Source organism: Nocardia sp. NPDC049526, from assembly GCF_044465765.1.
Lineage (GTDB): Bacteria > Actinomycetota > Actinomycetes > Mycobacteriales > Mycobacteriaceae > Nocardia.
On sequence record NZ_JBITMA010000015.1, the window covers coordinates 56,578 to 111,924 of the forward strand.

Consider the following 55,347-nt stretch of genomic DNA (forward strand, 5'->3'; position numbering starts at 1 on the left):
GCGACCTCGCCGAGCAGCCCCGCGCACATAGTGGACTTCCCGGCCCCGGACGGTCCGATCACGGCGAGGACCTCGCCGCGCCCGAGTTCGAAGGTCAGATCGCGCAAAGTGGGTTCGGTGCGACCCCTATACCGCAGACTCACGCCGTCGAAGCGCAGCAGGGGCTCGCGCGCGATCACGGCGGCAGGCACCAGTGTCAGCTGCGCCGGGCCCGATACCTCGAAGATGTGGTGCGCCAACATGAATTGCTCGCCCACCCGCAGCCGAGCGTGCAGCACAGGCCTGCCGTCGACGAACGGACGCGCATTGGTGGCGAGTCCGCGCAACTCCACAGCGCGCCCGGTCCAGCGCACCGTCGCATGCCGATGTGCCAGATCCAGTCCGGGCAGGGCGATTTCCGCGTCCCCGCCCTCGCGGCCGATCGCGAGGACCCGATCGCTCGGCACCGACCAGGATCCGGGACGTCCCGGGGATGGCGGGACGGTTTGTCGCGGGGGAGTCCGATCGACAACCGGCGGTGATTGCGGCGGCGCATCGATGATCGTCCGGTCGGCGCCATTGACGACGTGCGCTCGCCGAGGAGGCGCGTGCGGTGGCGTGCGTTTCGGTTGTGGTCGGCCCGCGGGAGCCGATTGCAGCGGCTCGTGCGCGGCCCGACCCGCAACGGTCGGCGGCGTGACATTCGCATCGTCATCCGCATTCGCCACTACGAGGCGAAATATCCGACCGCGCACCACGATCCGCAGTTCGTGTACCCCGGCACCCTGGACTGCCGTCCAGTTCCGTGGGCCGATCGGCACATCATCGAGGGTCGCCTCGATCGTCGGATCAACGGCGCGGATGGCCCACCCGTTGACATGCCGGAACCGAAGCCACTGGCCTGCCGGACCGTCATCGCTGACCGAAATATCGGCGCCGGATCCGGAGCCGAGGGAATGGGTACGCCCGGAGATCCGGTGGCGGATCGCACCGGTGGTGAGCAGGAGTGCGGGTTCGGACATCGGTTCGTTCCTGATCACGCGAGCGCGATAACGACAGTGAGCAGCACGATGAACAGCGCGATCCACGCGACGATCACAATGGGTGAGATGCCCTGGGACGGTGCACTACTCGTCGGCGCGGGCACGGCGAACCCGGCGAAGTGTGCGGCGCGAGTGTGCTCGTTCCAGGGTTCCCGCAGCGCGAAATCGGTCCGCCGATACACCCGACCGTCCGGCCGCACCACCGACTGCCAAGCCAGCGCGAGCGCCCGCAGGTCGGCGGAGGTCAGATCCGGGTGCGGGGTGGTCAGCAGCCGATCGACCTTCTGGAAATCCCCGCTGGGCAGCAGCTGGGCGTACTGCCGATAGTCGAGCTGATTCGCGGCCAGATCCTCGGCGAGGCAACGAATCATCAGCAGCGCGAATTTGAACAGATCGGTGGTCGCGGTGAACTGCTGCACCGGATACGGAGGCCGCCACGGCAGCGGATCCAGTCGCGGGGTCGCGCCGCGGCCGCCGATGAGGAAGGAATCGCAGTCCAGGAAGTAATTGTGCGCCGAGACGACACCGTCGACGGGGTATGCGTCGGTGGTCAGAATGTTGTTCGGCTGCAGATCCCCGACCACGATGTCGTTGTCGTGCAGGAACTGCAGATCCACCAGCAACTGCCCGAGCCGTGCGATCTTGTGCGGGAAGTCGAAATAAGTGTGCAGGCGCTTCTGCGCATCCGATACCCGCACCGCGACCCGGGTGAAGGCGCGCGGCTGCGGCCCGCTGTGCGATTCGAAGAAGAATTCGCGCGGTGCCAGCGGCATGAGAATGCCTACCACCGTTCCGTTTTCGACGACCACGGCATGCGGCCACGCACACAGCTCCAGCATCCGCTTCCGGTCGTCCTGATCCAGCCTGTGCGGCCAGCCGACCAACTCGCGCAGCACCTCCGGCTGCAACTGGCGCACCGTATCCCGGTCATAGCGCTTGAAGGCGACCGACACCTCATCCGGTGTCGTACACCGCCACACCTGCGCGGAACCGCCCTCACCCAGCGGGAAGTCGCCCACGATGCGCAGTTCGTCCACGCGGTACTCGGTACGACCGGCTGCCGACCACCTCGGCACTGTCATTGCCCCCACCTACCGTCTTTCCCGGGCGGGCCCGCGCCCGCGTGTCGGCCAGGCCGCGACGATGGTGCGGTCATCGTGCAGGCCGGGCAGGTCGAATCCGACGAGCTGACCGAAAACATGCTCGGCGGGCCGCGGCCCGGCGATCTGCGGCAGCAGCGTGGCGAATTGTTCGGGCACCAGCCGGATCGCATCCGCCATCCCGTCGCTGGCCAGCACCACCATCAGATTCGACGGCACGAAGGTGAGTCCGGCGATAACGCGATCGGCATCGCGTGGCAGCGACGGCGTGACATTGCTGATCATCCCGCGCTTGGTCGCGTGCTGGGTAAGCCATTTGGTGGCACCGGAATTCAGGTCCACCAGCAGTAGATCGCAATCGCCGACGGTCGCCCAGGCCAGCGGGTAGCCGTCCGCCGATACCGGGCCGAGAGCGGCGAAGGCCAAGGTGCAGGCCGGGGTCGAGGTGCGCTTGTTATCGCCCGCGCCGTTCGGGCTGCGGTAATCGAGCTCGGCGGCCAGCTCATCGACCGACCCCGCGTCGAGTTGGGCGGCGACCTTCGCGGTGATCTCGGTGGCGAGCGGCTCCCAGGTGGACGGATAGCCGATGCGATCGAGCGAGCTCGCGTACCGGTGCAGCAGCGTCAGGCAGGCGCGGGTCGCACGCTGTGCGGCGGCATGGGAATTGGCGGCCGAACCGAGCCCGTCGGCGACCGCGAGATAGACCCAGCCACGGTCGGGATCACCGCCGATGGCGTAGGCGTCCTCGCGGGTATTGCCGTCCTTCGCATGCGAAAGTCCCACCTGTGTGGCGGCATACACGTCGTAGCGGCCGCTGCGGCCACGGTCGACGGTGAGTCCGCTCACGCCCGAGGTGGTCAGGGCGGGCAGTGCCACCGGACGGGCGGGCTCGGGGCGCTCAGGGGTATCTCGACGCGCCGTTTCCTCGTGTTCGGGTGCCCGGACATCAGCTCCGGGTCGCACCAGCAGGACCGCGGCGCCGGTCGCCGTCGCGGCGAGAAAACAAATGAGAGTCGCTGGTAGCCACCACCATCCGGACGGTTCGTGCGCGGGTTCGGCGATCGAAACCATCAGCAGATCACCCGCCTTGTTGAGCGTGCGGACGCTGACTTCGTTACCGTCGACGTCCCGCACCAGCGCCCGTGTCGACGGCGCCTTGAACTCCGGTGGGAACTTGATGGGAGCACCCGAGATCAACGCGCAGGTGTCGCCCGCCTTGTTTTCCATTTGAGCCCGCACCGGCGAATTCAGCACGGCCACAGCGGTTTGCGGCTCAGCGGCCGCCTGTGGGCAGCCGGTGACTTCGGCTAGGACCCGATCGGCGACCTTATCCGTCGTCCAGCTGTCGCTCCCGCTGTCGCCCAGCAGTTGCACAATGATCGACAGCACCGCACCCAGCAGTGCGATCCCGGCCACCAGCAAAATGGGGCGTTGGCGAAACGTATCCAGCGTCATGGCTATTCAGTCCAGTTCCCGCATACCGAGGGGCGTACGGAACAGAAACCTGCCCTGCCCGACGCTGCTGCTGATCGAGAACTTGATGCTGTTGATGATGGCGCGCAACAGATCGCCCGGCGCCACACTGCCTTCGGCGACACAGGCGACGCCGACCGGATTGCGTGAGCGCAATTGCCGCACAGTGTCTTCGCGCACATCACCGATGCCGAGGGCCACCACCACCGGACGGAACGGGTGGTTGGGCGCCTCGAGTCCGGCGCGTACCGGCACCCAGACCTCGTCGGGCTGGAATTTCCCGCGCACCTGCGGATTTCCGTCCGTGAGGAAGAAGATCACCGGTGTGTAGGTATCCAATCTGGCGCTTGCGAAACGCTTGTGGTCGCCGCGCAATTGCCGGTCCAGATAACGGAATACGTCCGCGTAGTCGGTCGCGCCCTGGCGTGGCAGCGCCGGAATGGACGGGTCGACCCGCAGCGGGGTCAGCGGCAGCACCGCGACGGCGGAATCACCGAAGGCGACTACCGAAAGATGTGCGGTGTCATAGGTGGTCGGATCCTCCTCCAGCACATTGAGCATATCCGGCAGCGCCTGCTCCACCGTTTCCAGCGGCGTGATCTTCTGGTTGGTCCACGCGGGATCCCACATCGAACGGGAGACATCGCAGACGACATAGAACGGGAACACCCGGCTGGCGCTCACTCCTGCCTGGGTGAGTCTGAAACGAGTATCCTCACGCATTCCTGGCTCCGATTAGTTGGAAATTTCTGCGCGGCAATACAATCCGCGAGTGGTGGCCTGTTGGTCGGCGACGACCTTGCCGTCGACGGTGATCTTGCAGTGGGCCGCGCCGACGGGATCGGGCGTGCCCTCGACGAAGACGACGAAACCGCCGGTCCGGTTGCTCATCAGGGTGCGCGAGTACGGCAGTGTCGTAGCGCCCGCGGCGAGGTAGCTGCTGGCGCCGTCGCTCCAGCTGAGGTCGCGTACCTTGCCGCTGCCGGTCACGTCGAAGACGACGGTGTGCTTCTTGGTCTTGTCCGGTGTTCCGGTGGGACCGGTCGGGCCCGTGGGTCCGGTGGAACCGGGATTGTTGTTTCCGTTCGAATCACCGGTTCCGCCAGCGGATCCGGTGCCCTTGCCGGTGGGCTGATCCTGATCCGAGGCCTGAGATACCTGCGGCAGGTGGATATCGAGATTCGACCTGCCGACCGCGAAGAAGACCGCGGCCGCCGCGACCACCGCGAGAACGGCGGTGAGTAGGTACTTCACGGGGTTCACTTTCCTGCTCGCCAAGCCTGGTGGACGGGACCTGGAATCAGCGTCCGGCAAATCCGGTGCGGAAACATCCCCGCCGTATCACTGAGTGACACGTTCATCGAAATTGGCTGTGCGTGCATTGATTACGGTCGCCTCGAGGTGCGACGCTGGAGGGTTGGATAGGGGTGCGTTGGGGGTTGGTACCGAACACGGGTCGGTACGTTTCCGGCCCCCTGAGATTCGCGGCACCGACCAACGAATAACCAACGGCAGTCCAACGTGATGTCGGTTTGACACCCGTGGCGATGCGGTCGCACACTCATCGCAACCGCGCATTTCTCGCGCGGCCGGTTCCCAATTCCCGAGAAGGTCGACATGATGTGTCGTCGCTGTGCTCCGGACGCCTCGGCGGTGCGATATGCCCGATGACAAAACCGTGGTGGGACGCGCCGTCGCGATTATCGAGGCGGTCGCCGATTCCCGGGATCCGGTCTCGCTGGCCACCCTGACAAAGCGCACCGGCATTCCGAAACCCACTGTCCGCCGCATCGCCAACGATCTGGCCCGACGCGGCATGCTCGAACTGAGCCCGGATGGCTATCGCGCGGGCACGCTGCTCATCTACCACGGTTTGCGCGCGGCCCAGCAGCACGGTTTCATCGTCACCGCGCAGCCCTACATCCAGGACCTGTATATGCGCACACGCGGCGAAATCGTCTGGTGCGCAAGCCTGTACGGTGGTGAGCTGACCCTCAACGGTTCGGCGTACGGCCGCAACTATGCCGAGGTGATGAAGCGGCAGAACTGGCCGAGCCTGGCCTCCTTCGGGCCGAGTATGGTTCTCACCGCCGCGGGGCGGCTGCAGATCGCCGCGCACGAAGAACAGGCCGAACAGATCCTCGCCATGCGCTGGCCACCGCTGACCCAGTATTCGGTGACCGATCCGCGCAAACTGCGGGCACTGCTCGACGAGGCCCGCGACACCGGATTCGCGCACGAACGTGAGCAAACGGCGGTCGGCTGGAGTTGTGTGGCATCGGCGGTACGCGACAGCTCGGGTGCGTTCATCGGCGCGATCGGGATCACCGGCCGCAGCGCCGTTCTCGAACAGCGCAGTCTGCACACCGGATTGGTGCGCTCGGTGGAATCGCTGCAGCACGAACTGCGCGAAGACAAGTCGGCGGGCCTACCGCTGGGCAAGCCGTCGAAGTCCTTCGGCGATATCTTCACCCAGTATCCGCGTTGGACGCCGAACCTCGCACCGCTACTCGATGTGACCTCGGATTGACCTCGGGTTTCGATGCCCCCGAGGCGATAAGCAGCAAACCCGAATTCCCTCCCGTACTATCGCGATCGGGAACACCGGCCGGGTAGATGAAGGGGGACGGTGTTGGAGATTCGCCTACCGGCGACCATGCGCAACGGGGGTGCGTGGTTACGGCGCTTCGCCGGGACGACTCCGGGTGCCATCGGCGCGGTCGCCGTCGTAACCGTGGTGTTGTGTCTGCTCGCCGGGTTGACCTCGGCCGAGCAATTGAGCGGCAAGATCGCTCGGCGCGATACCGTGCTGGAACACACCGAACCGCTGGCCTACGCCGCACAGACCCTGTACGTCGCGCTGTCGGCCGCAGACGCGTCCGCGGCGACGGCCTTCCTCTCCGGTGGCATCGAATCACCGGAGGTGCGTGGGCAGTATCAGCAGGCGCTTGCCGAAGCGGCGTCCGCGCTTGCGGAGGCGACCGCCGGAGCCGCTGATCAGCAGACCAGGAATATCGTCGCCAAGATCGCCGCCGACCTGCCCGCCTATACCGGCCTGGTCGAAACCGCACGGGCGAACAACCGGCAGGGCTTCCCCGTCGGTTCGTCCTATCTGCGCGAGGCCTCACTGCTGATGCAGAATTCCTTGCTGCCCAACGCCGAAATGCTGAGCAAGGACCGCATGGCCGCGGTGCGCCAGGATCAGCACGATATCGGCGCGCTGCCGTGGACGACCATCGTGCTGCTGATGCTGCTTCTCATCGGTTGTGGCGGTGGCACTTTCGTCATGCTGCGCCGCACCAATCGCCGGATGAACCTCGGTCTTGCGGTCGCCGCGGGCGCCACCGCCCTCGCGCTGTTCTGGGCGGTCGCCGCGACGATCATCGCCGCGGCCGCACTCGATACCGGCAAATCCGGGGCGACCAGTCGCTTCGAAACCCTGACCCAGGCCAGGATCCTGGCCCAGCAAGCGCGCACCGACGAAACCCTGGAGTTGATCACCCGCGGCGATATCACCACGAGCGAAACCGATTACCGCAAGCACACCACCGAATTGGCGGATCGGCTGGCGACGGTAACCGGACCCGATTCGGCGGCCTCGCGGGGCCTGCTCGGCTGGACCGCCGGACATGCCGAACAGCGTGAGGCCTACGAGGCGGCGAACTATCCCGGGGCCGTGGCGCAGGCCATCGGCACCGGCCCGGACACCTCGGCGACGTTGTTCGCCCATCTCGATCAGCTGTTGCGCGACAACCTCATCCAGGAACGCGGTGCGTTGCGCGACGGGGTCGACTCGGCGGGTGCGACGTTGACGCTCAGCCCTGCGGGAACACTGGTGCTGCTGTTCGGCGCCGCGGCATCGACCGTCACCGGACTGTGGCCACGGCTGAAGGAGTTCCTGTGAGACGGCGAATCAGCCTGCGGCGGTCCGGCTTCGGATGGATGGCGCTGGTTGCTGTGAGCGCGCTGGTGACCGCATGCGGTTCCGGCATCCAGGCCCCGGCGTCCACGAATGTGGCAGCGGTCGACCCCAAACCTGATCTCGTCGAAATCACCACGCCACCGCAGTCCGAATCCGGCGGCAACTGCGATCCGGAAGCCACCCTGCGTCCCGGGCCGTTGCCGAGTCCCGGTGCGATGCCGTCGGGTTCGGCGATGGCAGCCATTGTCGCCAATGGCAAATTGCGGGTCGGGGTGGATCAGAACACCTACCTGTTCGGCTTCCGCAATCCCAGCACCGGACAGCTCGAGGGCTTCGATATCGATATCGCGCGTGAGATCGCCCGATCCCTCTTCGGTGATCCGGACCGGATCGAATTGCGTTCGGTCACCGCGGCCGAGCGGATACCGGCCCTGCAGAACAAACAGGTCGACATGATCGTGCGCACCTTCTCGGCGACCTGTGAGCGGCGCCGCGATGTCGACTTCTCGGGTGTGTATTACCGTGCGACCCAACGCCTTCTGGCCACCCGCAACTCCGGCATCCGGACCGGCGCGGATCTCGGTGGTAAGCGGGTGTGCGTCACCCGGGGCACCACCTCACCCGGACCGCTGTTCAGTCTGCCCAAGCGGCCCATCGTCCTGGGCGCGTCGAACTGGACCGACTGTCTGGCCGCGCTGCAACAAGGCCACGTGGATGCGATCAGCGGCGACGATCCGATCCTGGTCGGTCTGGTGGCCCAGGACCGGAATCTGGAGATCGTCGGCGAGGTGATCGGCACCGGCGCGTACGCGGTCGGCATCGCGCAGGGACATCCCGATCTGGTCCGCTTCGTCAACGGCGTGCTGGAACGCATCCGCAGCGATGGCACCTGGCAGCGGCTCTACAACGCCCGACTCAGCGCCCTCGGCCCGTCGCCCGGTCCACCGGACCTCCGCTACAAAGAGTGATCCATGCAGCTACTCACTCTCACCGAAATCGACGCTGAATTGGCCACCCGGACAATCGAATTCGATGCCATCACCGCCACACTGCTGGAACTGGACAAACATCCGGGCCACACACTGGTGCAGCGGTATCCACCTACCGGTGTGACCGAACAGCGCTGGCTGCCGGTCCGCGCCGCGCTCGCGCTGATGTGGGAGGACTACAGCCGTCTGCAGATAATCCTGGAGTCGGCGCGCAAGGTGCGCGGCACTCGGGCTCGCCTCGACGACGGTGAGCGCGCCGAACTCACCCGGCTGCTGCGCGGGCGCCCCTACGAGGCCGCGCGTACGCCGATACCGATGGCGCAACGTTCGCTCACCGGGCCCGCCGAAGAGGTTCTGTTCGTCGGACTCGCCGATACCGTTGATCGCATGCGGGCCACCTTCCCGGAAATCGCCGAATTCCTCGATGCGCTGGATGCGGTGAACACGAGGGTGATGTCGGGCCTTGCACCACTGCAGGACACCCTGGACAAAGTGGGCGCGGCCGGGGGCGAGACCACGCAGCTGCGCGCGATCGGCGACGGCATCGCCGAATTGCTGAGCCGTACGGCGACCGATCCGCTCGCGCTGACGGTGCCGGAGGTAGACGCGCGCATCGCGGAGTTGTCGGGAGAGTTGCAGCAGGTGGCCACCATCCTCGCCGAACTCGATGCGGTATCCGCGGACTGGGCCGAGGCGGTCGCCGAAACGCGCAGGCGCTTGGCGGTGCTGCGAGCCACCCGAGCCCGCGCGGCGCAGGCACGGGCGCAAGTCGAGGCGAAGATCCTGGCGGGCCCACTGCCGGTGGACGAGGACAACACCGCCGCGCTCGAAGCCGAACTCGACGCGGTATCCGCGAAAGTGGGTGCGGCAGCGGAGTTGGTCCGATTGCGCACGCGGATCACGGACGCTACCGCGGGGGCGGCCACCGTGGAGGAATTGGCTCAGGGCCTGCTCGATCGGCGTGGCGAATTGCGTGGACGGCTGGCCGCCTATCAGGCTAAGGCGGCTCGTCTCGGCGTCAGTGAGGACCGAGATGTCCTGGCTTGCAATCAGATCGCGGCGGGTCTGCTCGCGCGGCGACCGTGCGATCTGGCGGCCGTCACCCGGGCGGTCGCCGACTTCCAGCAGATCATCGGGGAGAAATCGGGGCGGGGCAGATGACCTGTAATGAGCCGGGATGCGGCGGCACGATCGAAGACGGATACTGCACGGTGTGCGGCACCGCACCCGCCGAGGCGACCACGGTCGCGGCGGAAATGCCCATCCCGCATGGGGTTTCGAGCCAAGGGAGCTGCGCCGAACCTGGCTGCACCGGAACCGTTGTCGGTGGATATTGTGACGCCTGCGGTACGGCTCCGGCTCAATTGCAGCAGGCTATCTGTGCGGAGCCAGGCTGCGGCGGAGCCATCGTCGACGGTTACTGCGATGCCTGTGGCACCGCACCCGCAGGGAATTTCGGGACTTCCGCACTGTCGGGACGCTCGGGAAGCACCCGCGCCTCCGGGCGCTCGGTTCGCACCGGCCGGACCTCGTCGAAATCCAGCGCTCGCGGCCGGCTCGGCGCGGGCATGGTCGAGGTGCCGCGGATGCCGCGCATCGACCCGGCCACCGCGGTACTGGCCGATCCGCAGGTCGCCGAGGGAAAGCGGTTCTGCGGCAAATGTGAACGACCGGTCGGGCGCGGCCATGACGGTACGCCGGGCCGCACCGAGGGCTTCTGTCCCAACTGCGGTACCCGGTTCTCGTTTACGCCGAAGCTGAGCAAGGGCGATCTGGTCGGCGGACAGTACGACGTGGTCGGCTGTTTGGCGCACGGCGGGCTCGGCTGGATCTATCTGGCCACCGACCGCAATGTCGCCAATCGCTGGGTGGTGCTGAAAGGTCTGCTCAATTCCGGTGATCTGGACGCGATGGCCGCGGCGGTCGCGGAGAAGCGGTTTCTGGCCGAGGTCGAGCACCCCAGCATCGTCAAGATCTACAACTTCGTCGAGCACCGCGGCGCCGACGGTGTCGCGGTCGGCTACATCGTCATGGAATACGTCGGCGGGACGTCGCTCAAACAGATCTTGCGCGCCCACCGCGATGCCGAGGGCAGCTATCTGCCGGCGCCACAGGCCATCGCCTACATTCTGGAGATGCTGCCTGCCCTCGGCTATCTGCATTCGCTCGGACTGGCCTACTGCGATTTCAAGCCGGACAATGTGATGCAGACCGATGAGCAGCTCAAGCTCATCGATATGGGTGCGGTGATCGCCATGGACGATCAGGACAGCCCCATCTACGGCACCATCGGCTATCAGGACCCCAAGATCTCCGAAAGCGGGCCGACCGTCGCCACCGACGTCTACACCGTCGGCCGTACCTTGGCGGTATTGCTGATGAATGTGCCGCAGCAGGGTGGACATTTCGGCGCACTGCCCGATCCGGACGCCGAACCGCTACTGGCGAAATACGATTCGCTGCATCGCTTCATCCTGCGCGCCACCGACGCCGATCCGGAGGCGCGCTTCTCCTCGATGGAGGAGATGGCCGATCAGCTGACCGGCGTGCTGCGTGAGGTGCTGAGCATCGATGACGGTGTGCCACGTCCCGGGATGTCGGCCTACTTCGGGCCGCCACGCGGCGTATTCGGCATTCAGGAAGCACCGACGCCGACGAGTATCGTTGCGGCGCTACCGGTTCCGCTGGTCGATCCGAACGACAGCGGTGCGGCGCTGCTGGCCACCACCGGCGGGACCGCCCCCGCCGAACTGGAACCGGCCTTCGAGGCGGGACTGCGTTCGGTGCTCACGACCCGCGGTGCGTCCGTGGAGATTCCGCTGCGGCTGGTGCGCGCCGCGCTGGAGGTCGGCGATCCGCCCGATGCGCTGCGCCGACTCGACGAACTCGCCGATACCCTGCCCGGTGACTGGCGATTGGCCTGGTATCGCGGCCAAGCCGAGTTGCTCGCGGGCAATACCGATGCGGCCTATGCCGAATTCGATGCCGTGTACGCCGCATTGCCAGGTGAGTCCGCACCGAAGGTCGCACAGGCGGCCGTCGCCGAACTCGCGGGCGCACAACCGGATCGGCAACATGCCGCGCGCTACTACGACACGGTCTGGCGCACCGACCACGGCTTCGTCAGCGCCGCCTTCGGACTGGCCCGGCTGCGCAATGCGGATGGCGATCGCGGCGGCGCGGTCGCCGTACTCGATCAGGTGGATTCGGCCTCGGCGCTCTACACCGAGGCGCGGCTGACGGCCGTGGAGACCATGCTGGCTAACCGCACACCCGATGAGTTGTCCGAATCGCTGCTGCGCGATGCGGGCGGTCGGGTGGAAGCATTGCGGATCGAATCGAAAAGCCGTGCCGCACAGGTGCGGATGCGCGTGCTGGATGCCGCATTGAACTGGCTGCGCGCGGGTAAAGCACCGACAACACATGGGGCGCTGCTCGGCGCCAACCTCGATCAGGACGGAGTACGAACCGGTTTGGAGCGCTGCTATCGCGACCTCGCCCGCGAAACCGAAGATATGTGGGCCCGATTCGAGCTGGTGGATCGCGCCAATGCGATCCGGCCGAGGACGAACCTATGACCGGGCCCGATACCGCGGTGCCGCCGCGGTGCCCGCAATGCGCGGCGCGGGTCGGGGTGGCCGACCGGTTCTGTGAGGCCTGCGGTCGCGAACTCGGCGCGCGGCGAATCGCGCTGCCGCGGTCGGATCCGGATGCGGCACCGACGTGTGAGGGATGTGGCGGCACCCGATACGACGCCGACGGCTACTGCGGTGGCTGCGGTCAACTGCGGCCGCAGCCGGATCGATTCGAGGCCGATCTCGGCGCGGTCTATGTCATGACCGATCGCGGTATCGCGCACGCGCGCAACGAGGATGCGGTCGCGGCCGCGGTACTGGAAGACGGGGCCAAGCGCCCGGTCGTCACGGTGATCGCGGTCAGCGACGGCGTTTCCACCTCCGACGATCCGCAGGCCGCCTCGGGCGCCGCGGCGCGTGCGGGCGTCGATGCCTGCCTCACCGCGCTGGCCGAAGCACGCTCCGGCACGGCGGTGGTCATGGCCGGGCTCACGGCCGCGTCGCAGGCCGTGCGCGACATCGCGAAACACGACGGCCACGCTCCGTCGTGCACCTATGTTTCGGCCATCGTGCGCGGATACGGCGGCGACGGCGTGGAGATCACCGTCGCGAATGTCGGTGACAGCCGGGCATATTGGTTACAGGGCGTCGGCATCGAGCCGATCGCGGGCGGGAATCTGCCGTCGACGCGGCTGACCGTCGACGACTCGTGGGCGCAGGCGCTCGTCGATGCCGGTGCCATGGACGAGCAGTCCGCGATGCAGGATCCGCGGGCACATACATTGCTGCGCTGGCTCGGTGCCGACAGCGAGGACAAAGCGTGGTCGGACCGATGTGTGAAGACCTTTCACACCACGGGTCCCGGGGTGCTGTTGCTGTGCAGTGACGGACTCTGGAACTACGTATCCGATCCAGCGGCGCTGGCGCGGATGATCAGTGGGTTAGCGCGTGAGGAAGCGGCGCGGTCGCTTGTCGAATTTGCACTACGGTCCGGGGGGAGCGACAACATCACCGTCGCGCTGGTGCCGATCGGGCCATCGGTCGATGCAGGAGTAGCACAGTGAGTTCCATTGCGAACAACGGTATTTCGGTAGCGATAGACCAGAACGAGTATCTGGCCGAGGGCGCGGACACGGTCGACGCGGTGGTGACCGTGGAGACCGGAGCGGATTTCGTGGCGGCCGGACCGGAGCCGGACCGACTGGAAGTGCTGATCATCGACTGCTCCGGATCGATGGCCACCGGCAAGAAGTTCGAGGGTGCGCGCCGAGCCACCCTGGCCGCACTCGATGTATTGAAGGATGGCACCCGGTTCGCGATCATCGAGGGCACCTCGTTGGCGCGGCTGACCTATCCGAGCGATAAACCATCGGTGCCCGTCAACCGCGACACCAGGGCCGCTGCCCGCCGGGCACTGGACAAGTTGCGTCCCAACGGTGGCACCGCCATGGGCACCTGGCTCGGGCTCACCCGGCAGCTGGCGAAGAAACATCCGGATGCCATGGTGCACGCCATTCTGCTCACCGACGGCAAGAACGAACACGAGGAACCCGCGGCGCTCGCCGCCGAGATCAAACAGTCCGAGGGGGTCTTCACCTGTGACTGCCGCGGCGTCGGAACCGACTGGCAGGTGGACGAATTGCGCACCATCGCCTCGGCGCTGCACGGCACGGTCGATATCGTCGCGGATCCGGCGAATCTGGCCACGGACTTCGCCGCCATGACGCAGACGTCGATGGCCAAGGCGATTCCGGAGCTCACCCTGCGGGTATGGACACCGGCAGGGGCAACCGTCCAGTTCGTCAAACAGGTCGCCCCGACCATCGAGGATCTGACCACGCGACGCACTGATGCCGGACCACAGCTGGGGGAGTACCCGCTCGGTGCGTGGGGTGCGGAGGACCGCGACTATCACGTGCAGGTGCGGGTCGAGCCCGCCGCGCCGGGACGGGAGAAGCTCGCGGCCCGGATCAGTGTGGTCGCCGGCGAGGAGGTGGTCGGTCAGGGATTGGTGCGCGCGGTGTGGACCACCGAGACCGAGCTCTCGGCCCGGATCAGCAGGCGCGTCGCGCATTACACCGGACAGGCCGAACTTGCCCAGGTCGTGCAGGAGGGGTTGAGCGCGCGTAAAAACGGTGATGTGGAGACCGCGACGGCGAAGCTGCGGCGCGCGGTCGAGCTCGCCGCAGAATCCGGGAACGAGGGCACCGCGAAGCTGTTGCGCGGTGTGGTCGAGGTGGACGAGCGCAATGGCACGGTGCGGTTGCGCGCCAGGGTCGAGGCCGCGGACGAAATGGCTTTGGACGCACGCTCCACCAAGACGGCGCGGGTACGCAAGGAGGGGTGATGGCGATTGCCACCTGTCCGGACGGGCATCAGTCCGTCGCGACGGATTACTGCGATGTCTGTGGCTCACCGATCGGTGCGCCCGCACCGACGATCGCGGCCGCGTTGTGCCCGTCATGTGGGTCACCGAGCACCGGCCGCTTCTGTGAAGTCTGCGGCGCTGATTCAGCGCTGCCGACGCCGGAGCCGCGTGCGGCCGCTTCGACCGAAATCGTCACCGCCACGGCGGTTTCCGCCGCTGAGGTCGCGACCGCGGCCGGTGTGGTGACATGGGTCGCCACGATCACTGCCGATCGCGAGTTCTACGACCGGGTGCAAGCCCGCAAGGGCCCCGACGCCGATCAGGTCGAATTCCCGGCGTTCTATCCCGAGCGCCGAATCACGTTGCGCGGCACCGATATCCTGATCGGCAAACACAGCGTCTCCCAGGGCCTGCAACCCGAGATCGATCTGGGCATCGCCCCCGCCGACGCAGGCGTCTCCCGCGCCCACGCGATCCTCCGCCTCGCCGAGACCGGCATAACCATCACCGATCTCGGCTCCACCAACGGCACCAGCCTCAACGGCAGCGAAGACCTGATCCCCGCCGAGGTGCCGGTCCCACTGCAGAGCGGCGACCGAATCCACCTCGGCGGGTGGACCACAATCATCGTGACCACGGAAAACCCCTGAGCGAATACGGCACGCCCTTCTCGCCAGCTCACACGGTAGCTGCGACAGTGCACCGGCAGGGAAATACGGCGCGACTCAGCGCCTGAGGTTCGGCGACGACTCCAGCCCGCGCAACACCTCGTCGATCCGCCGCATCACATGGGAGCGCCAGCCGGCGTCCATGATCGTGCGGGCCTTCTGCTGGAGTGGGTGGTCCGGATCGAATCCGGCGTGTTCCAAGAACAATCGGGTGCCTTTGCCCTCGGGCTCCAGCGTCCAGGTGATCGTCCAGTCGGCGCCGTGCTCGGCATTCGGGTCCGCATCGCGCCAGCCGACGCGCAGCATCCGCTCCGATTCGAAGGCCAGCACTTCGGCCGCGATCGCACCGGAAAAGCCTGTCGCCGGAACGGCTTTCGCATCGATGGTGTAGCGATGCCCGACCTCGAGCTGGAAGTCGGACGGCATGAACCACCGCGCAAGCAACTCGGGTTCGGTCAGCGCGCGCCAAACCTTCGCCGGTGGGTGTGCCAGGAATTCGTCGACGTGAATGGTGGTCGGATCCTCGGTCATTCTTACTCCTCTTCCATGGTGTCCAGCAGTTCACGCAACCCGGCCAACTTCTCGCGCCAGAACCGCTCGAACGGGTGCAACCATTCCTGGATCTCGTACAGCGGGGCCGCCTCGAGCTGATACAGCCGTTGCCGCCCGACCTTGTTCTCACTGACCAATTCGGCTTCCCGCAGCACCCGCAGATGTTCGGAGAAGCTCGGCCTCGCCATTTCGAAGTGCGCGGCCAGATCGGTCACCGGCTGCGGTCCGCCCTCGCGCAACAGCCGCAGCACCTCGCGCCGAACCGGACTGGCCAGTGCCGCGAAGACCCGCCCTTCGGTGATGTTCATGACCCCGACTATAGGTAGGAAAAATCCTACGCGTCAAGATGAAACTGGGACCGATCGGTTGGTTACTATGCGCGTAGTATGGGGTCATGGGGTTCGAGTGGCCGGACTGGGCGTTTGCGCACCTGATCGGCATCGGACCCCGGGAGGTACGCCAAGTCCTCGAAGGCGCACGGCGCTGGCCGCGGATCGCCGATGACGGGCACGTGACGGTGTTGTCGGTCTGGGGTCGCACAGGTACCGGGCGCCCGCTGATCGTGGCGACGCGCCAACAGGACCAGTGGACCTGGCTGATCATCGGCGCCCGGGAAATGCGCGCCGACGAACTGAAAATGTTCGAGGAGTGGGAACAGGAGAACCGGTGATGCGTGAAAAGGATTTCCCGTCCACCCCGGACGAAGTGGCGGCGTTCATGGATCGGCTGACCTTCAGCGACGAACCGGTCCCCCCGGAAAAGGCGCCGCCGCCACTCGCCCCCGGTGACGACATCATGGTGACCAGCTCCATTCGCATGCCGCTGGAGCTGCACTCCCGGGTCAAGCAACTCGCCGACAGCCGCGGCATCGGCATGTCGACGCTGATCCGGGAATGGATGGAGGCGGCCATCGCCGAACTCGACGGCGACCAGCTCATCTCGCGCGCCGATGCTGTGCGCGCGCTATCGCGACTGCATCCCATCCACCGCGCGAGCTGAGCTGGTGCGCCCCTTTTGGGCATCTCGGTCGTCGGCGGGAAGTCGATGGACCTTCCGTCGTGGTCGCAGCAGAATGCGCCCATGAGCGACGAGGTGCGAGGTGCAGTCGTAGCCGGGCTGATCAAGCTCGCGGAAAGCCCCGACTACCGAGATAGGGCGGACGCAGGCCGCTGCCTGGCCAACTTCGCCGAAATGCCCGCGGCCAGAGGGCCGTTGTCGGGCCTCATACTTGATGCTGGCAACACCTTCGTCACCCGCGCGACGGCGGAGGCATTGCTCCGACGTCAGGACGTGGTCGGTTTCGCGTCCGTCGCCTCAGGACTCGCTGCGGCCGATCCGAACCACGCCGACTGGATCCGAACTGCGGTCCTCGACGTGTTCGGCGTGTTCTCCCGTGACCGGGATGCTGCTGTGCGAGAGTGCGAGACATTGACCGGGGCGCCTGATGAGCTGGTACGTCATGGAGCGAGTCAGCTGATCGCCATGCTGGCCGAGATCAACCCGATTCTTCGCCCAGCGCAGGACTAGCAAGTGGACGGCATGTACTGACGCCGAGTCGGGCAACGGCGACGGAAAATGAGTGGCGCGGGGCTGCGATCATGGCTGATATGGAATCCGCCGTCTATCTGATCACCGGCATTCAGGCCGCCGGGAAGTCCACGGTCGCACAGGCTTTGGCGGAGCGGTTGCCGCGCTCGGCACATGTGCGCGGAGATACGTTCCGGCGCTTCATCATCGGTGGCCGGGCGGACATGAGTCCGGAACCGTCGACGGAGGCACTGGACCAACTGCGTCTACGGCACACGCTGGCCGCGCACACCGCCGACGCGTACGCCGCGGCCGGATTCACCGCCATCATCCAGGACGTCGTGCTCGGGGAGTTCCTGCCCTACACCCTCGACCGCATCCGGACCAGGCCGCGGTATGTGGTGGTGCTCGCACCGAAACCGGCCGCGGTCGCCGCGCGCGAGGCGGGCCGGGACAAGGTCGCCTACGACGGCTTCACCGTCGACAGCCTGGACGAAGTGCTGCGGGCGCAGACCCCGCGCATCGGATTGTGGTTGGACACTTCCGATCTCACCGTGGCGCAGACCGTCGACGAGATTCTCGAACGGGCGCGGCCACTCGACAGCGAAGTCACTGCGCGGTAACTGCGCGCCCCGACGTCACGTGAGCGGATGATTTGTCAACGGTGTCAGTTGATGAATGTCGTGGCGCAGACACAGTTAGGCGATCTCCTCGACATTCGGCGGTCCGCCCGCGCTCAACCTGGCCTTGAAACGACTTCGCGGCGACGACGCCGACCACTGGTGATGCGATCGTCGCCGGTTTCTCGCCATCCGCGGCAACAGCGCCGATGCCGATCGCGCGCTATAGCGACTGCATCCGATCCACCTCGTGAGCTGAATCCAGCGCCGTCGCTGTTTGCAGCGCATCACCGGACGCCGCGGCAATTGCGTGCCGAGCCGCGGCCAGCCGTGCGAGTGCGGCCTCGGTGAAGACCGACAACCCGAGGTCGGGGTTGTATCCGTGAATTTCCTTGACGTCGAGCTCGGCCAGGAAATACAGGATTTCCGACGAGATCACCTGACCCGGGACCAGCACCGGGAAGCCGGGCGGGTAGGGGACGACGAAGGTGGTGGACACCAGGGTCTGTCCCTTGGCGAGCCGGCGCCCGGCGTCGCCGAGCAGGATGTGTTCGCGGTCGGAGTCCTCATACCCGGCATAGAAGGCCGATCGCATGTCGCCGAACGAGCGGGCGCCGTCGGGACGAAACACGCTGTCGAACTCGCTGAAGTCGGGCAGCGCCGGCAGATCCTTGGTGATCTCGTCGACCCGGCGCCGTTGCAGGGCGCGATCGGCTTTACCGGCCGCACCCTGACTGCGCTCGAAGTCGGTAGCCACCCGGCGCAGCACGTCGAGCAGATAGTGCACGCTCGACCAGGTGACGCCGATCGTGAAGATCAACAGCACACTGTTGATCGAGGTCTTGTTGATCTGGATACCGAACCGGTCCATCAGGATTTTCTCGCGGAACTCGAACCCGTTCATGCCGGTCTTGCCGATGAACAGGGTGACCCGGGTCGGATCGAGCACGAACTGATCGGACCGCCACGCCTCGTTCCACTCCGCCAAGCCGCCCTGCCTGACTTGTCGGTAGGAGATGACTTCGGAGGGCCGGAACTCGTCGGGCACCAGGTCGTCCTCGTCGAGGATGCGGAACCACTTGCCGATCAACCGGTCTTTGCGGACGCGGTGCCGGAAGACCAGCGCCATGTCGTAGACGTTGCGGACCAGCTGGAAGCCCTCGATGTCGACCTGCCGACGCGCCAAGTCCAACGACGCCAGGAGTTGCTGGTTCGGTGACGTCGAGGTGTGGGTCAGAAACGCCTCACCGAACGCCTCACGGACGAGAGCTTTGAAGTCCTGGTCGTGGATATGGATCATCGACGCCTGCCGCAGCGCCGACAGCGACTTGTGAGTGGAATGCGTCGCATATACGCGTACCCGCGCGCGCTCGGGGTCGGGAAGCAGGCGGCGGTTGCTCCACTCGGCGCGGTCGACTCCCTGCATCGACGCACGCCACGTGCGGTACTTCTCGGCGTACCCGGGCGACGACAATGTCGATTCGAGTTGTCCGGCGGCTACCATCGCGGTCCGCTGCCGGGCCCACGGCACCGCGGTGGCGAAGGCGTACCACGCCTCGTCCCAGAGGAAGCAAATGTCCGGCTTGATCGCCAGAATCTCCTCCATCACGCGCCGGGGGTTGTAGACGATGCCGTCGAAAGTGCAGTTGGTGAGCAGCAGCATGCGCACTCGGTCCAGTTGCCCGGCCGCCTCGAGGTCCAGCAGCGCCTTCTTGATGGTGTACAGGGACACGGCTCCGTAGATCGCGAACGGCTCGAGCGGGTAGGCGTCCAGGTACATCGGGTACGCCCCGGCGAGCACCAGGCCGTAGTGGTGCGACTTATGGCAATTGCGGTCGATCAGAACGATGTCGCCCGGCCGGGTCAGGGCCTGCACGACAATCTTGTTCGCGGTGGATGTTCCGTTGGTGACGAAGTACGTCTCGTCGGCGCACCATGTCTTCGCGGCTTTGTCCATCGCCGCCCGGATCGTGCCGTGCGGGTCGAGCAGCGAGTCCAGCCCGCCGGAGGTGGTCGAGGTCTCGGCCATGAAGATGTTGCGGCCGTAGAATTCGCCCATATCGTGCAGCGACTTGGAGTTGAAGATGCTGGCGCCACGCGCGACGGGCAGGGCGTGGAATTGGCCGACCGGCGCCGCCGCGTAGGCACGCAGGGCGTCGAAAAACGGTGTGGCGAACCGGCTCCGGAAGCCGGCGAGCACCGTGCTGTACAGGTCGGTGACATCGTTGAGCCGATAGAACGTGCGGTCGTAGACGTTCGGCTGGTCTTCGGCCTCCGCGGCGATCGACTCGTCGGTGAGTAGGTACAGATCGATATGAGGCCGCAGCTGCGTGATCCACTCGCCACATTCGACCCAGTTCTGGGTGCGGTCGGTCACGACCACGTCGTCGTTGACGCCGAGCAATGTGGTCATCAACGGCACCCGGTCGTGTGAACGTAGCGGCAGGTCATGCCGGATAACCGCCGCCTGAATCTCGCCGTTCAACGCGACCGCGGTGATGGCGTCCTCGATGCTCGACACGACGAGCAGCTCGAACTGCACATCGTCGGACGGGCCGCGAAGCGCCCGCAGGCTCTGGGCCAGGCTCTCAGGGGCCTCGGGCGGGGAATCGTCGCCGAGCAGGACGGTGAAGAACTGTTGCTGTTTGGCCCGCGCCACGAGTTCCTGATCAGCCAACGGCGCGGATGTGTCGAACACAGCTGCACCGTCGCCGTAGTCGGAGAGCAGGCGCACGGCCAGCGACACCTCGTCGGCGAGCTGCACCGTTGCGAGATCGGCGAGATAGCCGCGGAATGCCGCCAGTCTCGCCGCGCCCGGGTACAGCCAGTACCGCTCGTAGGCGCCGAGCCGATCGAGGAGGCGTCGCACCCGGGCGGCTTCGTGGGTGGTTTCCAGCCCGGCACGGTTGACATCGGCGAGCCGACGGCACGCGTCGTCGAGCAGATTCCATGTGTCGATTCGCGAGTACGACGGATTCGCTACCGCCGCCAGCGCGGAGACACTGAGCCCTTTCGGGCGCTCGCCATTTCGGTGCATGTCGTCAGTTTTCGCCCCTCAATCGGTAGGCGAAGTGATTTGTCGAATACGAAGATTCACCTGCAGCATCCCTGCAAATATTGTGCCCCGCCGCCGATCGAATTCCTAGCCGGCGCTCAGGATGATGCTGCACGACCACGTCGGTAGCTCACCGCGATACGGACGGCGGATCGTGACCGCCGGACCGGTCGACGACCCCGGACCGAACACGGGCACTTTCCGCCGTCCGTCGCGTCTCAGCTATCGAGAGCTGACTACGACTCGAGCATTGCGTGGCGTGTGCCGCCGGTCAGCCAGAGGGATTCCCGGCGAGGACGTCACACGACCGCGGGACGCCGGGCCGCGTTTTCGGCGATGGCCTCGACGATCTGCTCGAACAGCGGCTCGGGAAAGTCGTGGCCCATCGCGCCGAACGGCAGGTAGGTCGAGTTGGGGATCGCGGCGTGGGTGGCCTCGCCGCCGGCGATCTTGATGAGCGTGTCCTCGGCACCGTGCATGACCAGCGCGGGCAACTGCAGCTGCTGGAGGCGACTCCTGCGGTCGGGAGCGATCATCGCCGCAGTCACCTGGCGTGCCGAGCCGTCGGGGTGCCGTGCGCGGTCGTAGGCCTCGGTCGCGAGCGCGCGGCGCCGCTCACGGTCGGCGTAGGTCTTCGAGCCGATGAGCGTGTACAGGTCGGTGATCTGCTCGATCGCGGCCTCACGATCCGGCGGCATCGGTTTCATCAGTTCCTCGAGCACGTCTCCACCGGCCATGCCGATGAGAAAGTGCGGCGTGCTCATGATCGAGCACAGCGACAGCACCCGCGGTCCGTACTCGATCGCGAGTAGCTGGGCGACCATCCCGCCCATCGAGGCGCCGACGACGTGCGCCCGCTCGATGTCGAGATAGTCGAGCAGTTCGACAGCGTCTCGGGCGATCGCTCGTAGGTAGTACTGGCTCGGGGTGGTCTTCCACTCGGTCAGACCGCTGTCGCGGTTGTCGGGACGGATCACTCGGTAACCGCGCTCACCGAGGTGGTCGACAATTTCCTGAGGCCAGTGGATCAGCTGGGAGCTGAGGCCCATGATCATCAGCAGCGGTTCCCCCGACGGATCACCCTCGTCGCGGAAACACATCCTGACCTCGGACAGATCAGCGAACTGGTCGCGCTCATCGTGCATGAGAACCTCCCGAAGTTGTGGCCGAGTATTGGCAAACAAGCAGCAAGCAACACGGGTCGAGGTGAAATCGTCGTTCGATCAATGATCGTTCACCATCGCCGACTGGATCCGGCCGTCTAGATCACGACAAGAAGCAATCATAGGGCAACCCGGGATACCCCTTCATGACTTGACGAGATTCGCCGGATCTGTTTCCAGACACTCGCCAGGAGTCGCCGATTCTGTCGAGATGGTGATCGAAGCCTGTTCGGGGCTGCGGACCGTGGTGCCGGACAGATCCATCTCGGATGACACCAAGGCACCCGACAATCGAATACCACTCGACGTCGAACTTGTTGCGGTGCAGGGTATCCCGCGACAGGAGCTTTCCGGTACCCGACAGCGCATCGTGGAATGCAGCTACGGCAGTCGGAACTCGCCGACGAAATTCGCGACGCCCACCTCACAACTCACGGGATTCGGGTCCGGGGAAAGGGCCGGAGATCGGTGTCAGCGAGTCGGTCGCCGGGCCCTCGAGCAGGGTGCCGTCGGCGGCGAATCGGGAGCCGTGCAGCGGGCAGTCCCAGGATTGCTCGGCATCGTTCCAGCGCACGATGCCGCCCAGATGCGGGCAGACCGCGGATACTTCGGTGGTGGCGCCGTCGACGGTGCATACGGCGGTCGGTCGCAGCCCGTGTCGTTCGACGCGGCCGGTGCCCTCGGCGGGCGCTGCACTGAGGCCGGTGCCGAGCATGTGCAGCCAGCCGGAGAAAAGTTGTTGGGCCACAGAGCTATTGGTGAATGCGGCGGCGGGTATCGACTTCAGCTCGCTCGGGCGCCAGCTGGCGAAGGTATCGGCCCACTGCGGTGGTTTGCCATTGATCCGGCCGGCGAGCGCCAGGGCCGCGGCGATGCCGTTCGTCAAACCCCATTTGGCGTAGCCGGTGGCGAGCAGGATGTGATTCTGCCCGGGCAGCAGCGGACCGACGTACGGCAGTTCGTCGACCGAGTGATAGTCCTGCGCGGACCAGTTCTGCAGCGGTTCGGCGGTGGGGAAGCAGCGCCGTGTCCAGGCGATCAACTCCTCGACTCGGCGGCCGGCCGCATTCGTGCGGCCGACCACGTGGCCGTTGCCGCCGACCAGCAGCAACTCCTCGCCATCGGGTCCCGGGGTGTACCGCAGCGACCGGGTGGGCTCGCCCGCGCTGATGAACATTTCATGCGGGATCGGCTCGGCTACCCGGAAGGCGCTGAGGTAGGAGCGCTCGGCGGTGAGCCGGGCGAAGAAGCCGCCGCGGTCGAGTATCGGGGTGCCAGTGGCCAGAATGATCGTGCGCGCGACCAGATCGCCGTGCTCGGTTTCGATCACCAACTGATCGTGCTCGCCGCTGTGCACGCCCTTGGCGCGGGTGGATTCGAAGATCGGCGCGCCGCGCGATTCGATATCAGCGGCCAAACTGGCCAGCAGTGCCATCGGATCGAGTTGAGCCTGGTCATCGAGCCGGACTGCACCGTGCGCCGGGAACGGAACATCCAGCTCCTCGACGAGCGTCGTGGCCAGCCCGGCGGCCCGTGTGGCCTCGTATTCCCTTCGCACAGCGGACATTTCGGCCTTGGACTGAGCGTAGGTGAGTGCCGGGACGCGCTGAACGGGCACCGAATGCTCCGCGCAGTAGCGCAACAGCCACTGCTGCCCCTCGCGATTGGCCTCGACATAGTCCGCTACCGCTCGATCGCCGTGGCGAGCGCGGATCCGTTGCGCTCGAATCCCTTGCAGCAGACTGACCTTCGCCGTACTGGCACCGGTGGTACCCGCCCCGACTCGCTTACTCTCCAGCACCGCCACGTCGACACCGCTCTCGGCCAGCAGCAGAGCGGTCACCAAGCCGGTGAGCCCGGCGCCGATCACGACGGTGTCGAACCGCAGCCCCGGCGTGAGCCGCAGTCGCGCCGGCACCTCGGCATCGTTCAACCACAGGGACCTCATGCTCCGGCGATAACCGCTGCCGCACCGCCGAAACATCCCGATATGCGGCGAGAATTTGCGGAATCCACGATAAAAATGCGGAGTTCGGATTCAACCGGCAGATCCGGGGTATGCGGCGAATGTCCACCTGAAAACCGATATTTCGGAGGTAGATATCGTGTCCGAGCACAAGAGTGGTCCCCGCGAAGGTGTCGAAGGCGTCGTCGAAGACGCCAAGGGCAAGATCAAGGAGGCCGCCGGCGCAGTCTTCGGAAACGACAACCTGCGGGATGAAGGCAAGGCCCAGCAGGATAAGGCGGAATCGCAGCGTGAAGCAGCCAGCAAGGAAGCGGCCGCCGAGAAGCAGCGTGCCGAAGCCAAGCTCGACGAACAGCGCCAGCGTGCTTACCAGCAGGGGCAGTGAATATCGATAATCGCTGCGCATGACATGTAATGGGTTGCCGGACAATATGTCCGGCAACCCATTACTTTCGGCAGCGGAATTACTTGGGCACCAGGATGCCGGTCAAGTCGGCTTTGCGGATAGGGGTGTCCGGATTGGCCTGTGCCCGGCACATCAATTCGATTGCGGCGATCGAGGCGTCGACGGTCTGATCATTGGTCGCCGGAGCATTGCCGTTACGTTCCTGCTCGAGGAATTTGGTCACCGTGACACGTTGTTTATCTTTGTCCTGCGCGACGAATTCGCTACAGGGCGTGTCACCGCCCTTGTTCACCGCCTTCTCGGCCTCCTCGCAGCCGCTGGCCAAGACCGCGAGCGCGGCCGCGGCGACCACCGCGGCGATGCGGCCTCGACCCGTTCCGGTGTTTCTCATGATGGATCGCTCCTCCTCGAAACGATGCCGCCGAGCGCATCGACGTCATGATCCGCATACCCGCCCGTCGAACACCGAATCAGCGGCGCTCCGATCAACGATTGCGGGGTGTATGCCGCCCCGGCACGGGTACGCCGCCAATACGGAGCGCGAACCCAGGAGCAGCCATGGCGACGACATCGAAGGGCGATAACCCAGCCGTGACCAGCGATGATCAGGAATGGGATCGCAACGCCAGGCACGAGACCGAAACCCAACGGCTGGACCGCAATTGGTCCAATCTGGTGCAGGAACTGCGCGTCGTGCAGACCGGTGTGCAGTTCTTGATCAGCGCGCTGCTGATCCTCCCGTTCCAGGCCGGATTCACCACCTTGGCGCAGTCGATGCGACTGCTGTATCTGGGCACCGTCTCCGCGGCGATGGGTGCGACGGTATTCCTGGTCGCGCCCGTGTCGTGGCATCGGATCCTTTTCCGGCGTCATCGGCTGGGCAATGTCGTGGCTGCGGCGCATCGTTGCGCGATAGCAGGGATCGCGCTGCTCGGCCTCGCGCTGACCGGTGCGACGATGCTGGTGATGGCTACCGTCGCGGGCACCATCGCCGGTGCGGTGGCGGGTGTGGTGGTCGCGATGCTGTTCGCGGTGGCCTGGGTGCTGACGCCCTGGCGCTGGCGCGATGGCCGCGACGAATCCGGCGGTTGAGACGGATCGGACCGGCGTGCCAGAATGGGACACGGTTGAGACTACAGCCGGCCCTGGGTCCGACGCGGCGACACCACGCGGGACTCGGCAAGCGGGAGCGCGTAGCGACACCTGCCGCCTAGTGGCGACACCGGTATGACGTACCGGCCGCCGCCATCGCCACCCTCCCGCGATCCGATCCTGCCGCGCAGGACCGGGATTCCCACTGGGAGGTTTGACATGTCTGCCGTTCTACAGCACCTATCGAATGGTCAGCACCCGGCCGGTGAACGACCGCGCAACCGATTCTGGTCGCAACGCGTCGATCGCCGTAAACACTGTGTGGTGGTGCGTGCCGAAGGCGAACTCGATGCGGCCGCACTCCCGGAGTTCCGCGCAATGCTCGAACAAGCCGTCACGACCCGATGCCATGCGGTTGTCCTCGATCTGCGCGCCACCAAATTCTTGAGTATCCGGGTCGCGGCCACCATCGGAGCGATCACCCAGCGGGCCGCGCACGGCGGTCCCGCTGTGCGGATCGTCGCGGGGCGCCGGGAGATCGAGCGGGTGCTCGCGATTACCGGAGTACGCGCCGTGTGCTGTGATTTCCCGACCATGCGCGCCGCGCTCGACACATAATGAGGCCTTAAGTCCCTGGTCGAGTCGATATCCCGGCACCGAGCATGATCACACTCCATACTTGCGCTGTGATGGAGAGTGGATCGGTTTCGCCCGAGCATGCGAAGGCGTTGGGCCGGGTCATCGGCATGGGGAAGACGCAGAGCGTCGGCACCTTCTACTTCTGGTTTGCCGACCAGCGGTGGGAATGGTCCGACGAGGTCGCAGCATTGCATGGATACGAGCCGGGGACGGTGACACCGACCACCGAACTGCTGCTGTCGCATAAACATCCGGAGGATCGCGCACAGGTCGCCGACACCCTGGCCAACTCCATCGAAAACGCGCAGCCTTTCTCCAGCCGGCACCGGATCATCGATACGAGCGGTCGCGTACACCACGTGATCGTGGTGGCCGATCAGATGCTCGACGAGGCGGAAGCGGTGGTCGGGACATCGGGGTACTACATCGATGTCACCGACGCGCTCGAGGAGCGGCAGCAGGAGACTCTCGACGACGCGCTGCCCGAACTGTATGCGGCGCGAGCCGTGATCGAGCAGGCCAAGGGCGCGTTGATGCTGGCCTACGGTATCAACGGCGAACAGGCGTTCCGGGTGCTGAGTTGGCGCTCCCAGGAGACCAACATCAAACTGCGCGCACTGGCCGCCCAGTTGATCGCCGATCTCGGCACGCTGACCGATTCGATGGCCGAACTGCGCACGCGGTTCGACCATCTGCTGTTGACTGCGCATGAACGGATCGAGGCCGACTGAGTCGAATCCACACCGGTTGCGATGTTTCGATGGTGACCGGCCGGGTAAGTCGCGAATGGCCCCCGACTCGAAGGCAAGTTCCGGTCGGCTCGGAGGAGAAGAGGTGGTGATGGGCATGGGGGAGTGGAGTTCCCAGTCCGCGGCGGAGAAGACGACGACGATCGGGGTTCGTATCCCCGCCGAGTTGGAGCAGCTGACCATGCTGCGCGCGCTCGCCGAAACAGTCGCGCTCATCGCGGATTTCGCGATCGATGAAGTGGTCGATATCCGGCTCGCGCTGGACGAAGTGGCCACGTCGTTGATCCTGGAGGCAACGCCGGGCTCGACTCTGGACAGTGATTTCACCTACAACGATCATGAGATGTTCGTGCGCGTGTCCGCGGTCGCGGTGTCGGAGAAAGTGGTCGGTCAGGCCGGATTCGGCTGGCATATCGTCCGCACGCTGACGCAGTCGATCTCGGCGGCGCAGGAGCCGTTCGACAGTGTGGTCTCCGGATATCCGACTGTCGTCGACTTCAGCTGGGCACGGAGTGGTGATGGCGGCTGATTCGAGAGCGCACCGCGACAGTTACGACAATATCGAGCCGCTCTTCGAAAAGATCGCCGCCATCGACCCGGCCGATCACCGTCGAGAACTATTGCGCGAGGAGCTGATCGGCCGGTGCCTGCCGCTGGCCGAACACATTGCGCGCAAATTCTCCGGGCGCGGCGAGAACTTCGACGATCTGCTGCAGGTGGCCCGGTTGGGGCTGGTGCAGGCCGTCGACCGCTTCGATGTGTCGCGCGGATCCTCGTTCCTGTCGTTCGCGGTGCCGACGATCATGGGCGAAGTGCGCAGGCATTTCCGGGACAATACCTGGGCGGTGCGGGTGCCCCGGCGCACCAAGGAGATCCAGCTCAGCATCGGTCCGACCATCGAGGCGTTATCACAGCGGCTGGGCCGGTTGCCCAAGGCACGCGAGATCGCCGCGGAGCTGGATGTGGATCTGGTCGAGGTCACCCAGGCGCTCATCGCGGGCAATGCCTATCAGTCGAGTTCGATCGACGCGGTGGCCGGCGACGACATCGAGAACGCGCCGCAACCGCTGCTGGACAGTCTCGGTGAAGATGAGCCCAGCTACCAGTATGTGGAGGACTATCTGGCGGTCCGGCCGCTGATCGAGGAGTTGCCCGACCGGGAACGCGAGGTGCTGGTCATGCGCTTTTTCGAGTCCATGACCCAGTCCCAGATCGCCGAACAGCTCGGCGTTTCGCAGATGCATGTCTCCCGCATACTGTCCAGAACGCTCGGCAAGTTGCGCGACGCCGCGATGCGCGACTGATCGACGGGGGAATACATTGTCGCGCAATGTGTTTCGTAGCGATCGGATCCACTGTTTGCTCGAGGGCGCACGCGGGTACGCGAAGAGGAACCGGACTATTGATGCCGACGCGCAAGGAGGTCGTCATGAACGATCAGCGACGACCGGCCACCCGAGATTCGTACGCCGGACCGGGGGCTTCGAGGTCGCTGAAGAAACCGCCGGAATCAGTCGTTCGCGGCGAGGGCCCGCAGCAGCCCGGCCGCTTCCTCGTCACCCGCAATCATGAAGTGATCCGGCAGTGGGCCGAACAGCGCGGCGCGCGGCCGGCCACCATGCCCGGCAGTGAATACGACGGTCGCCTCGGCGTCCTGCGCTTCGATTTCCCCGGGTACGGCGGCGCGGTGCTGCGCGCGGTGGGCTGGGATGAATGGTTCGCCACATTCGACGCGAGGCGGCTGATGTTCCGCTATCAGGACCGCAGGGCCGACGGCGGGCCGAGCAATTTCAACCGGCTGGAGCAGTCCCATCGGGACGAGTGGTGACACTGGCCGATATGTGTCGCATGTCACGTGCAATTTGCACAATTCGGGTCTTCATGCGCAGGGTGGAGTAGCCGGACGCTAACCGACTGCCCGTGACCTGCCGTTTACCAATCGGCCGGTCCGGGTATTCAAGAAGTTGGCAAAGGTGCTCGAAGTGCGGACTTCGCGTCGGTTCTGGGTACGCGAGTCCCCGCGTCGCGTTGCGTCCGCGTGGCTGCAAGGGATGAGGGCTTGACCGCAAACCTGATGATCGTTGACGACGACGAAGTGGTCCGTGGCGCGCTGCGCACGGCCATGGAAGACGAGGGTTACGACGTTGCCGAGGCACATGAGGCCGAGGACGCCCTGACATATCTGCGCAGCAATGGCGCTCCCGATGTGATGATCGTCGAGCTGATGCTCGGCGATATGGACGGTTTCGATTGCATCAGGGAGATCCGCCGCGAGCACGACGTGCCGATCATCGTGGTCAGCTCGCGCGATGACACCCATGATGTGGTGGCCGCGCTGGAGGCGGGGGCCGACGACTATGTCACCAAGCCGTTCGAGATCAAGGAGATCTCCGCGCGCATGCGGGCGCTGCGCCGTCGCGCACGCCTGACGATGGAGCGCGAAGCGCCGCGCGAGGCCGTACTCGACGCGCACCCCGAAGGACCGCTGGTGCTGGATCGCGACGGTGGCGCGGTACGCCGGGGCGACGACGAAATCCGCCTCACCATCACCGAGTTCAAATTGCTCTGCGAACTCGCGGAATCGCCAGGACGGGTGCTCAGCCGCACCGTTCTGCTCGAAAGAGTTTGGGACGACGGCTTTTTCGGCGACGAGCGGATCGTCGATGTCCATATGCGCCGCCTGCGCACCAAAATCGAGCTCGACGCCTCCGAGCCGCGCATTGTGGTCACCGTGCGCGGTCTCGGCTACCGCCTCGATCTACAGCGCTGAGCCTGTGACGAACGCCGCAGTGGCACCGAAGTATGACGCTGCCTGCGGTTGTGATCTTTTCGTAATACAACCGCAAAGAGATCGACAGGTTCACCTCAAAGTTGCTTCGTAAGCCTGGATAAGTACTGCAGACCCGACCAGGGAGACGTATGTCACTGCACACCTTGTCCACCAAGACGATCGAACCGTCGGTCACCGAATACCCTTCGGCCGTACCGATTTCCGGACCGCACACGCAGCCGGTGCTGCGCCCGCCGAGAGTCGGTGACGCGGCCCAGATCTGGCGTATCGCCAAGGATTCGCAGGTCCTCGACACCAATTCGAGCTACGCCTACCTGCTGTGGTGTCGTGATTTCGCGAGCACCTCGGTGGTGGCCGAAGTCGGTGACCGGGTCGTCGGATTTGTGATCGGCTACCTGCGGCCGCAGGCGCCGCAGACGGTGTTCGTGTGGCAGGTCGCGGTCGAGCATGAACAGCGGGGTCGTGGCCTCGGCGCCGCGCTGCTGGATTCGCTGCTCGACACCGTGGCAGGCGCCGGTGTCTCGGCATTGGAGACCACGATCGCACCGGACAATCCGGCCTCGATCGCGATGTTCGCCTCGGTGGCGCGTCGCCGGTCGGCCGAGCTGACCAAGCAACCCTTATTCGATTCCGAACTCTTCCCGGACAGCCACGCTGCCGAAGACCTCTATTTGATCGCCCCCACCGCCCGAAAGCAGGAGGATCGACGATGATTACCGCCGAGACGACCATTTTCGAGGATCTCGAATCCAATGTCCGTGGCTATTGCCGCGCCTGGCCGACGGTGTTCACCACCGCGTCCGGGAGTTGGTTGCGAGCCGAGGACGGGAAGGAGTACCTCGACTTCTTCGCCGGAGCGGGTGCGTTGAACTACGGCCACAACAATCCGGTGCTCAAGCAGCCGCTGCTGGACTACATCGCCGGTGACGGGATCACCCACGGCCTCGACATGTCGACCGTGGCCAAGCGCGGACTGCTGGAAACCTTGCGCGACACCGTCTTCACGCCGCGTGGCCTGGATTACAAGGTCCAGTTCCCCGGCCCGACCGGCGCAAATGCCGTCGAAGCCGCGCTGAAGTTGGCTCGCAAGGTCACCGGACGCGAGACAATCATCAGCTTTACCAACGCCTTCCACGGCATGTCGCTGGGTGCGCTGTCGGTGACCGGCAATGCCGCCAAGCGGGCCGGCGCCGGTGTGCCGCTGGTGCATGCCGCGCATATGCCCTATGACGGCTACTTCGACAACACCACCGCCGACTTCCAGTGGATGGAGCGGGTGCTCGACGACACCTCGTCCGGTTTCGACCGGCCCGCGGCGGTGATCGTGGAGACAGTGCAGGGTGAGGGCGGCGTGAATATCGCGCGGCCGGAGTGGCTGCGGCATCTGTCCGAATTGTGCACCGCGCGTGGCATTCTGCTGATCGTCGACGATGTGCAGATGGGCTGCGGCCGGACCGGACCGTTCTTCTCCTTCGAGATCGCCGGCATCACCCCCGATATCGTGACGCTCTCGAAGTCCATCGGCGGCTACGGTTTGCCGCTGGCGCTGGTGCTGTTCAAACCGGAGCACGACGTCTGGGCGCCGGGTGAGCACAACGGCACCTTCCGCGGTAACAACCCGGCCTTCATCACCGCACAGGCCGCGCTCGAGCACTTCTGGTCCGACGGCACCCTGCAGGCCTCGACCGAGGCGAAGGGGCAGCGGATCGGTGCGGCCCTGACCCAGGCGGCCGAGTACTTCCCGGGCATCTCGACGCGGGGGCGCGGACTGGTGCACGGTGTGGTCTTCGACGATCCCTCCCAGGCAGGCAAGGTCTGCCAGGTCGCCTTCGAGCGTGGGCTGCTGGTGGAGACCTCCGGTTCGCTGGACGAAGTGGTGAAGTTGCTGCCCCCATTGACGGTCACCGACGAGGAGGTCGAGCATGGTCTGCGAGTGCTGACCGGCGCGATCGGCACCGTTTGCGGACAGGAGCGTTGAGATGATCGTGCGCAGCACCGCGGAGATCACCGGCACCGAGCGCGATGTCGCGGGGCAGGGCTGGCGCAGTAAGCGCATCGTGCTCGGCGGCGACGGCGTCGGATTCTCCTTCCACGAGACCAGCATCGAAGCCGGGACCGTGCACGAGTTCCACTACCGCTACCACGTGGAGGCGGTGTGGCTCGTCGAAGGTGAAGGGACGCTGACGGATCTGGATCACGGCATCAGTTACGAATTGGCTCCGGGCTCGATGTACCTGCTCGACGGACACGAGCGCCACCGCCTGGAGGTGCGTACCGATATGCGGATGATGTGCGTGTTCAACCCGCCGGTCACCGGGCAGGAGGTCCACGACAGCGACGGCGTCTACCCGCTCGTCGCGGCCCAGGTAAGCGGATAGGAGGCGCAATGACGTTGGTGCAGACCGACGATCGCTACCCGACTCGGCTCGTCACGGCCGGCGAGCACCGCGACCGGACCGATCCCACCGTGTGGGGCGCGGTCGATTCCGAGCAACTGGCCTCCTTCGATGCCAATGGTTTCGGGATCGTCGAAGAGCTGTTGACACCCGCCGAGGTCGCGGAGTTCAGCGCCGAAATCGACCGTCTCGCCGGTGAGCCGGCGCTGCAGGGCGACGACCGGGTGATCGTGGAGAAGTCCTCGAACCGGGTGCGTTCGGTCTTCGAGGTGCACCGGCTCAGCGGCGCGATCGCCGATCTGGTCCGCGAATCCCGGGTGGCCGGACTGGCCAGGCAGGTGCTCGGCTCGGACGTCTACATCCATCAGAGCCGGGTGAACTACATGCCCGGCTTCCGCGGCACCGGCTTCTACTGGCATTCGGATTTCGAGACCTGGCATGCCGAGGACGGTATGCCGGCACCACGTGCGGTCAGCCTGTCCATCGCGCTGACCAACAACTATCCGATCAACGGCAGCCTGATGGTGATGCCCGGCTCGCACCGCACCTTCGTGCCGTGCACCGGCAGCACGCCGGCCGAGCATTATCGGGAGTCGTTGCAGGAGCAGGAGATCGGCGTACCGACGCACGCGGATATCAATGCGCTGGCGAACCGGTACGGCATCACCCAGTTCACCGGCAGCGCCGGATCGGCCCTGCTGTTCGATTCGAATATCATGCACGGTTCGTCGAACAACATCACGCCGTTCCCGCGGTCGAATATCTTCCTGGTATTCAACAGCGTGGAGAACACGTTGGTGGAGCCGTTCGCCGCCCCGGCACCGCGACCGACGTATATCGCGAGCCGGGACTTCACGCCGGTGTAGTCCGTTACGACGCAACCGGTCTCGAGTCACCTCACCCGAGACCGGTTGCGCGCGTATGTATTCGGTTTATCAGCCGTAGATGTCCAGCGTGACGGTGAGTGTCGCCAGGCGCGTCGCGAGCCCGAGATCGCGGGCGCGCCCCTGGATGTCCGTGCGGTCGTCGGCGGGCAGCTTGGCCCACAGCTCCCCGAGACGGACCTGGGTGTCGGTATCGGCCACGGCGAGGACTCGCAGCAGTGTCGACCACAACCGGCCCTTGGTCGCGATGCCGGGTATCGCGGTCACGGTTGATTCGGGCAATTGCAGTAGTCGGGTACCGATTCGGCGTTGGATCTCGGCATCGGTGCGCTCGACCAGGTCGAGCATGCCGCGCCACAATATCGGATCGCTCTGCCCCGCGAGGGCGGCGACCAGCGCCGCCATCGCCGCTGGATCCGCGGTGATCGGATTGGCCGCCAAGGTGTCCAGCGCCGATGGGCTCAGGTATGCGGCAAAGCGGAGCATGTCGTTGATCGCGCCGTGCTGAATGAACGTGGCGGCGAGTTCGGTAATGGCTTCGGGCGGGCCGATATCGAGCAAGATGTCGCCGAGCGCTTCGATCACGTCCTCGTCGCAGCGGGCGAAGACCGATACCGCCGCCAGGCGCAGCTCGGTGGAACCGGCGAGGACGGTGTCGAGGATATGCGGTATCCGATCCAGCGGCCCGGACAGCAGTTGGCGCACGATCGCGCTGATATTCGGGCCGGAGAAGGCGTAGGCCGCCGAGAGGATCAGGCCCTCGTCGTCGGGCACGCCCGCCTCGATCGCGCGGACCAGTTGCGTCGTTGCGAAGCCGAGGAACGGACCGGCGGTGACATAGTCCTTGCGGCGCATCAGCTCGTTGGCCACCCGCACGACCGGTTCCGGCGGCGCGACCTCGGCGAGTCGGCCGACGGTATGCGGGTCGATATACGGCGCGCAATCGGCGGCGTATTTCGGATCCAGCATCCCGAGGGCTTCCGCGGCCTTCTTGGGATGTTCGATGCCGACCGCACCCGCGGCGCGTCCGCCCATCATCGGCGGCACGACTCGCTGCACCAGTGGTATCGAGATGCTCAGCGGAATTATCGGGACCAGCTTGCTGAGCCGTCCGAAGGTCGCGGAGTGGTCGTCGAAAAGGGCCCGCGCCATGCGTTGTTGCAGTTCGTGCAGCTGCTCGGCGCCGAGTTTCTCCAAGTGGGCCAGGCGTTCGACAGGGACATGCAGTGTGCGGGCCAGCAGAACCAGCTGCGCCCTGGTCACCAGGTCCGGCCCACCCGTCTCCCGACCACCACCACCCATCGAGTCGCTGCGCGACGCTGTACTCATCCGAGCCGATTCCCGAACATGACCTTCTTCGCCGCGGTGCTCAGCGGCCAGGGCAGTGCACCGACCAGTCCGTCGACGGCCTTGGTGAGTCCGGCCGTCTCGGCCATGCGCGCGTCGCGGAACAGGGTCAGCAATTCGGCGGATTCCGCCTCGGAGAGTTGATCGAGGGCCGCGACGGGTCCGCCCAGTTCCTGTTCGAGATCTGCTCTGGCGGTCATATTCGCTCCTGGTTCCCCAGTCCTCGCGCAATGACTGTGCACGAAGCACCTCTAGATCACATTGTGCAGTGCCACATGGCCCGCGGGACTCGGTTCGCCAGTAACGGGCAGTCGAGCAATCTTCCGGCAAGCACGCAGCTCTTGACCTAACTGTTACCTCTGGGGACAAATGCCTGACAGCGCCGTCTCAGTTATGTCGATCGGCCCGCACTACCACGCAATGCGGCAGGCTAGATCCTCGAGCGCATGCTCATCCAGCCCGGCTGATCATCGGGCGACAATGCGTTCCAGGGCGGCGATGTCCTGTTCGAGCATCCGGAACAACCAGTAGATGGCGATGAAGGCCAGCGCGCTGCCCACACACAGCACACGCAGCGGCAGGATGACCGCCGGAATATCCTCGGCGGGAATGAACGTCGCGCCCGCGATGCCGAGCAGCGGTACGGCGGCGGCGATCGCGAGGAAGTAGGTGCTGCTGCGGTCGAGCCGGCGCAGTTGAACACCGTCGGCGGCGCCGAGTCCACTGTGCGGCAGGAACATCGGGTAGATGCTACGCACCGCATAGAAGCTGACCAGGAAATACGGGTAGGCCATGGCGATCGCGCCGCAAACGATCTGGGTGATGAAGAAGTGCACATAGGCCTCGGCGGCCAGGTGATTGCCGGAGACCTGCACCGACACCGGGACGACGACACCGGCCAATACCCATAATGCGAAGCAGGTCAACACATTTCGGCGACCGAGTTGCAGGGCTTCACTGCGGGCGCGGGCCAGGGTCGGCGCGTCGTAGGACTTGCCCTTGCGTAGCCCGCGCGAAATGGACCACAGATCGACCAGCAGCACATTGGTGACGATGATCCCGATCAGGAAGCAGATGCCGTAGGTGGCGACGGCAATCTGGTCGAAGCGGAGCTGCGCCTGCGTATCCAGTTTGGCGATGATGAGCGTGCGATTGTGGTTGTAGCTGTACAGGATTGCCAGCGCATTCGGACCGCCGATGGCCAGCGCCATGATGGGGTGCATGAGCACTCGGGCGCGCAACCGCCAACTGTGCGGCGGCGGGTCGACCAGGTCGCGGGCGCGGGCGTCCAGGCAGACATCGAATTGCTGGGCCATATCCGCGCCGCGCGCCCACCGCTTATCCGGATCCGGATCGAGGGCGCGGACCAGTGCGCGACGCAGCGCTGCCGGGCAATCGGCCGGAAGATCCTGATAGGGCAGCGATTGCGGACTTCCCGACCGGCGGTTCAACATGCCATCGAGTGCGGTGCGATCGCCGCCGGTCGCCTTATCGTCATCGAAAGGCTTACGGCCGGTGAGCAATTCCCACAGCATGACGGCCAGCGCATAGAGGTCGCTGCGAGTATCGAGGTCGGCGGCCGTCGTCGGTTTGTCCGGGTGCACGGCGGCCAGCTGCTCCGGTGACATATAGGCCAGCGAGCCGCCGAAGTATGCGACCGGGCTGTCACCGGAGACATTGCCGCTGAAACTGATGTTGAAATCGGCGAGTTTCGGGATGCCCTCGGCGGTCAGCAGGACATTGGCCGGTTTGATATCGCGGTGCAGCACTGCGCAGCGTCCGGCGTAGTCCAGTGCCTGGGCCAGTCTTCGCCCGAGCCAGGCGATGGTCTCCGGCCAGGACAATTCGGCCAGTTCGGCGCGCACGGGGGACTCGCTGGGGCGGATCTCGCCCTTGTCGGCGAGTACGGAGTCGATGACATCGACCAGCAGTGCGCCCGAGCGTTCGGCCGCCGGTGTGTTGCGCACCCGCTCGAGCACGGTGAACAGCGTCCCGCCCGGCACGTACTGCATGTAAAGCAGGCGCAGGCGGCGACTCTCCAGGACTCGCTGGTCGAAGACTCGCACGATGTAGTCGTGGTCGAGTTGGGCCAGGGTCTGTGGTTCGGCGCTCTTGTCCTGGGAGATCTTCACCGCGACGAGCCGCTGCATGGAGCGCTGTCTGGCCAGGAACACCCGCGCGAACGCGCCACGACCCAGCCCGGTCATCAGGTCGAAGTCGTCGATCTTCTGGCCGACATCGATATCGTCGAGATTCACCGGATCGGCGTAGACGGCCAGGAGAGTGCTGCGGTAATCGTCGGTGGCCAGCATCTCCGAGAGTTGCTCGGCCTGTTCGGGATAGGCCGCGGTGTATTCCTCGACATCCACCGAACTGCCCGCGCGCCTGCGGACATGGAACTCCTCGTAGATGAGATCCGGCGGCAGCGGCCAGGTGCGCAATTCCGGCAGTTCCTCGACGTATTCGGCGAGACGCTTCGGCTCGGTGCCGCGCATCCATCGGTGCGCCAAGTCGACCTTGATCAGCTCGATCAGCGACACCCGGCGGATGGCGGGGGAGTCCGGTAGGTAGGCGGGCAGATCCGGGGGCGTATCGGCGGCCCGCCAGGCCTCCGCGAATCGCTCGACGACCTCGGCGACCCCGGTGCCACGCGGCCCGCCCGGCGAGCGGTCCGGAGCGACCGTCGCCCCCGGTACCGGCGGAGCGGGGTGCGCCATCTGCGCATCGTAGCTCCGCCGATACCCCGATGGCGGCCGAGTTGGGCAACTGATTTGCTACCTCAATGCCTGGTAGAGGGTGAGCCAGCGGTCCGGGGAGACGAGGCCGACGGGTTCGTCGAGGGCGATTCCGGCCACGGTGCAGGCCGCTCGGACCCTGTGAGTCGGATGGACCCGGCGCAGTGTGGCCGCGAGGGAACCACCGAGGCCGGAGAAGCCGAATTCCACGAGTTGGTGGTAGCCACGGAGTTCCTGTCGTGCGAGCAGTGGTTGTTCGCGTCTGCGCAGCCGCAGGACGGCGGCATCGACCCGTGGTATCGGGTGGAAGTGGTGGCGTTCGACTCGGATGCCCAGTTCCATTGTCACGGTGGGCCATTGGGTGACGGTGAGTTTGGTCCAGCGGCCGTAGTCCCCGGCGTATTTGCGGGCAAACTCGAGTTGGGTCAGTAATGTCGCCGACCTGAGCCGCGATGCCGCAAGACACCAACGCACGATATCGGTGCTCGCGGCGAACGGAATATTGGCGACGACCGTGAATGGTTCGCGAGGCGGCGTGATATCGCGAATATCAGCGTGGTGCACCTGAATTCGACGGTCGATTGCATAGCGTGCGCACAGTCTCTCGGCGTAGTGGGGGTCCTTTTCGTAGGCCAGGACGTGGCGCGCGGTGCTCAGGAGATGTCTGGTGAGCATGCCGTCGCCGGGGCCGATCTCCACGACGAGGTCATCGGCGCCGATACCGGCCGCGCGTACCAGCCTTCCCGCGACGCCGGTATCGGTGAGGAAATTCTGCGACAGCTGCTTGCGGGTGCTGCCGGAGCGGATCCGGGCATGCGCCGGCGAACGATTGCGGGACATGGGTGTCCTCCGAACGGAGTGGTCGAATCAGGAATGTGTGATTCGCCCGGACCGTGCCGGAACACTATGGGGCGCAGCCCATCTCAGTTCGATCAGAACTGGAGAAATCGATCAGATCGATCGAGGAACGGGAGCAGCGCAGTGCGCGGGCAGAGGCCGGGCTGCCGCGCGGGGCCGCACGTAGTACGCGGGGACCACGCACGCTCCGTTCAAGCCAGGACTGCCTGCCATACGGGCAAAACTAGAGCACGCAGGAATTGTCCGCGACTGATTTATCGCGCCCCCCGCCAGCGGCTGGGGTGCGGCGGAAATCGAGGCGAACATGTCGGAGCTATCCGGCACACTGTCGCTCATGCTGGTGCGCTCGGTTCCCGATCTGATCACCCTCGCCGAAAGCGGCGGCCGGGTGAAATATCTGCGATTCTGGGGACACCAGCCGCAGCGCGACGGCAGTATCGGCCCTGGATGCCTGAGCCAATGGTGGCCCGCGTCGTTCGTTGTCGATGGTCTGACCTATGCCACAGCCGAGCACTACATGATGTGGGGCAAGGCGATGGCGTTCGGTGATACCGAGGTGGCCGAGCAGGTTCTGGCAGCCGGGCATCCCAAGCAGTCGAAGGATCTCGGCCGCATGGTGCGCGGGTTCAACGAGATCATCTGGGACGCACGTCGTTTCGACATCGTGGTGGCCGGAAATGTGGCGAAATTCGGTCAGCACGAAGAACTGAAGCAGTACCTACTCGGCACCGGAAACCGAGTGCTCGTCGAGGCCAGTCCGATCGACCGAGTGTGGGGTATCGGACTGGCAGCCGACGATCCGCGCGCCGAGAATCCCGCCGCCTGGCGTGGACTCAACCTGCTCGGCTTCGCACTGATGGCCGCCAGGGCCCAACTGGGGGCGAATCCTGCTGCCGCTCAACCCGAATTCACCGATTGATCGTGTTCGTCGGTCTGTTCCTCGGCGACGCAGGCGCGCCAGATCTCGGCTTCGGTGTGATTGCCCTGGCGTTCGAGGAGCTCGGCAAGCCCGGTCATGGCGCGTGATTCGCGGCGCTCGGCCGCGGTGCGCCACCAGCGCTCGGCATCGCCGAGTTCACCACGATTGAAGAGAACGACGCCGAGGTCATAGGCCGCGCCGGCGTGCCCGGCCTCGGCGGCCTGTGCCCACAGACCGCAGGCCTGTTCTTCCTCGCCGCGGCCGAACATGGCGACGCCGAGATCGTAGAGGGCGGCGCGGTAGCCGCGGTCGCCATCGTTGGTGCGCGCCTGCGATTTGGATTGTCCGGGCTTCGGCGCTTCCGGCAACGGGGTGTGGTCGGTATCCGCTGCCAGTTCCTGCTTCACCGGAACCTGCTCGGCAACTGACGGTTCCGCCAACCGGGTACGCGCGGCTTGTAACGGTGTGGTCTGTTCGGCCGCTGGAAGTTCGGGGCGGGCGAATGTCGTTTGCAGTGATTCCGGGAAACGCACCATTTCGAGGTCAGCGGGTGTCGGCTGCGGCTCAGGGGGGCGAGGCCGCTCGGGAGCAACGGATACGGCGCGCTGTGGCTGAGTCGTTGGTGTCGGCTGCGCGGATCTGTCCGGTCGCGGTTCGGCGGGTTGCGGCGTCGGGGGCGCGGCGGCAGGCGTCGGGGCGGCAGGCGTCGGGGCGGAGCCGGCGGGCAGATTCGCGGTTTCCACCTCGACCACCAGGTTGGCGAAATTCGGCGGGCCCTCGCCGACACTGCACCACAGGATGATTCGGCCGGTCGGTGGTTGTTCGATGAGGATGCCGTAGTTGCCGGACCAGGATTTCTGTGCGCCGAACCCGTCGACCCAGACCGGGGTCAGCGAGAACAGTGCGCCCGGATCGGTCGGGACCACCTCGAAGGTAACGCCGTCGGCCAGGGCATCGCTCCATACGTCGACTCCGGCCAGGCGTCTGCCATCGATGCCGATGTGCCCGTCGACCACCGACAGCCCGATTCCGTGTCCGCGCAGACCCGCGGGTGGTGCCGCGGACAGCAGCTTCATGGTGACCAGGATCGGTGCGGATCCGACCTGTTCGGTGTACATCGGGTAGATCAGGCTGCCGTTCCAGGTGATCGGGTCGGCGGATCGGTAGCGGGCGGCCAGCGGTAGGTTCTCCGGCGAATTCTGGGCATACCAGTGCGAATACGGCTGATTCATATCGCGCCCCGACCTTTCACCGATGCTTCCTCGCCCCTGTCTACGCGGTCCGGCCGGTAATACCGTACCCGCTTCTGATGTGGTGGCTGCTTCAGTCCCGAGCAAACCGCATGCGATCCACCGCGACCATGAGACCGAGAAGTTCCTCGCCTGTCCTGGTACCCATTTCGAATTCGTCGAAAGCCTGCACGAGCCTGCGTTCCTCCCAGTGGAAGTGCGATTCCAGATGGCGGCCAATCCATCGAGTTCGCGCCGTACGGTATCGGCATTGTCCGGCCCGATCGAGTCGAGCAGTTCGGTCAGTCGAGGTCGGTTGATGCCATGGATCGTCTCTCGTTCGAGGAAGATGCACTGGCCGTGCGGCTCCGCGAAGGGTGCTGGAATGCGGTGGGGCCTCGATGCCCCGCTCGACCTCAGTGCGAGCGCGAATGTGGACGCACGGCGGACTCCTCGATCACGGTGCCGCCATGCCGATCGCCGTCCACCCGGCGCCGCCACGCGACACATCCACGATCTTGCACCTGATAGGGGCCGCCGATCAACTTGGTGTGTTCGAAGACGTTGCGCGCCAGGCGAAATTGCAGTTCATGCCCGATTCTGCGATGGTCACGCATTTATATGTAACTCACGGTTACATATAAACCGGGTTCTGCGGAATTCGAAGGCCAGAGCGGCGATGCGATCATCGTACCCGGTCCCGGACAGCGATGCGACGCGACCGCGAAAGATTCGACCCACCGAACGTGGGTCGAATCGAACGGTGAGGTGTCAGACGCCGACCGCCTCTTCCACTTCCTCCTCGGCCTCGGCGGGTCGCTGTGCACGCACGGGAGCGGCGGGCGTGGGGGAGTTGCGGTGTTCGTGTCGCGCGGCCACCACCAGCATTACCGCGCCGGCGGCCAGCCACACGACCAGACTCGCGATGCGGCCGGCGAAACCCGCACCTGCGTCGAAGTACAGCAGACTGCGCGCGCCCTCCACGAAACCCGCACCGTTCCAGAAGGCGTGCAGCGAACCGAAGAAGCCGTTCTGCAGTTCCGGGCGGTAGATGCCGCCGGAGGTGGTGAAGTTGAGCATGACGAACAGCACCATCAGCGCAAGGGTGGTCCAGCGCTTCAGGAAGGTGTGCAGTCCGATACCGACGGTGATGATGCCCGCTGAGTACAGCCAGCCCATCGCCCAGATCGCCGCGTAGTCGTGGTCGACGATATGGAAGACCGGCGCGGCCACCACGATTCCGATGATGCTGACCACCAGCGAGGTGGCCAGGCCGATCACCGCGCGCACCCGCATGGACAGTCCGGCGCCCGCCGCACCTATCGCGGCGACACTGCCGTATGAGCCGATGCTCAGGGCGACGAGCAGGAAGAACAGGCCCTGTCCGGTGGGGTCACCACTGGCCGTCCGGGTGATATCGGTGACCGTCATCGGCACACCCTGCGTCCCGGCAACCTGCCGGAAAACCAACTCGACCGCCATGGCCGTGGTGTCGGAATTGGCCTTGGCCACAAGCAGTTCGGGATGTTGCGCGTCAGGAATGTACGCGCCGGAGAGCGTGCGGTCGCGCAGCTGTGCGGTGGCGTCGTCGCGGGTGGGCAGCGTGACGACCTCGAGCGCGTCGCCTGCCTTGTCCTTCATGGTCTGCGCCAGCACCATGTCCCGCGCGGATGTGCCGACCACAGCCACCTTCAGATGGTTCGGCTCGGGCTGATGGAACGCGCCCAGATAGGCCAGTGCCATGCCGAGACACATCAGCAATGGGGTCAGCAGATGGCCGGCGACATGCCGTAGCTGATGCGAACGCATGAAGGTCAACTCCTAATAGTTGGTAAATACAACTATTACTGTTGTATCATACAACTAATGTATAGTGCAACCATGTCCACCGAACCGCGCACCGCGGCGATCCACATCATCCAGCGCGAACTGACCGCCTTCGCTCGGCGCGCCCGCGGCCGCGCCTCGGAGTTGCATCCGGAGTTATCGCTGGTGGCGTCGAGCATTCTGGATCTGGTCATCGAGCGCGACGGCTGTCAGGCGACCGATCTCGCGGACCACTTCGTGCTCGACAAATCCACGGTCAGTCGGCAGGTGGGCGCGCTGGAGCGGTTGGGCTACCTGACCCGGGAGGTCGATCCGGAGAACCGCCGCAACCACATCCTGCGGCCGACGCCGGAGGGGCGGCGGGTCGCGGGGGCGGCCGAGCGGCGTCGCCATCAGGAGTTCGCCGAGCGCTTGACGGCGTGGGATGACGCCGACATCGGGCGGTTCGCCGACTATCTGGTGCGCTACAACACCGCGAAATAGCCGTGCGAATTCCGTAGCCCCACTGTGTAATTCCCATAACCCCGGTCACCGAACCAAGCGCTTGCTACGCTCACTCGATGATCCCCACGATTGTCTGGGGCACCGGCAATGTCGGCCGCGCGGCCATCCGCGCCGTCGACGCACACCCGGCGCTGGAACTCACGGGCGTGCTCGTCCACAATCCGGATAAGGACGGCCGCGATGCGGGCCGGCTCGCGGGGCTCGACTATGACCTCGGTGTCCCGGCGACCGCCGATATCGAGGCGGCCTTGGCCGCCGGACCTCGGGCTGTGGTGTACGCGGCCTCCGGTGATATCCGTCCTGATGACGCGCTCGCCGATATCGTCCGGGCCATCGAGTCCGGCGCGGTCGTCGTCACCCCGGCGCTCTACGCGCTCTACGATCCGCGCGGCGCCCCACCCGAAATGCGCGATCCAGTGCTGGCGGCGATCGCGCGGGGCGGCGGGTCGCTGTTCGTCTCCGGTGTCGATCCCGGCTGGGGCAATGATGTGCTGCCGCTGCTGATGAGCGGACTCGGCAGCACCGTGGATGCGATCCGGTGCCAGGAGATCTTCGACTACACCACCTACGACCAGCCCGATTCGGTGCGCTATCTGGTCGGTATGGGCCAGCCGATGGACTATCTGCCGCCGATGGTGGCGCCGGGCATCCCGACCATGGTGTGGGGCGGGCAGATTCGGTTGATGGCGCGGGCGCTGGGCGTCGAACTCCAGGAGATCCGCGAAACCCTGGACCGCCGCGCGCTCGACACCACCGTGACCACCGAGCGCATGGGGGAGTTCGCGTCGGGTACGCAGGGCGCGTTGCGATTCGAGGTGCAGGGGATCGTCGAGGGCGAGCCACGCATCGTCATCGAACACGTCACCCGGATCCACCCGTCCTGCGCACCGGACTGGCCCACACCGCCGGACGGCGAGGGCGCGCACCGCGTGCTCATCGAGGGCCACCCGCGCATCGAAATCACCATCGAGGCCGCAGACGAGGACGGAAACCGTTCCGCGGGCGGCAATGCCACCGCCGTCGGCCGACTGGTGAATGCCATCGACTGGCTCGTCGCCGCCGAACCCGGACTCTATGACGCGCTCGATATCCCACTGCGTCCCGCAGTCGGCAAGCTCGGAAGGAAGCACCCATGATCATCGACATCCCCGAGGGCAAGGACCCGATCGGTTACGTGTGGGGCGAGATGGTGCCCGGCATCGGCTTGGCCGCCTCGAACTTCTCGCTGTCGGTGTATTCGCATTCGACCCTCGGACTGCGCGAATTCGAGGCGGCACGGCTGAAGATCGCCCAGGTCAACGGCTGCATCTTCTGCCTGGATTGGCGCACCGAACGCGACGGTCAGAAGGTGGAGCCGGAGTTCGCGGACGCGGTGACCAACTGGCGGACCACCGAGTTGTTCGACGAACGCACCCGGCTGGCCGCCGAATACGCCGAACGCTACGCCACCGATCACCACAATCTCGATGACGAGTTCTGGAATCGGATGCGCGCGCAGTACAGCCAGACCGAAATCGTCGAATTGAGTATGAGCATCGGATCGTGGCTGGCCTTCGGGCGGCTCAATCATGTGCTCGGGCTCGACGCGGTATGTGTTCTGCCCGGGCATTCGTCGTAGGCGGATGTCTCTGTCCCACAGATAAGTAGGTTTCCGGCCGGGCTGTGGCGACTCGAGGTCGTGCCGTGTCGTCCGCTGAGCCGAGCACGCTACTCGGGCTGATCCAGCGCGGCCGTGGCGCTTGTTTCGTGGCAGCGCTCGAACGGCCCGCGCTGGCTCGTGACCTCGTCGTCGACTGCATCGTTTGCGATCCGCGGTGGGATCACCAGGTCGAGCAGCGCGATTGGCTCGATCGGCGTCCACACGGTCTGTCCGCGCCGGAGCACCGAGTGGAACGCGAGTCGATGGAACGCGAATGTGTGCTGCGAGCCGCGATCGAGGCAAAGCTGATCAGCGGCCCGGCCGGTTGGGAGACCACATTGCCGGCCATCGCGACGGACCTCTTACGGGCACACGACTTTCCGCTCCCGGTCCGGCTCGCGACGCGTCGGTGTCTCGCACGGCTGAGCTCGCCCGGCGCACTCGCCTGGGCCCGCGAGCCGAAACCCGCGCCCTGGCGTCAACTACGCGAGCGATCGGATTTCGGAGGTGCGGGAACGTATCCGCGACACGGCCGAGGATACGACCGAGGAAGATCGTAGTCGGCGAGCGGCCGCGGCGCGAATTGTCCAGTGGCGCTGACTATTTCATTTCAATGGTGCCCAATCGATGCCATCCAGGCGGCTCCACTCGTCGCAGGCCCAGTCCCAGATGAGTTGGGCGACGGTCGCGCCGTCGGTCATTGTGGCGCGGAGGCGTTGGTCGCGGATCGGGTGGTGGATTTCGAGGGTGTAGTCGGCAGGGGAGTTGCGGTGGGTCCGGATGAAACTCTTTGCGTCGTTTCGCTTTTCGGCGATCAGAAATGGGGTGGCGGCCAGCAGATGGAGTTGGCGGACCCAGTCGAAAACTTCGCGCTGGGTGAGTGAGGAATATTTGCGTTCACCACCGATATCGATCGAGGCGTAGCGGCGAATTTCGGGGCTGGTCAAGGTGTTGGTCCGCGCATCGTAGATTTCATATGCGAAACCCGCGATGAGGGCTTCGATGAGTTCGCGTACCCGCGGCGCGGCGTAGTCCATAGCGGAGCCGCGAGTCCTGCGGCGATCCACACTGTCGGCGGCGGTCACCCGCACCGAATCTCCGGCCGCCTCGATCCGCAGCCTGGCATGCCGGGCGGCGGCCGGAATTCGGCTGTTCCAGCCGTGTAGTCCGGCGATGACGGTCTGGTAGAGGTGGTCATCGGCGGGTTGCCCGCGTCTGGATCGAAAATAAGGAAGTACGTCCCCCGGCGATGCCGCCGCGCCCGCGGGCAGCACCACGAACTCATAGCTCATCAACCCAATTTAACTCGGCCCCCGACACATTCGCCCGCCCTGTTTTCGATCTGAACTCCACTTGATAGGCAAGTGGTTACTTGCCTATAGTGAGGGGTGTGAGCGGCGATGTCTTCAAGGCGCTGGCCGACCCCACACGTCGGGCGATCCTCGACGAACTCGCCGATCGCGACGGCCAGACCTTGTTCGAGCTCTGCGCACGGCTCACCATGGGCCACCAGCTCACTTCGAGCAGGCAGGCGATTTCGCAGCATCTGGATGTGCTGGCGGCGGCCGGTCTGGTGACCACGCGCCGGGACGGCCGGTACAAATTCCACCATCTGAACCGAGAACCACTGCGGCAGCTCACCCACCGCTGGCTCCAGGAGGACCGATGATCCGTATCAATATCACCAGCGTTCTGGTCGACGATCAGGACAAAGCGTTGCGCTTCTACACCGAGGTGCTCGGCTTCGTGAAGAAGACCGAGGTTCCACTCGGCGAAGCGCGCTGGCTGACGGTCGTGTCGCAACAGGAACCGGACGGCGTCGAGCTGCTGTTGGAGCCGGATGGGCATCCGGCGGTCCGGCCGTTCAAGGAGGCGCTGGTCGAGGACGGAATTCCGTTCACATCGTTCGCGGTGGACGATCTGTACGCCGAGTACGAGCGGTTGCGCGGACTCGGCGTGCGATTCACTCAGGAACCGCTCGATCAGGGGCCGGTTGTCACCGCGGTGCTCGACGACACCTGCGGCAACCTGATTCAGATCGCGCAGATGAAGGGCTGAGGCTCAAGCCGTTTGGAGTAGTGCGTCGGCGAGGAGATCGAGCTGGCGGCGGGCCTGCAGTGAGCCGATGCGCAGCACCAGATGCTGCGCACCCGCATCGAGGTACCGTCCGAGCCAATGGACGCATTCGTCGGCAGAACCGCCGAAATAGGCTTGGATCGTGGACATTTCGCCCAGCGATCGGCGGTAGTACCGGCGGACGTAGCCGTCGAGTTCGATGCGTGCGGCGGCGGAGTCCTGGTTGATATTGATGGTGGCGTAGAGGGCGGGGGTGATGCTGCGGGTGGTCTTTTCGCGCAGGGTGTGCCATGCGCGGGCGTAGGCCTCCGGGTCCGGTAGGAACGGCAGCCAGCCGTCGTAGTGCCGGGCCACCCGTTCGAGCACTCGAGGTGTGTCGCTGCCCGCCAGCCACAGCGGAGGACCCGCCGCGCTCGCAGCGGGGAGGGTGCGGGTCAGATCGTCGAGTTGCCAGTAGCGGCCGTCGAATTCGGTTCCGCCGGACCAACTCCGGCGCCAGATGGCGACCGTTTCGTCGAGTCGGCCGACGCGCTGGTCGAAAGGCACACCGATAGCGGCGAACTCGTCCCGGCTCTCGGGCAGCGGGAATCCGGCGCCGAGACCGAGGACCAACCGGCCGCTGCTGAGTTGGTCGACGGTGGCGGCGGTGTGGGCGCCGAGCAGTGGATGACGCAATGTCGCGGTGAGCGCGGCGGTGCCGAGTTGGACGCGCGCGGTAGTCGCGGCGACGGCAGCGAGCAGTGGCAGCGGATCGACTCGGGTTCGCGCCAGCGGGGAATCGCCGATCCACACCGAATCGAACCCGGCATCCTCGGCGGCCTGGGCGAACCGGACCAATCCGGCGGCATCGTGTTCGCCGATCATCGAGGTTTCGCGGCTGGGGAGCAGCAGGCCGATCTGTGTCATACCGGCGATCTTCGCCCCGGTCGCCGATTCGGGGCAATTACCTCGCGGGTAAGCGACCTACCGCGGTTCGAGCTCCGATTGGACCAGATCGTCGGGGAAGGCGTACCGCCGAAACGCCCAGTACCGGAATGCCATCGCGAGCAGCACACCCAGAATCTGGCCGGTGATGAAGTTCGAGACGGCCTGGGTGACCGGGCTGACGTGCGGCACCCGGATATCGAGCACATATAGCGCGAGCGCCTGCGGCAACAGCGTGACACCGATACCGAGCGCACTGATCGCGAAGAACAGCGCCGCCTCGTGGTGCCGCTCCCGACCGCCCCTGGTCCGGAACGACCACTCCCGATTGAGCACATACGACACGATGGTCGCGATCAACACACCGAGCACGCGCGCGGTGAGCGGCTTCTCGCCGAGCACCGTCAACTTCAGCGCATAGACGATCCCGGTGTCGATGAACCAGGTGATCCCACCCACGACGGCGAACTTCAGCAGCTCACGCCGCTGGATCAGATACGACCGGTACGGCTCCGGGATCCGGTCGAGCGCAAGCTGGACGAAGGACACGCCCCGCACTATATCCAGCAAATCCGTCACCTCACGTTCCGACCGCCCATGCCGCCCTAACCCAAGCATGCCCGCGCCCATCGCGCCAGGTAAGTCTCCTCCCGCGTTTCGGGCACGCCGCGTCGATCAGCGTGACCGGGCTGCTCATGGCACTGTGTCTTACCTGACCCATAGTCGGAGGAGGAGCGCTCATGGCCGATGCAGGCAATTCCGGTGTTGTGCTGACCGCGGGGAAGGCGCAGGTGAGCATCGCGCCGGAGAATGGCGGGCGGCTGACCAGTTTGCGGGTCGGTGAGCTGGAGCTGTTGCGGCAGGGCGCACGGTACGGTGCGTTTCCGATGGCGCCCTGGTGTGGTCGGATGGGATTGGGACAGTTCCGGTATGGCGGCACTTTGCATCAGATGCCGATCAACGCCGATCCACACGCTATCCACGGCACCGCGCGCGATAGGGCCTGGCACGTCCTCAGCACCACGGAATCCACCGCCGCGCTGAGCTGCGAGCTCACCGACCCGTGGCCGTATCGGGGGCGAGTCACCCAGGAGTTCCAGCTCTCCGAGCACTCGATCGCCCTCACCATGCGGGTCGAAACAGCGGGCGAGTCGTTTCCGGCGCAGGTCGGTTGGCATCCGTGGTTCCTGCGAAATCTGGGCTCCGGCAAGGACATCGAGCTCGACTTCACCCCGGCCTGGCAGGAGGAGCGCGGCCCCGACTATCTCCCGACCGGACGCCGCATTGCCCCGCAACCCGGACCTCGGGACGACTGTTTTGCGATGCCCGATGGCACCACCGTCACCCTGACCTGGCCCCATGCGCTGGAGCTGACCATTACCAGTCCCACCGAGTGGGTCGTCGTCTTCGACCAGCAACCCGAAGCCGCCTGTGTAGAGCCGCAATCCGGTCCGCCCAACGGCATCAACACCCACCCGCGACCGGTCACCGCGAGCGACCCGCTGGAACTGTCAACCACTTGGACCTGGCGTCTGCTCGACTGAGTCCTATGCGCCATCGATCCCGGCGGCCACGCCGTCGAGGATCAATTCCAGCGCGAATACGAACTCCTGGTCCGCGGCATCGGTATCCCCATCCGGCGGTGATTCGAACAGCGGACTGGCGAACAGTGCGGCCGCCTCGGGGAAGCGGTCCGGATCGACGAGGACGGCGAGCGTGCGGCGGTAGTTCCGATTGGCCTGCACCTCGTCGAGACCAGTGCCGCGTCGTGCCTCGGTGAGCTGCTGGGTGAGCAGACTCGCTTGCCGCACATGCCCGCTCACCAGCATCAGGATGCCTACCTTGGTGGCCCAGTCGACTCCGGTGTCGGCGAGTGCGCGCAGCGCGGCATCCACCCAGCCGATCGTGTTCGGACCGCGCGGCGGCCCGGAGATCGGCAGCTGCGGCAACCACGGATGCTCGGCGTAGACCGCGCGCATCGCATGTGCCCACTGCCGCAGCCCGGCCCGCCACTCGAGGCGCCCGGTGCCGAGATCCGGTGCCTGGCCAATCGCGAAATCGGCCATCAGCTCGAAGAGTTCGTCCTTGGAACCGACGTGGCGGTACAGCGCCATTTTCGTGAAACCCAGGGTCTGCGCGACCTTCAGCAGCGTGACCGCGCCCAGCCCGGAGCGATCGGCGAGCTCCACCGCGGCGCGTACGACGCGGTCGACGTCCAGTTCCGCCGGTCGGCCCAGCCGTGCGGGTGTCGGGAGCCGCCAGAGCCTGCCCAGGTCGGCGGGCACCGCCTCGTCCGCCATGGCCTTACCTCCTCGGGATCGCCGATGCTTTTGGCGGATATTAGCCCGAGAGATAGTATATGTTGGATAGTATCCCTCGGATACTATCGATTTGCGGAGAATGCCAATGACCGATCAGCTGGTCGCCTCCAGATCCCGAGTGCACGACGTCGATGCCCTGCGCGGCTTCGCTCTGTTGGGCATCTTCATCGTCAACATCACCTTCATGGCCTCGGGTTATCCCGGCAATCTGGTGATCGACCCCGACTACACCTCCACCCTCGACGATGCCGTGCGCGCAGTGTCCGAGGTGTTCGTCGATATGAAGTTCTATCTGCTGTTCTCATTCCTGTTCGGCTACAGCTTCACCCTGCAGATGGAATCGGCGGCTGCCGCGCGAGCCGCCTTCGAACCGCGAATGCTGCGTCGCATCGGAGGTCTGTTCGTTCTCGGTGTGCTGCACATCGTGTTCCTGTACGCGGGCGACGTACTCACCACCTACGCGGTGGCGTGCGTGGTGTTGTTCTGGATGCGGCGGGTCAGCGACCGAACCGCATTGCGCGTCGCGGCGATTCTCTACGGCTTGGTCGTGGCCGGCCTGCTGCTCGGCGCTGTATTCATGGATGTGTCGGCGCTACTGCCCTCGACCGCCGAGGCGCAAGCCAATGCCGAGCACGCCACCCAGGCCATGCTCGGCGGCTGGGGCGACATTATCGGCGAACACCTCGAAGGCCTCGGACTCCTTGTCCTGCAATCTCTTACGCTGCAGGGACCGACCGCACTGGCCATGTTCCTGCTCGGCTTGGTAGCGGGCCGCCGTAAACTGCTCGCCCACATTCACGGTGACGAACCCATCCTGCGCCGAATTCAACTCGCAGGCTTCCCTGTCGGCCTCGCAGGCAGCATCCTGTTCACCATCGGCGGCGGCACCGGCCACACCCTCCCGGTAGCAATCAGCGTCGCCACCGCCCCATTCCTCACCGCCGCCTATGTCGCAACTCTGCTCCGAGCAATGCACAGCCCCCACACGTCCTTCATCCGCACAGCCCTGGCCCCCGCCGGCCGCATAGCCCTCACCAACTACCTCGCCCAATCAGCAATCGGCCTACTGATCTTCACCGGCATAGGCCTGGCCGCCGCCGGCGCGTTCTCCCCGCTCGCCACCATGTCCACTGCCCTGCTCGTCTTCACCCTCCAACTAGCCCTGAGCGCACTCTGGCTTCACTGGTTCCGCTACGGCCCCGCCGAATGGACCCTCCGCTGGATCACCAACGCCCACCGCCCCACCTGGCGCAAAACCCCGCCCGAGCCGGTGATGAATCAACCATGAGGCCAGCAAGAATGTCGGGGTGACGCAACGAGCGAACGACAAACTCCTGGTGCTGGTCAACGGTCTGCCCGGCTCGGGTAAGTCGACCTTGGCGCCGCCGCTCGCCCGCGAGCTGGATGCGCAATTGCTCTCCAAGGACACTGTGAAAGAAGCCTTGGCGGAAGGTATTTCCCGGCCGAATGCCGTGCCCTCGCTCGGTGCGATCGCGATGGAGGCTGTCTGGGCGATGGCCGCGGCGATACCGCGGACCGTGGGCTGAGGCGGCCGAGATCGAAACGACCGCGGCACCAGTTCCTCCCACAGCGTCGGCGTACCCACCTGCGCGTCGTCAGTGAACGGAGGAGCTCGGCTGAGCGTGCCGTCGTCGGTTCGTGAATCCGATTGGTGCGCTGTGGATTACATGGTCAGGCACGGACAGTTGCGGAAAGTTGGTCCAGGGCTTCGAGGGCCGCGGTGGTTGTTTCGGGGGTGGCGGGGAGGAGAGGGAGGCGGACGGTGGGGGTGGGAATGCGGCCTTGGGCGGCGAGGACGGATTTGATGACTACCGGGTTGGGTTCGGCGAACAGAGCTGCGGAGAGCGAGGTGAGACGGTGGGTGAGGGTGCGGGCTTCTTGGATGGGGCCCTTGCGCCAGAGGTGGATCAGGGTGGCGAAGGCGGAGGTGGCCAGGTGGGCGGTGGCGAGGATGGCGCCGGGAGCACCGAGGGCCAGGAGTGGGGCGGCGTGCAGGTCGTCACCGGCCAGGACAGTGACGCCGGACGGGAGCGTGGCCATGAAAGTGGTTGTGGTGTCGTCGATGCCGCCGACGGCGTGTTTGAAGCCGATGATGTTCGGGATGCGGGCGAGTTCATGGAGGGTGCCGGGGCCGAGGATGCGGCCGGTGCGGTAGGGAATGTTGTAGACGATGAGGGGAACCGGGCTGATGGCGGCGAGGTGCCGGAAGTGGGCGAGGACACCTGCTTCGGAGGGCCGGGTGTAGTAGGGGACAACGGTGAGTGCGGCAGTGGCGGTGGGGCCGAGGGCAGCGAGTGCTCGGGCCGAATCTGTCGTGGAGTTCGTGCCCACTCCGGCGATCAAGGGGGCGTTGCGTTCTCGGCACACGGCGCCGCAGATATCGAGCACGCGATGGCGCTCTTCGGGGGTCAGGGTGGCGGTTTCGGCGGTGGTGCCGAGAGCGACGATGCCGGTTGCACCGTCGTCGAGTACCTCGTGGGCCAAGCCCGTCAGTGCGTCGGCGGCCAGTTCACCATTCGCGGCGAAGGGCGTGATCAGGGGGACGAAGAGGCCGGTGAGCGTCATGGTCTCAAGACTGACCCGCGGCGCTACTTCAGGTCTAGTTCACGTTTCTTTCGTTGAGCATAAGCTGAACTGATGCTCGATGTTCGAAAGCTGCGCCTGCTGCGCGAACTGGCCCATCGCAACACGATCGCGGCGGTCGCGGAGGCGATGGGGTACACGCCGTCGGCGGTCTCCCAGCAGTTGACTACGCTGGAGCGGGAGGCAGGCGTACCGCTGCTCGAACGGACCGGGCGACGCGTCACTCTCACCCCCGCCGCACTCACCCTCGTGGAACACGCGGAGACGATCCTCGCGGCCCTCGAACAGGCCACCGCCGACCTCGCCGCCTCTCGCGCCGCACTCACCGGAACGCTGCGCATCGGCGCGTTCCCGACGGCGGTCGCCACAATCCTCTCCCCGGCATTGGTCGCACTGAGCCACGATCATCCGCGACTGGAATTGCTTGTGACAGAACTGGATCCGGCCACTGTCCCGGACGCACTGCGCACGGACACCCTGGACGTCGCGCTGGTCCAGGAGTACGACTACGTTCCCGCCGAACCCGATCCCGCCCTGGACACCGAGCCGCTCCTCGAGGAGACCATCTACCTGGCCGCCCCGACCGCCACGCCGCTCGAAGACCACCGCGGCGCCTCCTGGATCGTCGGTACCCCGGGCACGCTCTGCCATACCATGGCGATCCGGGCCTGCCAGGCAGCCGGATTCACGCCGCGGGTCCGCCATCACGTGGACGATTTCAGTACCGTCCTCGCACTGGTCGCGGCCGGTCAGGGTGTCGCCCTCGTTCCCGAACTCGGCGCACTCACCCCACCCCCGAACGTGGTGCTCACCGCCTTGCCCACCCGACGCAAAACCCACTTGGCCTACCGGCGCGGCACCGGCCGACACCCAGCCGTGGTCGCGGCCCGCGCCGCCTTACGCGCCTCTGCCACAACGATTTCCAGCGCACTCGACAAGTAGGACGCAATGGCGGCCTCGTTCGAGCAGCCCACCACCAGCTCCACCTGATCTTGACCCCGCTAAGCGACCGACTTCCGCAGCGCCGCCAATTCGTCCCCGCGCGGATCACTCACGACACCCGACTCCGGACTGTCGAAGATCTGCACCAGCCGCGAATCCTCCTCGAAGCGCGCCCACCCCGGATTACCGGACTCGGCGAAAGCCACCCACGCCGAATGGATTTCATCGGCGAGCGGCTGCGGCGGATTGGGCCCGGTCAAGGTGTGCGCGCCCACGAGAGCGTCGAAGACGAACGGCACCTCCAGAACGTGACAGGCACCGAGTCCCTCGATGCCGGATGACCACGCGAACTCATAGGCGTAGCTCGGCGCACCCGCTGCGGCGGTCGACTGTGCGATCCGCAGGGTGTCCGAGCGGAAGGCCCGATCGGTAATGATCGCGGCGAAGACATCCGCCGCGGTGGCCCCCGGACGATTGGCACCATAGATATCCCCGAGCGCGGGGTCGAGTCCGTAGCGGGTGAGCACGAAAGGCAAAGTGTCCGTGGTTATTCCGGCGGCGATACCGGTCGGAACCGTGAAGAACCGGAACTCCTCGGCGGTGCATCCCGCAATGAGCGGAACAGCCCGATCAGGGTGTGCGGCAAGCACTTTGACGGGTTGACCTTCGACAACCTCACCATCGATCACCGGAAGCAGACTCATGATCCCCATCCCGTTGGCGATGATCGATGACCCCCATCGCGCCGGATTCGGATCGTTCATCAGCGCGAGCGCGAGTGTGTCCTGCGCCGCGCGCAACTCATCGGGCCCGAGTTCGCCGAAATCCGCCGCGGTGGGACTGACTCCGATACTCGTGGCCAATTCTCCGGCGAGTTTGCGCGCATCCTCGACGGCCACCGCGGCGGATCCATTGCCGCTCTGCATGATCGCCTGCCGGAACAACCCGCGCGAAAGCGGCGATGCCATCAGCGTCGCCACACTCATTCCGCCCGCCGACTCACCGAATACGGTGACCCGGTTCGGATCTCCGCCGAAGGCCGCGATGTTCTCCTGCACCCACCGCAGCGCGAACAGCTGATCGTGTAATCCACGGTTGAGCGGTGCGTCCGGCACCGCCGCGAAGCCGGATATGCCGAGCCGGTAGTTGATCGAGACCAGCACGACCCCGTCGCGCGCGAATGCCGAACCATCGTAGATCGCTCTGGCATTGGATCCCCGGGTGAATGCGCCGCCATGAATCCACACCATGACCGGCAGCCCGGAACCGCCCGCATCCGGTGTCCACACATTGACATTCAGGTATTCGTCGCCCGGTATCCCGTCACTGCCGATCAGCGCGTGGATCGGCGGGGGATAGGCGGTCTGCACGCAGGTCGCGCCGTGGGCGAGCGCATCACGAACCCCCTGCCAGTCCGGCACCCGCGTCGGCAGCCGGAACCGCGCGGGCCCGACCGGCGCCGCCGCGTACGGCACTCCGAGAAATGCACTGACCCCAGCGGTCGTCCGGCCGCGAATCCTGCCGCCCGTGACGGAAACAATCGGTTCCATGAGTCTCCTTCGCTCGACTCGATTCTCTCCGCAGTACCCGGCCTCGGACCACAGTTTCGAGCACCTCACAGAACTTCCGGCGCGATGCAAGGCGCATGCAAGGCAACGTAAGCCCGCCGCAACCACCCATCGGCAGAGTCGAGTTCATGAACGAGACATTCGATGTGATCGTCGCCGGTGCCGGACCGGTCGGACTGATGCTGGCTTGCGAACTCCGCCTCGGCGGCGCCGAGGTGCTGGTGGTCGAGCGGCTGACCGAACCCGATATGACGATCAAGGCCGGTGCGATCAATGTGCCGACCGCGCAGGCGTTCTACCGCCGCGGCATGCTGCCAGACCTACTCGAAGAGCAGAATGCGACGGTGCAGCGCATCCGCACGGCGGGTATGGTCCCGAAGGCCTCGGGCCAACGACTGCCTATCGCCGGTCATTTCGCGGGCATCGTGCTCCGCGCGGACGAAATCGATTTCGACGACCCGGTTTTCGCCGAACTCGGCCCTGGCGCCGAGGCGGTGCTGGTGGCCCAGCAGGCGATCGAGGCGATCCTGGCCGGGCGCGCCACCGAACTCGGGATCGAGATCAGGCGCGGCGTGGAGTTGACCGACTTCGACGATAACGGAACCGCTGTCACCGTCCACCTCGGTGACAGCACCGTCCGCGCGCATTGGCTCGTCGGCTGCGACGGCGGCCACAGCACAGTCCGTAAGCTGGGCGGATTCGACTTCCCAGGACTGGACCCCGAAATCACCGGCCATCAGGGGGTCGTCGAAATGACCGGCGCGGAGGGCTTGCGGCCGGGTTGGAACACCACCGAGACCGGGATCTATACCAGTGGTCCGACACCGGGCCGGATCGTGACCGTAGAACTCGACGGTCCGCCGGCCGACCGAACAACACCGATCACCGCGGCCGAAT

59 protein-coding genes (2 of these 59 cut by a window edge) are annotated in these 55,347 nt (G+C 65.7%); 36 read left to right on the forward strand and 23 right to left on the reverse strand.

Features of this window, described 5'->3' with window-relative positions; translation table 11 throughout:
• The 5 genes in view from ACIBW7_RS35270 to ACIBW7_RS35290 are tightly spaced (at most 14 nt apart) and all read right to left on the reverse strand, a layout consistent with a single transcriptional unit that may run on beyond the window.
• A protein-coding gene (locus ACIBW7_RS35270) for an ATP-binding cassette domain-containing protein (protein WP_397054059.1) crosses the window boundary here: on the reverse strand, positions 1–1,001 show its 5' portion. Its footprint begins 1,465 nt before the window's first position; the window shows 1,001 of its 2,466 coding nt (coding positions 1–1,001); its start codon is at positions 999–1,001; the stop codon falls past the left edge of the window.
• 14 nt (positions 1,002–1,015) lie between these two features.
• A complete protein-coding gene (locus ACIBW7_RS35275; protein ID WP_397054061.1) occupies positions 1,016–2,104 on the reverse strand; it encodes a hypothetical protein in 1,089 nt (362 codons plus the stop codon).
• A gap of 9 nt (positions 2,105–2,113) precedes the next feature.
• Positions 2,114–3,577, reverse strand: coding sequence for a protein phosphatase 2C domain-containing protein (locus ACIBW7_RS35280; RefSeq protein WP_397054063.1), 1,464 nt, complete (start codon positions 3,575–3,577; stop codon positions 2,114–2,116).
• Between the two features lie 6 nt (positions 3,578–3,583).
• Positions 3,584–4,318 carry a VWA domain-containing protein gene (locus ACIBW7_RS35285; RefSeq protein ID WP_397054065.1) on the reverse strand — a complete coding sequence of 245 codons (735 nt, stop codon included), beginning with the start codon at positions 4,316–4,318 and terminating at the stop codon, positions 3,584–3,586.
• 12 nt (positions 4,319–4,330) lie between these two features.
• A complete protein-coding gene (locus tag ACIBW7_RS35290) occupies positions 4,331–4,849 on the reverse strand; it encodes a hypothetical protein (protein WP_397054067.1) in 519 nt (172 codons plus the stop codon).
• 406 nt (positions 4,850–5,255) lie between these two features.
• Between ACIBW7_RS35290 and ACIBW7_RS35295 the strand changes: the two genes are divergently transcribed.
• From ACIBW7_RS35295 to ACIBW7_RS35330, 8 genes are all read left to right on the forward strand, one after another.
• Positions 5,256–6,125, forward strand: a complete 870-nt coding sequence (locus tag ACIBW7_RS35295) for an IclR family transcriptional regulator (RefSeq protein ID WP_397054069.1) — start codon at positions 5,256–5,258, stop codon at positions 6,123–6,125.
• Positions 6,126–6,224: 99 nt separating this feature from the next.
• Entirely contained in the window at positions 6,225–7,499 is a 1,275-nt protein-coding gene (locus ACIBW7_RS35300) for a hypothetical protein (protein WP_397054071.1), read from the forward strand.
• Positions 7,496–8,485: a glutamate ABC transporter substrate-binding protein gene (locus ACIBW7_RS35305; RefSeq protein WP_397054073.1), complete on the forward strand. Its 990-nt coding sequence runs from the start codon at positions 7,496–7,498 to the stop codon at positions 8,483–8,485. Before ACIBW7_RS35300 ends, ACIBW7_RS35305 begins: the two co-directional genes overlap by 4 nt.
• A gap of 3 nt (positions 8,486–8,488) precedes the next feature.
• Positions 8,489–9,667, forward strand: coding sequence for a hypothetical protein (locus ACIBW7_RS35310; RefSeq protein WP_397054075.1), 1,179 nt, complete (start codon positions 8,489–8,491; stop codon positions 9,665–9,667).
• On the forward strand, positions 9,664–12,084 hold the full coding sequence (locus ACIBW7_RS35315) for a tetratricopeptide repeat protein (protein WP_397054077.1): 2,421 nt from the start codon (positions 9,664–9,666) through the stop codon (positions 12,082–12,084). The genes ACIBW7_RS35310 and ACIBW7_RS35315 overlap by 4 nt, the downstream gene beginning before the upstream one ends.
• A complete protein-coding gene (locus ACIBW7_RS35320; protein ID WP_397054079.1) occupies positions 12,081–13,145 on the forward strand; it encodes a PP2C family protein-serine/threonine phosphatase in 1,065 nt (354 codons plus the stop codon). Before ACIBW7_RS35315 ends, ACIBW7_RS35320 begins: the two co-directional genes overlap by 4 nt.
• Positions 13,142–14,428, forward strand: a complete 1,287-nt coding sequence (locus ACIBW7_RS35325) for a VWA domain-containing protein (protein WP_397054081.1) — start codon at positions 13,142–13,144, stop codon at positions 14,426–14,428. Before ACIBW7_RS35320 ends, ACIBW7_RS35325 begins: the two co-directional genes overlap by 4 nt.
• A complete protein-coding gene (locus ACIBW7_RS35330) occupies positions 14,428–15,099 on the forward strand; it encodes an FHA domain-containing protein (RefSeq protein ID WP_397054083.1) in 672 nt (223 codons plus the stop codon). Before ACIBW7_RS35325 ends, ACIBW7_RS35330 begins: the two co-directional genes overlap by 1 nt.
• 75 nt (positions 15,100–15,174) lie before the next feature.
• Here ACIBW7_RS35330 and ACIBW7_RS35335 read toward each other — a convergent pair whose 3' ends face one another.
• Positions 15,175–15,648: an SRPBCC domain-containing protein gene (locus tag ACIBW7_RS35335; protein WP_397054085.1), complete on the reverse strand. Its 474-nt coding sequence runs from the start codon at positions 15,646–15,648 to the stop codon at positions 15,175–15,177.
• Between the two features lie 2 nt (positions 15,649–15,650).
• A complete protein-coding gene (locus ACIBW7_RS35340; RefSeq protein WP_397054087.1) occupies positions 15,651–15,977 on the reverse strand; it encodes an ArsR/SmtB family transcription factor in 327 nt (108 codons plus the stop codon).
• A gap of 86 nt (positions 15,978–16,063) precedes the next feature.
• Between ACIBW7_RS35340 and ACIBW7_RS35345 the strand changes: the two genes are divergently transcribed.
• From ACIBW7_RS35345 to ACIBW7_RS35360, 4 genes are all read left to right on the forward strand, one after another.
• Positions 16,064–16,339, forward strand: a complete 276-nt coding sequence (locus tag ACIBW7_RS35345; RefSeq protein WP_397054089.1) for a hypothetical protein — start codon at positions 16,064–16,066, stop codon at positions 16,337–16,339.
• On the forward strand, positions 16,339–16,668 hold the full coding sequence (locus tag ACIBW7_RS35350) for a hypothetical protein (protein WP_397054091.1): 330 nt from the start codon (positions 16,339–16,341) through the stop codon (positions 16,666–16,668). Before ACIBW7_RS35345 ends, ACIBW7_RS35350 begins: the two co-directional genes overlap by 1 nt.
• A gap of 81 nt (positions 16,669–16,749) precedes the next feature.
• Positions 16,750–17,196 (forward strand): hypothetical protein, encoded by a 447-nt coding sequence (locus ACIBW7_RS35355; protein ID WP_397054093.1) that lies wholly within the window; start codon positions 16,750–16,752, stop codon positions 17,194–17,196.
• Between the two features lie 80 nt (positions 17,197–17,276).
• Positions 17,277–17,819 (forward strand): AAA family ATPase, encoded by a 543-nt coding sequence (locus ACIBW7_RS35360; protein ID WP_397054095.1) that lies wholly within the window; start codon positions 17,277–17,279, stop codon positions 17,817–17,819.
• A 220-nt stretch (positions 17,820–18,039) separates the two neighbouring features.
• Here the strand turns inward: ACIBW7_RS35360 and ACIBW7_RS35365 are convergent, their stop codons facing one another.
• The 3 genes from ACIBW7_RS35365 to ACIBW7_RS35375 all read right to left on the reverse strand — a co-directional run bounded on the left by ACIBW7_RS35365 (position 18,040) and on the right by ACIBW7_RS35375 (position 23,982).
• On the reverse strand, positions 18,040–20,853 hold the full coding sequence (locus ACIBW7_RS35365) for an aminotransferase class I/II-fold pyridoxal phosphate-dependent enzyme (RefSeq protein WP_397054097.1): 2,814 nt from the start codon (positions 20,851–20,853) through the stop codon (positions 18,040–18,042).
• Positions 20,854–21,170: 317 nt separating this feature from the next.
• Positions 21,171–22,016, reverse strand: a complete 846-nt coding sequence (locus ACIBW7_RS35370; protein WP_397054099.1) for an alpha/beta fold hydrolase — start codon at positions 22,014–22,016, stop codon at positions 21,171–21,173.
• Between the two features lie 442 nt (positions 22,017–22,458).
• The gene (locus tag ACIBW7_RS35375) at positions 22,459–23,982 is read right to left on the reverse strand and encodes an FAD-dependent oxidoreductase (protein ID WP_397054101.1); all 1,524 of its coding nucleotides are present in this window, start codon (positions 23,980–23,982) and stop codon (positions 22,459–22,461) included.
• Between the two features lie 157 nt (positions 23,983–24,139).
• Here ACIBW7_RS35375 and ACIBW7_RS35380 point away from each other — a divergent pair, with 157 nt between their 5' ends.
• The gene (locus ACIBW7_RS35380; RefSeq protein ID WP_397054103.1) at positions 24,140–24,385 is read left to right on the forward strand and encodes a CsbD family protein; all 246 of its coding nucleotides are present in this window, start codon (positions 24,140–24,142) and stop codon (positions 24,383–24,385) included.
• Between the two features lie 79 nt (positions 24,386–24,464).
• Here the strand turns inward: ACIBW7_RS35380 and ACIBW7_RS35385 are convergent, their stop codons facing one another.
• Positions 24,465–24,797 carry a hypothetical protein gene (locus tag ACIBW7_RS35385; RefSeq protein ID WP_329409481.1) on the reverse strand — a complete coding sequence of 111 codons (333 nt, stop codon included), beginning with the start codon at positions 24,795–24,797 and terminating at the stop codon, positions 24,465–24,467.
• 167 nt (positions 24,798–24,964) lie between these two features.
• Here ACIBW7_RS35385 and ACIBW7_RS35390 point away from each other — a divergent pair, with 167 nt between their 5' ends.
• From ACIBW7_RS35390 to thpD, 11 genes are all read left to right on the forward strand, one after another.
• Positions 24,965–25,498, forward strand: a complete 534-nt coding sequence (locus tag ACIBW7_RS35390) for a DUF6328 family protein (RefSeq protein ID WP_397054106.1) — start codon at positions 24,965–24,967, stop codon at positions 25,496–25,498.
• Positions 25,499–25,717: 219 nt separating this feature from the next.
• The gene (locus ACIBW7_RS35395) at positions 25,718–26,116 is read left to right on the forward strand and encodes an STAS domain-containing protein (RefSeq protein ID WP_397054108.1); all 399 of its coding nucleotides are present in this window, start codon (positions 25,718–25,720) and stop codon (positions 26,114–26,116) included.
• A gap of 71 nt (positions 26,117–26,187) precedes the next feature.
• Positions 26,188–26,868, forward strand: a complete 681-nt coding sequence (locus ACIBW7_RS35400; protein ID WP_397054293.1) for a PAS and ANTAR domain-containing protein — start codon at positions 26,188–26,190, stop codon at positions 26,866–26,868.
• A 109-nt stretch (positions 26,869–26,977) separates the two neighbouring features.
• A complete protein-coding gene (locus ACIBW7_RS35405) occupies positions 26,978–27,415 on the forward strand; it encodes an anti-sigma factor (RefSeq protein WP_397054295.1) in 438 nt (145 codons plus the stop codon).
• Positions 27,405–28,190 carry an RNA polymerase sigma factor SigF gene (locus ACIBW7_RS35410; protein ID WP_397054110.1) on the forward strand — a complete coding sequence of 262 codons (786 nt, stop codon included), beginning with the start codon at positions 27,405–27,407 and terminating at the stop codon, positions 28,188–28,190. The genes ACIBW7_RS35405 and ACIBW7_RS35410 overlap by 11 nt, the downstream gene beginning before the upstream one ends.
• A gap of 125 nt (positions 28,191–28,315) precedes the next feature.
• A complete protein-coding gene (locus ACIBW7_RS35415) occupies positions 28,316–28,714 on the forward strand; it encodes a hypothetical protein (protein WP_397054112.1) in 399 nt (132 codons plus the stop codon).
• Positions 28,715–28,945: 231 nt separating this feature from the next.
• Entirely contained in the window at positions 28,946–29,656 is a 711-nt protein-coding gene (locus ACIBW7_RS35420; RefSeq protein ID WP_397054114.1) for a response regulator, read from the forward strand.
• A gap of 149 nt (positions 29,657–29,805) precedes the next feature.
• Positions 29,806–30,390: a diaminobutyrate acetyltransferase gene (gene ectA / locus ACIBW7_RS35425; RefSeq protein WP_397054116.1), complete on the forward strand. Its 585-nt coding sequence runs from the start codon at positions 29,806–29,808 to the stop codon at positions 30,388–30,390.
• A complete protein-coding gene (gene ectB, locus ACIBW7_RS35430) occupies positions 30,387–31,655 on the forward strand; it encodes a diaminobutyrate--2-oxoglutarate transaminase (protein ID WP_397054118.1) in 1,269 nt (422 codons plus the stop codon). The genes ectA and ectB overlap by 4 nt, the downstream gene beginning before the upstream one ends.
• A 1-nt stretch (position 31,656) precedes the next feature.
• Positions 31,657–32,055, forward strand: a complete 399-nt coding sequence (locus ACIBW7_RS35435; RefSeq protein ID WP_397054120.1) for an ectoine synthase — start codon at positions 31,657–31,659, stop codon at positions 32,053–32,055.
• Between the two features lie 8 nt (positions 32,056–32,063).
• Positions 32,064–32,939 carry an ectoine hydroxylase gene (gene thpD / locus ACIBW7_RS35440; protein ID WP_397054122.1) on the forward strand — a complete coding sequence of 292 codons (876 nt, stop codon included), beginning with the start codon at positions 32,064–32,066 and terminating at the stop codon, positions 32,937–32,939.
• Between the two features lie 69 nt (positions 32,940–33,008).
• On the opposite strand, the gene ACIBW7_RS35445 is transcribed toward thpD, so the two are convergent.
• The 4 genes from ACIBW7_RS35445 to erm all read right to left on the reverse strand — a co-directional run bounded on the left by ACIBW7_RS35445 (position 33,009) and on the right by erm (position 37,879).
• Complete coding sequence (locus tag ACIBW7_RS35445; RefSeq protein ID WP_397054124.1) at positions 33,009–34,286, reverse strand: hypothetical protein; 1,278 nt, start codon at positions 34,284–34,286, stop codon at positions 33,009–33,011.
• Positions 34,283–34,504: a hypothetical protein gene (locus ACIBW7_RS35450; protein ID WP_397054126.1), complete on the reverse strand. Its 222-nt coding sequence runs from the start codon at positions 34,502–34,504 to the stop codon at positions 34,283–34,285. The genes ACIBW7_RS35445 and ACIBW7_RS35450 overlap by 4 nt, the downstream gene beginning before the upstream one ends.
• Positions 34,505–34,771: 267 nt before the next feature.
• Complete coding sequence (locus tag ACIBW7_RS35455) at positions 34,772–37,021, reverse strand: serine/threonine-protein kinase (RefSeq protein ID WP_397054128.1); 2,250 nt, start codon at positions 37,019–37,021, stop codon at positions 34,772–34,774.
• A gap of 57 nt (positions 37,022–37,078) precedes the next feature.
• Positions 37,079–37,879, reverse strand: coding sequence for a 23S ribosomal RNA methyltransferase Erm (gene erm / locus ACIBW7_RS35460; RefSeq protein WP_397054130.1), 801 nt, complete (start codon positions 37,877–37,879; stop codon positions 37,079–37,081).
• Between the two features lie 322 nt (positions 37,880–38,201).
• On the opposite strand from erm, the gene ACIBW7_RS35465 reads away from it, so the two are divergent.
• Positions 38,202–38,816 (forward strand): NADAR family protein, encoded by a 615-nt coding sequence (locus tag ACIBW7_RS35465; RefSeq protein ID WP_397054132.1) that lies wholly within the window; start codon positions 38,202–38,204, stop codon positions 38,814–38,816.
• Here ACIBW7_RS35465 and ACIBW7_RS35470 read toward each other — a convergent pair.
• Together ACIBW7_RS35470 and ACIBW7_RS35475 are read right to left on the reverse strand one after the other, a co-directional pair.
• Positions 38,795–40,048: a tetratricopeptide repeat protein gene (locus ACIBW7_RS35470; RefSeq protein WP_397054134.1), complete on the reverse strand. Its 1,254-nt coding sequence runs from the start codon at positions 40,046–40,048 to the stop codon at positions 38,795–38,797. The genes ACIBW7_RS35465 and ACIBW7_RS35470 overlap by 22 nt on opposite strands.
• Positions 40,049–40,816: 768 nt before the next feature.
• A complete protein-coding gene (locus ACIBW7_RS35475) occupies positions 40,817–41,854 on the reverse strand; it encodes a hypothetical protein (RefSeq protein WP_397054136.1) in 1,038 nt (345 codons plus the stop codon).
• A gap of 72 nt (positions 41,855–41,926) precedes the next feature.
• Here ACIBW7_RS35475 and ACIBW7_RS35480 point away from each other — a divergent pair, with 72 nt between their 5' ends.
• The 4 genes from ACIBW7_RS35480 to ACIBW7_RS35495 all read left to right on the forward strand — a co-directional run bounded on the left by ACIBW7_RS35480 (position 41,927) and on the right by ACIBW7_RS35495 (position 44,575).
• Positions 41,927–42,355: a MarR family winged helix-turn-helix transcriptional regulator gene (locus ACIBW7_RS35480; RefSeq protein ID WP_397054138.1), complete on the forward strand. Its 429-nt coding sequence runs from the start codon at positions 41,927–41,929 to the stop codon at positions 42,353–42,355.
• A 77-nt stretch (positions 42,356–42,432) separates the two neighbouring features.
• Entirely contained in the window at positions 42,433–43,512 is a 1,080-nt protein-coding gene (locus ACIBW7_RS35485) for a dihydrodipicolinate reductase (RefSeq protein WP_397054140.1), read from the forward strand.
• A complete protein-coding gene (locus ACIBW7_RS35490; protein ID WP_397054142.1) occupies positions 43,509–43,994 on the forward strand; it encodes a carboxymuconolactone decarboxylase family protein in 486 nt (161 codons plus the stop codon). The genes ACIBW7_RS35485 and ACIBW7_RS35490 overlap by 4 nt, the downstream gene beginning before the upstream one ends.
• A gap of 65 nt (positions 43,995–44,059) precedes the next feature.
• Positions 44,060–44,575 carry a hypothetical protein gene (locus ACIBW7_RS35495; RefSeq protein WP_397054144.1) on the forward strand — a complete coding sequence of 172 codons (516 nt, stop codon included), beginning with the start codon at positions 44,060–44,062 and terminating at the stop codon, positions 44,573–44,575.
• Between the two features lie 45 nt (positions 44,576–44,620).
• On the opposite strand, the gene ACIBW7_RS35500 is transcribed toward ACIBW7_RS35495, so the two are convergent.
• Positions 44,621–45,307, reverse strand: coding sequence for a hypothetical protein (locus ACIBW7_RS35500; protein WP_397054146.1), 687 nt, complete (start codon positions 45,305–45,307; stop codon positions 44,621–44,623).
• 86 nt (positions 45,308–45,393) lie between these two features.
• Between ACIBW7_RS35500 and ACIBW7_RS35505 the strand changes: the two genes are divergently transcribed.
• Both ACIBW7_RS35505 and ACIBW7_RS35510 read left to right on the forward strand, forming a co-directional pair.
• Positions 45,394–45,684, forward strand: a complete 291-nt coding sequence (locus ACIBW7_RS35505; protein ID WP_397054297.1) for an ArsR/SmtB family transcription factor — start codon at positions 45,394–45,396, stop codon at positions 45,682–45,684.
• Entirely contained in the window at positions 45,681–46,073 is a 393-nt protein-coding gene (locus ACIBW7_RS35510; protein WP_040690671.1) for a VOC family protein, read from the forward strand. The genes ACIBW7_RS35505 and ACIBW7_RS35510 overlap by 4 nt, the downstream gene beginning before the upstream one ends.
• A 3-nt stretch (positions 46,074–46,076) precedes the next feature.
• On the opposite strand, the gene ACIBW7_RS35515 is transcribed toward ACIBW7_RS35510, so the two are convergent.
• Positions 46,077–46,997 (reverse strand): LLM class flavin-dependent oxidoreductase, encoded by a 921-nt coding sequence (locus ACIBW7_RS35515; RefSeq protein WP_397054149.1) that lies wholly within the window; start codon positions 46,995–46,997, stop codon positions 46,077–46,079.
• A gap of 57 nt (positions 46,998–47,054) precedes the next feature.
• Positions 47,055–47,564, reverse strand: a complete 510-nt coding sequence (locus ACIBW7_RS35520) for a GtrA family protein (RefSeq protein WP_397054151.1) — start codon at positions 47,562–47,564, stop codon at positions 47,055–47,057.
• Between the two features lie 191 nt (positions 47,565–47,755).
• On the opposite strand from ACIBW7_RS35520, the gene ACIBW7_RS35525 reads away from it, so the two are divergent.
• Positions 47,756–48,559 carry an aldose 1-epimerase gene (locus tag ACIBW7_RS35525; protein ID WP_397054153.1) on the forward strand — a complete coding sequence of 268 codons (804 nt, stop codon included), beginning with the start codon at positions 47,756–47,758 and terminating at the stop codon, positions 48,557–48,559.
• Positions 48,560–48,562: 3 nt separating this feature from the next.
• Here the strand turns inward: ACIBW7_RS35525 and ACIBW7_RS35530 are convergent, their stop codons facing one another.
• Positions 48,563–49,315, reverse strand: a complete 753-nt coding sequence (locus tag ACIBW7_RS35530; RefSeq protein WP_397054155.1) for a TetR/AcrR family transcriptional regulator — start codon at positions 49,313–49,315, stop codon at positions 48,563–48,565.
• Between the two features lie 106 nt (positions 49,316–49,421).
• Here ACIBW7_RS35530 and ACIBW7_RS35535 point away from each other — a divergent pair, with 106 nt between their 5' ends.
• Positions 49,422–50,624, forward strand: coding sequence for a DUF418 domain-containing protein (locus ACIBW7_RS35535; protein WP_397054157.1), 1,203 nt, complete (start codon positions 49,422–49,424; stop codon positions 50,622–50,624).
• 19 nt (positions 50,625–50,643) lie between these two features.
• Positions 50,644–50,883, forward strand: coding sequence for an AAA family ATPase (locus ACIBW7_RS35540; protein WP_397054159.1), 240 nt, complete (start codon positions 50,644–50,646; stop codon positions 50,881–50,883).
• A 145-nt stretch (positions 50,884–51,028) separates the two neighbouring features.
• Here ACIBW7_RS35540 and dapA read toward each other — a convergent pair whose 3' ends face one another.
• Complete coding sequence (gene dapA / locus ACIBW7_RS35545) at positions 51,029–51,922, reverse strand: 4-hydroxy-tetrahydrodipicolinate synthase (RefSeq protein ID WP_397054161.1); 894 nt, start codon at positions 51,920–51,922, stop codon at positions 51,029–51,031.
• Between the two features lie 72 nt (positions 51,923–51,994).
• On the opposite strand from dapA, the gene ACIBW7_RS35550 reads away from it, so the two are divergent.
• Positions 51,995–52,882 carry a LysR family transcriptional regulator gene (locus ACIBW7_RS35550; protein WP_397054163.1) on the forward strand — a complete coding sequence of 296 codons (888 nt, stop codon included), beginning with the start codon at positions 51,995–51,997 and terminating at the stop codon, positions 52,880–52,882.
• 59 nt (positions 52,883–52,941) lie between these two features.
• Here the strand turns inward: ACIBW7_RS35550 and ACIBW7_RS35555 are convergent, their stop codons facing one another.
• The gene (locus tag ACIBW7_RS35555) at positions 52,942–54,432 is read right to left on the reverse strand and encodes a carboxylesterase/lipase family protein (protein WP_397054165.1); all 1,491 of its coding nucleotides are present in this window, start codon (positions 54,430–54,432) and stop codon (positions 52,942–52,944) included.
• Positions 54,433–54,578: 146 nt separating this feature from the next.
• Between ACIBW7_RS35555 and ACIBW7_RS35560 the strand changes: the two genes are divergently transcribed.
• Positions 54,579–55,347, forward strand: partial view of an FAD-dependent monooxygenase gene (locus ACIBW7_RS35560; RefSeq protein ID WP_397054167.1) — the 5' portion only. The gene runs 749 nt beyond the window's last position; only the first 769 of its 1,518 coding nucleotides appear in the window; it begins with the start codon at positions 54,579–54,581; its stop codon lies off the right edge, out of view.

Bases quoted from the DNA above. Each gene is read 5' to 3' on its own strand.
- ACIBW7_RS35410 (WP_397054110.1), top strand. From the start codon at position 27,405: ATGGCGGCTGATTCGAGAGCGCACCGCGACAGTTACGACAATATCGAG.
- ACIBW7_RS35535 (WP_397054157.1), top strand. From the start codon at position 49,422: ATGACCGATCAGCTGGTCGCCTCCAGATCCCGAGTGCACGACGTCGAT.
- ACIBW7_RS35465 (WP_397054132.1), top strand. From the start codon at position 38,202: ATGTCGGAGCTATCCGGCACACTGTCGCTCATGCTGGTGCGCTCGGTT.
- ACIBW7_RS35360 (WP_397054095.1), top strand. From the start codon at position 17,277: ATGGAATCCGCCGTCTATCTGATCACCGGCATTCAGGCCGCCGGGAAG.
- ACIBW7_RS35365 (WP_397054097.1), bottom strand. From the start codon at position 20,853: ATGCACCGAAATGGCGAGCGCCCGAAAGGGCTCAGTGTCTCCGCGCTG.
- ACIBW7_RS35335 (WP_397054085.1), bottom strand. From the start codon at position 15,648: ATGACCGAGGATCCGACCACCATTCACGTCGACGAATTCCTGGCACAC.
- ACIBW7_RS35475 (WP_397054136.1), bottom strand. From the start codon at position 41,854: ATGCGTTCGCATCAGCTACGGCATGTCGCCGGCCATCTGCTGACCCCA.
- erm (WP_397054130.1), bottom strand. From the start codon at position 37,879: ATGTCCCGCAATCGTTCGCCGGCGCATGCCCGGATCCGCTCCGGCAGC.
- ACIBW7_RS35310 (WP_397054075.1), top strand. From the start codon at position 8,489: ATGCAGCTACTCACTCTCACCGAAATCGACGCTGAATTGGCCACCCGG.
- ACIBW7_RS35530 (WP_397054155.1), bottom strand. From the start codon at position 49,315: ATGGCGGACGAGGCGGTGCCCGCCGACCTGGGCAGGCTCTGGCGGCTC.
- ACIBW7_RS35480 (WP_397054138.1), top strand. From the start codon at position 41,927: ATGTCCACCGAACCGCGCACCGCGGCGATCCACATCATCCAGCGCGAA.
- ACIBW7_RS35455 (WP_397054128.1), bottom strand. From the start codon at position 37,021: ATGGCGCACCCCGCTCCGCCGGTACCGGGGGCGACGGTCGCTCCGGAC.
- ACIBW7_RS35355 (WP_397054093.1), top strand. From the start codon at position 16,750: ATGAGCGACGAGGTGCGAGGTGCAGTCGTAGCCGGGCTGATCAAGCTC.
- ACIBW7_RS35375 (WP_397054101.1), bottom strand. From the start codon at position 23,982: ATGAGGTCCCTGTGGTTGAACGATGCCGAGGTGCCGGCGCGACTGCGG.
- ACIBW7_RS35415 (WP_397054112.1), top strand. From the start codon at position 28,316: ATGAACGATCAGCGACGACCGGCCACCCGAGATTCGTACGCCGGACCG.
- ACIBW7_RS35400 (WP_397054293.1), top strand. From the start codon at position 26,188: ATGGAGAGTGGATCGGTTTCGCCCGAGCATGCGAAGGCGTTGGGCCGG.
- ACIBW7_RS35485 (WP_397054140.1), top strand. From the start codon at position 42,433: ATGATCCCCACGATTGTCTGGGGCACCGGCAATGTCGGCCGCGCGGCC.
- dapA (WP_397054161.1), bottom strand. From the start codon at position 51,922: ATGACGCTCACCGGCCTCTTCGTCCCCCTGATCACGCCCTTCGCCGCG.
- ACIBW7_RS35275 (WP_397054061.1), bottom strand. From the start codon at position 2,104: ATGACAGTGCCGAGGTGGTCGGCAGCCGGTCGTACCGAGTACCGCGTG.
- ACIBW7_RS35525 (WP_397054153.1), top strand. From the start codon at position 47,756: ATGGCCGATGCAGGCAATTCCGGTGTTGTGCTGACCGCGGGGAAGGCG.
- ACIBW7_RS35330 (WP_397054083.1), top strand. From the start codon at position 14,428: ATGGCGATTGCCACCTGTCCGGACGGGCATCAGTCCGTCGCGACGGAT.
- ACIBW7_RS35470 (WP_397054134.1), bottom strand. From the start codon at position 40,048: ATGAATCAGCCGTATTCGCACTGGTATGCCCAGAATTCGCCGGAGAAC.
- ACIBW7_RS35320 (WP_397054079.1), top strand. From the start codon at position 12,081: ATGACCGGGCCCGATACCGCGGTGCCGCCGCGGTGCCCGCAATGCGCG.
- ACIBW7_RS35370 (WP_397054099.1), bottom strand. From the start codon at position 22,016: ATGCACGATGAGCGCGACCAGTTCGCTGATCTGTCCGAGGTCAGGATG.
- ACIBW7_RS35295 (WP_397054069.1), top strand. From the start codon at position 5,256: ATGCCCGATGACAAAACCGTGGTGGGACGCGCCGTCGCGATTATCGAG.
- ACIBW7_RS35490 (WP_397054142.1), top strand. From the start codon at position 43,509: ATGATCATCGACATCCCCGAGGGCAAGGACCCGATCGGTTACGTGTGG.
- ACIBW7_RS35435 (WP_397054120.1), top strand. From the start codon at position 31,657: ATGATCGTGCGCAGCACCGCGGAGATCACCGGCACCGAGCGCGATGTC.
- ACIBW7_RS35555 (WP_397054165.1), bottom strand. From the start codon at position 54,432: ATGGAACCGATTGTTTCCGTCACGGGCGGCAGGATTCGCGGCCGGACG.
- ACIBW7_RS35390 (WP_397054106.1), top strand. From the start codon at position 24,965: ATGGCGACGACATCGAAGGGCGATAACCCAGCCGTGACCAGCGATGAT.
- thpD (WP_397054122.1), top strand. From the start codon at position 32,064: ATGACGTTGGTGCAGACCGACGATCGCTACCCGACTCGGCTCGTCACG.
- ACIBW7_RS35450 (WP_397054126.1), bottom strand. From the start codon at position 34,504: ATGACCGCCAGAGCAGATCTCGAACAGGAACTGGGCGGACCCGTCGCG.
- ectB (WP_397054118.1), top strand. From the start codon at position 30,387: ATGATTACCGCCGAGACGACCATTTTCGAGGATCTCGAATCCAATGTC.
- ACIBW7_RS35500 (WP_397054146.1), bottom strand. From the start codon at position 45,307: ATGAGCTATGAGTTCGTGGTGCTGCCCGCGGGCGCGGCGGCATCGCCG.
- ACIBW7_RS35405 (WP_397054295.1), top strand. From the start codon at position 26,978: ATGGGCATGGGGGAGTGGAGTTCCCAGTCCGCGGCGGAGAAGACGACG.
- ACIBW7_RS35385 (WP_329409481.1), bottom strand. From the start codon at position 24,797: ATGAGAAACACCGGAACGGGTCGAGGCCGCATCGCCGCGGTGGTCGCC.
- ACIBW7_RS35345 (WP_397054089.1), top strand. From the start codon at position 16,064: ATGGGGTTCGAGTGGCCGGACTGGGCGTTTGCGCACCTGATCGGCATC.
- ACIBW7_RS35510 (WP_040690671.1), top strand. From the start codon at position 45,681: ATGATCCGTATCAATATCACCAGCGTTCTGGTCGACGATCAGGACAAA.
- ACIBW7_RS35550 (WP_397054163.1), top strand. From the start codon at position 51,995: ATGCTCGATGTTCGAAAGCTGCGCCTGCTGCGCGAACTGGCCCATCGC.
- ACIBW7_RS35395 (WP_397054108.1), top strand. From the start codon at position 25,718: ATGTCTGCCGTTCTACAGCACCTATCGAATGGTCAGCACCCGGCCGGT.
- ACIBW7_RS35515 (WP_397054149.1), bottom strand. From the start codon at position 46,997: ATGACACAGATCGGCCTGCTGCTCCCCAGCCGCGAAACCTCGATGATC.
- ACIBW7_RS35285 (WP_397054065.1), bottom strand. From the start codon at position 4,318: ATGCGTGAGGATACTCGTTTCAGACTCACCCAGGCAGGAGTGAGCGCC.
- ACIBW7_RS35350 (WP_397054091.1), top strand. From the start codon at position 16,339: ATGCGTGAAAAGGATTTCCCGTCCACCCCGGACGAAGTGGCGGCGTTC.
- ACIBW7_RS35445 (WP_397054124.1), bottom strand. From the start codon at position 34,286: ATGAGTACAGCGTCGCGCAGCGACTCGATGGGTGGTGGTGGTCGGGAG.
- ACIBW7_RS35315 (WP_397054077.1), top strand. From the start codon at position 9,664: ATGACCTGTAATGAGCCGGGATGCGGCGGCACGATCGAAGACGGATAC.
- ectA (WP_397054116.1), top strand. From the start codon at position 29,806: ATGTCACTGCACACCTTGTCCACCAAGACGATCGAACCGTCGGTCACC.
- ACIBW7_RS35340 (WP_397054087.1), bottom strand. From the start codon at position 15,977: ATGAACATCACCGAAGGGCGGGTCTTCGCGGCACTGGCCAGTCCGGTT.
- ACIBW7_RS35280 (WP_397054063.1), bottom strand. From the start codon at position 3,577: ATGACGCTGGATACGTTTCGCCAACGCCCCATTTTGCTGGTGGCCGGG.